Source organism: Mesorhizobium sp. WSM4828, from assembly GCF_055811175.1.
Genome location: NZ_JBVVQK010000014.1, coordinates 56,806 through 114,476, shown reverse-complemented (window position 1 = coordinate 114,476; position 57,671 = coordinate 56,806). Strand labels below are relative to the sequence as shown.

Below are 57,671 nucleotides of genomic sequence, written 5' to 3'. Positions count from 1 at the left end.
TGTCGAGGCCGGTGGTTTCCGTATCGAAGATGATCTCACGCATCGAATCAGTCCACTGGTTCCGGCATAATTCTAGCCGAATCACACCCGGAACAAAATGGCAACAAGTAATGTGGGCTGCAAGCCTATTAACCAGGCCTGGCTGCCTTATCCACGACTAGTTCGGCAATGATGGCCTTGACGGCCGCGCGAGCGGCGTCAAAGCCTTGACCGGTGTCGATGACGAAGTCGGCGCGACGGCGCTTTTCGGCGTCAGGAACCTGCCTGGCCAGGATCGACGCCAGTTTCTCCTCGTTCATGCCCGGCCGCGCCAGCACGCGGGCCTGCTGGATCTCGGGCGGCGCGGTGACGACCACGACCTTGTCGACGCGGTTCCGGCCGCCGGTCTCGAACAGCAGCGGTATATCGAGCACGGCAAGCGGCGCGCCGGCGGCACGATTTTCAGCCAGGAACGCATCGGCATCGGCACGGACCAGCGGATGGATGATAGCTTCCAGCCGTTTCAGGGCGGCGCCGTCGCCGAGCACCCGCTCCGCCAGCTTTGTGCGATCGACCGCACCGGATCGGGTAGTCCCGGGAAAGGCCGCCTCGATCAAGGGCGCGGCCTTGCCGGCATAAAGCCGATGCACCGCCTCGTCGGAATCATGGACCGGCACGCCGGCTTCGGCAAACATCTTGGCCGTGGCCGACTTGCCCATGCCGATCGATCCGGTGAGGCCGAGCACGATCATTTTATCGCGCCGATATCGGCAATGATCATTTGCCGCAGTTCGGCTGTGACTTCTGGCCTGATGCCGAACCAGCGCTCGAAGCCGGGCACCGCCTGGTGCAGCAGCATGCCTAGCCCGTCGACGGTTCTCAGGCCGCGCGCTATGGCCGAGGCAAGCAGCGGCGTCTCCAGCGGCACGTAGACGATGTCAGTGACGATGGCGCGGTCCGGCAGTCTGTCCGGATCGGCGGACAGGCCATCATTGCCATGCATACCGAGGGCTGTCGTGTTGACCAGCAGGCCGGCATCCTCGAGCAATTCGCCGGTCGCCGCGATGTTGTGTGCGGAGACGCCTGCACCGAAGCGGTCGCGCAGCTCCTGCGCCCTCGCAAGCGTTCGGTTGACGATGCGGATGTCGCTGACGCCGCGTTGCCTCAGCGCATGAATAACCGCGCGAGCGGCGCCGCCGGCGCCGAGCACCACGGCGGGGCCGTTGGCCGCCCAGCCCGGTGCATACTCGTCCAGATTGGCGGCAAAGCCATGCGCATCGGTATTGCCGCCGCACAATTCGCCATCCTCGAACCAGAGTGTATTGACCGCACCGATCTGTTCGGCCGCGTCGTCGCGGCGCGCCACCAGTGCGAAGGCGGCTTCCTTGTGCGGGATGGTAACGTTGCCGCCGCGATAGCCTTGTGCCTGCAGCGTCTGCAGGAATTCGGCAAACGCTTCCGGTGCAACGTCAATGGCCTCGTAGACGCCGTCGATGCCGTATTTCGCCAGCCAGTAGCCGTGGATCTTCGGGGATCTGGAATGCGCGATCGGGTGGCCGGTGACGAAGGCTTTTTTCGAGGCCTCAGCCATCGATCGCCCCGAGCTCGCGCAGCTTGGCCAGCACCGGCAAAAGCGGCAGGCCGACAATGGTAAAATAGTCGCCTTCGATTTTTTCGAACAACTGGATGCCTTCGCCTTCGATCTGGTAGGCGCCGACGCTGGACAACGCCTTGGCGCCGACGCGCGCCAGATGGCGGCCGATGAAGGCCGGATCGAGCTTGCGCATGGTCAGGCTGGCGATGCCGACATGCCGCCACAGGACCTGGCCGTCACGGGCGAGCACGACGGCGCTGTTGAGGTGATGCGTCTTGCCGGACAGCGCCAGCAGATGACGGCGCGCCCCTTCCATGTCGGCCGGCTTGTGGAACAGCTCGTCGCCGAGCGACAGCGTCTGGTCGCAGCCGAGCACCAGGGCGCCGGGCTTGCGCTCACTGACGTCGGTGGCCTTGGCTTCGGCGAGCACCAGGGCGACGTCCTCCGGCGACACCCCGCTATTCTGCAGCGGCGCCTCGAGCGCGCGCTCATCGACAGAAGCCGGAACCGCTTCGACAGTGACGCCGGCATTGACGAGCAGCGCCTTGCGGAACGGGCTGCCCGAGGCAAGGATAATTTTTTCGGCCATTCTTTTCGCCTGCTCTTGCCTTCTCCCCTTGTGGGAGAAGGTGGATTGGCGCGCAGCGCCAAGACGGTTGAGGGGTGTTGGAAGGATCGCCGTCGGTGCCAAGCTGGAACACCCCTCATCCGACCGAGCTTCGCTCGGCCACCTTCTCCCACAAGGGGAGAAGGAAGGACCACCCACAGCGCAAGCGCCCAAACCCTAGCGCGTCTTGCCGCGCAGGGCAACGATCGCCGCCGCCGTCTCCTCGATCGAACGGCGGCTGACGTCGATCATCGGCCAGCCATGCCGCGTGCATATCTGGCGGGCATAGGTGAGCTCTTCGGCGATCGCGGCGCGGTCGACATAATCGGTCGGCTCATAGGCGCTCGTGCCGAGAATGCGGTTCTGCCGGACCTGCGAGATGCGTTCGGCGGTGGCGACCAGGCCGACGATCAGCGGCCTCCTGGCATTGACCAGGCTTTCGGGCACCGGCACGCCGAGCACGATCGGAATGTTGGCGGTCTTGATGCCGCGATTGGCGAGATAGATGCTGGTCGGCGTCTTCGAAGTGCGGGAGATGCCGACAAGCACGATATCGGCATCGTCCATATTGGCCGGCAGCTGGCCGTCATCATGCTCCATCGTGAAATTGAGCGCGTCGATACGGCGAAAATATTCAGCGTCCAGCACATGCTGGGCGCCGACGCGGCGGCCGGCCGGCGTGCCGAGATAGGACTGGAACACCGTCAGCACCGGCTCCAGCACCGAGACGCAAGGCAGGCCCATCGCCGCGCAGCGTTCGTCGATGCCACGCGCAAGCTTCTGGTCGACCACCGTGTAGAGGATGATGCCCGGCTCCTCCTCGATGTCCTCGAACACCTTCGTCACCTGCTTTTCGGTGCGGATGAGCGGGTAGATATGTTCGATGGCGCGCGCGTCCTTGTATTGCGCGGAAGCCGCGCGGCCGGCTGCCAGCAGCGTTTCGCCGGTGGCGTCGGAAATCAGGTGAAGGTGAAAGAAGCTCTGCGGTTTGTTCACAGGATACATTCCAGGCTGTGGGCCGATGTGGATAAGCCGGGCGGAAAACTCGGCCACCGCGAAGCGACTGTATCAGATGCCGGTTTGTCCACAATTCGATGTGCTGTCGGCTTCTCCGGGCGGTTGGGGACAAGTCCGGGGACGGAGCTTTTTGCCTTCGCGTCATCCACAGGGGCAATTTCCATGGCCTGGCGGCAACGCATTGACTCCAGTCGTAAATTCCCGACTTTCCACAAAGTCCTGCAATCCCATTGGAGAAGCGCGCGACAATATGCTGGCTGGTCTTTTCCAAGGCAAAGCGGGACAGGAGACAACCACCACAACCAACAGACTCTTAGAATCATAAGATTCCTAAAAATAGAATATTTAATTATAGGGAAGCCTGGAAAGGCGAGCGCTCAATGCCTCAAGACCGGATCGTGCTGGACGTGTTGAGAGGCAAGGCGGCGTTTCCGCCACCGGTCTGGATGATGCGCCAGGCCGGCCGCTACCTGCCGGAATACCGGGAGACAAGGAGACGGGCCGGATCCTTCCTCGATCTTTGCTACGACCCGGATCTCGCCGTCGAAGTGACGCTGCAGCCGATCGAACGCTTCGGCTTCGATGCATCGATCCTGTTTTCCGACATCCTTGTCGTGCCGCATGCGCTTGGCCGCGACGTGCGCTTCGAGGAAGGACGCGGCCCGCTGCTGACGCCGATCACGGCTACGGAAATTGCGGCTCTCGACGGCGAAGCGTTTCACGTGAATCTCGAGCCGGTCTACGAGACGGTGCGGCGGTTGCGCGCCAGACTGCCTGATGAAACGACGCTGATCGGCTTCTGCGGTGCGCCCTGGACGGTGGCGACCTATATGATCGCCGGCCATGGCACGCCCGACCAGTCACCGGCCAGGCTGTTCGCCTATCGCGAGCCGGCGGCCTTTCTTCGGCTGCTGAAGGTGCTCGCCGATCATTCGTCTGCCTATCTGATCCGGCAGATCGAAGCCGGCGCCGAGGTGGTGCAGATCTTCGATTCGTGGTCAGGCGTGCTCGACGAAGCGTCTTTCGAATTGTTCTGCGTCGAGCCGGTGGCCGAGATCGTCCGGCAAGTGAAGGCTGCCCATCCCAATGTTCCGATCATCGGCTTTCCCAAGGGCGCCGGAGATCACTATCGAAGCTATCGCCAGAAGACCGGCGTGACCGGGCTAGGCCTCGACTGGACCGTGCCCTTGTCGACGGCGAAGGAATTGCAGCGTGACGGCGCCGTGCAGGGCAATCTCGATCCGCTGAGGCTTGTAGCCGGCGGCAAGGCGCTTGCCGACGGCGTAGCGGCGATCCTGGAGGCGCTGGGCGACGGGCCGCTGATCTTCAACCTCGGCCACGGCATCACGCCGGAGACGCCGCTGGCGCATGTCGAGCAGATGGTCAAACTGGTGCGGGGCGCATCGTGACGATGATGGGCGCAGACAATGCGAACAGCACCAACAGCGGTCGAGGGGCGATGCGCCGCGCGGCAATTGCGATCGCCGTCTTCCTGGTGCTGGCCGGGCTGCTGTTTCTCTTCGGGCCCGATGATTTCTATCCCTGGGCGAAGGCGATCCATGTGATTGCCGTCATCTCCTGGATGGCGGGCATGCTCTATCTGCCGCGCTTGCTGGTCTATCATGCCGATGCCGAAAAAGGCTCCGTCCAGTCGGAGACTTTCAAGGTGATGGAGCGCCGCCTGCTGCGCGGCATCATCAATCCGGCAATGGTGATCACCTGGGCATTCGGCCTGTGGCTTGCCTGGAAAGGCTTTGGTTTTCAAGGCGGCTGGCTGCATGCCAAGATCGCCGCGGTGGTTGGCCTGTCGGCCGTGCATGGCTATCTCGCCGGCGCCGTCCGGAAATTTGCCGAAGACCGCAATGAAAAATCGGCAAGGCACTGGCGGATCGTCAATGAGATCCCTACATTGCTGATGATCGTCATCGTCGTCCTGGTTATCGTGAAACCGTTCTGACGTCTTCGGTTGCCCGCAAAAGGCGGCTTGCTCTTTCAACCGACCGACGATAAAAGACGGGTCTTCCTTCCCGTCATGCGCCGCCCATTTATCGCTTCGGCCGCGCCCGGCATTTGTCGCATCCCGCCGATATTTTTCCCAAAGCTTACTCAGAGTCCGTCTAATGATGCAAGAAATGAAACTCACAGAGTTCAAGAACAAGAAACCACCAGAGCTGATCGCTTATGCGGAATCGCTCGAGGTCGAGAACGCCAGCGTCATGCGCAAGCAGGAGCTGATGTTCGCGATCCTGAAGAGACTGGCGACCCAGGATATCGAGATCATCGGCGACGGCGTCGTCGAAGTGCTGCAGGACGGTTTTGGTTTCCTGCGCTCCGCCAATGCCAACTATTTGCCAGGCCCCGACGACATCTATATTTCACCGTCGCAGATCCGACGGTTCTCGCTGAAGACCGGCGATACGGTCGAAGGGCCGATCCGCAGCCCGAAAGAGGGCGAGCGCTATTTTGCGCTGCTCAAGGTCAACACGATCAATTTCGACGACCCGGAAAAAATCCGCCACAAGATCCATTTCGACAATCTGACGCCGCTTTATCCGACCTCACGGCTGAAGATGGAAATGGAGGTTCCGACCTCCAAGGACATTTCGGCACGCGTCATCGACCTGGTGGCGCCGCTCGGCAAGGGCCAGCGCGCGCTTATCGTGGCGCAGCCGCGCACCGGCAAGACGGTGCTGCTGCAGAACATCGCCCATTCGATCACCACCAACCATCCGGAATGCTACCTGATCGTGCTTCTGATCGACGAGCGGCCGGAGGAAGTCACCGACATGCAGCGCTCGGTGAAGGGCGAGGTCGTCTCCTCGACCTTCGACGAGCCGGCGGTGCGCCACGTCCAGGTTGCCGAAATGGTCATCGAGAAGGCCAAGCGCCTGGTCGAGCACGGCCGCGACGTCGTCATCCTGCTGGATTCGATCACCCGCCTCGGCCGCGCCTACAACACCGTCGTGCCGTCGTCCGGCAAGGTGCTGACCGGTGGTGTCGACGCCAACGCGCTGCAGCGGCCGAAGCGCTTCTTCGGTGCTGCCCGCAATATCGAGGAAGGCGGCTCGCTGACCATCATCGCCACGGCGCTGATCGACACCGGCAGCCGCATGGACGAGGTCATCTTCGAAGAGTTCAAGGGCACCGGCAATTCGGAAATCGTGCTCGACCGCAAGGTGGCGGACAAGCGCATCTATCCGGCCATGGACATCCTCAAATCCGGCACCCGCAAGGAGGACCTTCTGGTTCCGCGCCAGGACCTGCAGAAGATCTTCGTGCTGCGCCGCATCCTGGCGCCTATGGGAACGACCGACGCCATCGAGTTCCTCATCGACAAGCTCAAGCAGACCAAGACGAACGCGGATTTCTTCGATTCGATGAATACGTAGGGTTGCGGGTCTTCCCTTCTCCCACAAGGGGAGAAGAGAAAGGGCGCCAGGTCCATCACCGCCGCAATAACCCTTCCAGCTCATCAGCTTCAGTCACCACAGGCAGGCAGACCTGCCCGGTGCACAGCCAGGCGCCTGGCTCGGCCGTTGGCGGCAGGACGCCGCCTGGCAAGGCCGGCAGATTCGTCGCCGCGCCAACAGGCACGACGATGTCCACCCGACGAGGGTCTGGATTTCGATTCGCAACCGGAACAAGCCTTGGATTCTCCAGTCTATCCACGATCACCAGTTTCAGCGGCTCCAGCGCCAGGGCACAGGCATTGACTATTCCCGCCTGGCCGTAGCCCTGGTGCTCCGCCCGCCCACCCGCGTGCTCTGCGACCGTCCAGGCTTTCTCCCAGAGTTCGAGATCGCCCGAAAGCGACGACAATCGGACCAGGGCTTCGATGATCTGGCCGGTAGCGGAAGGAATGGCTTCGTCGACATCGCCACGGATGCGGATCGGCACATCCGCGCTGTCCGACCCGGTCAGATAGTAGCCGGTCTTGTCGCTGTCCCGGTGCCAGAGATCGAGTTGCCCAATGAATTTCCTGGCATGGGCGATGTAATCCGGACTGCCGGTCGCCTCGAACAGCGAGATGGCGGCGTTGGCCATGGCGGCATAGTCGCTCGACAGAGCCGGAAACAGCTTCTTTGCGCCGAGCATCGAATGCGGCAGGCGATTGTCACGTCCGGCGCCCGCAATGACGGCAAAGGCCGCTGCTGCCCCTTCGATCCAGTCGGATCGGCCGAGCGACCGCCCGGCCTCGGCAAGGGCTGCGATCATCAGGCCATTCCAGTCGGTCAGGGCCTTGCCGTCACGCCCTGGCCGAACGCGCTGTGCCCTCGCTGCGAGCAATTTTTCTTTCAGCGGGACGAGCTGTTGGCGGTCGATCACATTTTGCGTCTGATGGGCTTCTGTCTGGCGGATGATCGGCTTGCCTTCCCAGCCATGCGGGTCGGCAAGCGTGAAGTATTTGAAAAACAAGGCTGAATCGTCGCCGAGGGCTGCTTCGAGCTCATCCCTGCTCCAGGTGTAGAACAACCCCTCCTCGCCCCCGCTATCGGCATCGAGGCTGGCGGCAAAGGCACCGCCCTCGACCCGCATTTCGCGCAACAGCCAGGCAATCGTCTCTTCGATTCGCAGCCGGAACAATTCCTTGCCGGTTGACGCATAGGCCCAATTGCACAAGCGGATGAGCTGGGCATTGTCGTAGAGCATTTTTTCGAAATGCGGGACCAGCCATTCGGCGTCGGTCGAGTAGCGGCTGAGGCCGCCGCCAATATGGTCGTAGATGCCGCCGGCCAGCATCTTTTCGAGGCTGAGGAGAACGGCGTCGCGGTGGGAAGCGGCGCCGTCGTGCAGCCAGGAGAGCCAAAGGCTCTGCATGAACGGCGCGTTAGGGAATTTCGGCGCGCCGCGCAGGCCGCCCAAATCGCGGTCGATCATGCCGTCAATGCCGTTGGCGAGCTTTGCCAGCATGCCGCGGTCGAGCACGGCCTTGCCGTGGCTGCCCGCCAGCCGCGTCTCGACATGCGTAGTCAACCCGTCGGCACTTTGGTTAACGCTTTCTTTCTTCTCCCGCCAAGCCTTGTCTACCGCCTCCAGCACCTGGAGAAAGCCCGGCCGGCCGTAGCGGGCCTCGCGCGGAAAGTAAGTGCCGCCCCAGAACGGCTTGCCGTCCGGGGTCAGGAACATGGTCAGCGGCCAGCCGCCCTGCTCGCCCATCGAGGACAGCGCCGCCATGTAGATCTGGTCGATGTCGGGGCGCTCCTCGCGGTCGACCTTGATATTGACGAAGAGACGGTTCATGACGGCGGCGACGTCGTCGTTCTCGAAGCTCTCATGCGCCATGACGTGGCACCAATGGCACGCGGCGTAGCCGACAGAGAGCAGGATCGGGCGCTGCAGCGCCTTTGCTTCGGCCAGAGCGGCGGGCGACCATGGCCGCCAGTGCACCGGATTGCCGCTGTGCTGCTGCAGATAGGGGCTGGCCTCTTCGGCAAGCAGGTTTTGTGCAGGCAATGTCACGGCGCTACTCGATGGCGGATTGAACAGGCATAGCTAGGGCGCTTCGGCAGAGCGGGCAAATGATTTCAAAAGACTCCATCGTGGCGCTGTCGAGCGGGCGCCTGCCGGCCGGCATTGCCGTGATCCGGATTTCAGGGCCGCAGAGTCGATTCGCCATCGAAACGATCGCCGGATCAGCGGTGCCGAACCGCGTTGCCACCTATCGCAAGTTCCGGGCGCCCGACGGATCGGTGCTGGACAGCGGCCTGGTCGTCTTCTTTGCCGGTCCCGACAGTTTTACCGGCGAGGACGTTGCAGAGTTCCATGTGCATGGCGGGCGCGCGGTCGTGGCGAAGATGCTGGAAACCATCGCCTCCTTCGACGGCGTCAGGCATGCGGAGCCTGGCGAATTCACCCGCCGCGCCTTTCTCAACGGCAAGCTCGACCTGGTCGAGACCGAGGCGCTGGCCGATCTCATCAACGCCGAGACAGAGGCGCAGCGGCGCTTTGCCGTGCACAACGCCGAAGGCGTGCAGAGCGACCTCTATCTAGGCTGGCGCCGACGGCTGATCCACGCCCGCGCGATGATCGAGGCCGAGATCGACTTTGCCGACGAGGATGACGTGCCGGGCTCGGTCGCCGATACGGTCTGGTCCGATGTCCGGGCCATGATCGAGGAAATAGAGCGCCATGTCGCCGGGTTCCGCGCTGCCGAAATCATTCGCGATGGGTTCGAAGTCGTGATCCTCGGCGCACCGAATGCCGGCAAATCCAGCCTGTTCAACGCCTTGGCGCGGCGCGAAGCGGCCATCGTCACCGACGAGCCCGGCACGACACGCGACCTGCTCGAGGTGGTACTGGACCTGGAAGGGGTGCGGGTCAGGGTAACCGACACCGCCGGCCTGCGCGAGGCGCCTGGCATGATCGAGGCAATCGGCATCGAGAAGGCCAGGACCAAGGCGCACAGCGCGGATCTGCTGTTGGTGCTGGAGGACCTGGCGGATCCAATCGCGATCGGTGCGCTGCCGGGCGACATGCCGGCGCTGAGGGTCGGAACAAAAATTGACCTGTTGGGCGGCAAGTCACCGTCGCCCGCGGCGCACTATGATTTCGCTATCTCGACGCGGGACGGCACGGGTTTGGCCGAACTGCTGGACGAGATCGGTCGCCGCGCCGCAGCGCAGATCGGCCAGGCGGGCGATATCCTGCCGTCGCGGCTGCGGCACGTAGAGCTGCTCAATGAGACGAAGCGGTTCCTGGTTGCGGCAGGCATGAGGGACGAGCGCGGCCAAGAGCTGCGGGCCGAGGAACTGCGCCTGGCGGCGGATCGGCTCGGACGAATCGTCGGGGCGGTCGATGTCGAGGACATGCTCGATGTGATTTTTTCGCAGTTCTGTATTGGGAAATGACTCACGTGAAACATTTGGGAAGCAGCACACCGGCGGTGATTCACGTGAAACACGGCGCAGGAGTAGGGGTGGGTACTGTTTCACGTGAAACGATCCCGCTCGTGCGTCTCCCCTTCTGTGGGAGAAGGTGGCCGAGCGAGGCTCGGTTGGATGAGGGGCGCTCCAGCTTGGCACTCACGGCACTCCGTCCAACACCCCTCAACCGTCTTGGCGCTGCGCGCCAATCCACCTTCTCCCACAAGGGGAGAAGGAGAAGACAGCGACCTCTGTCCTTGACAGCGCGTGTCTCCGGGGACATGTGTCGGTCCACTTGAATTCGGGATTCTGAAATGACCAATCACTATGATGTGGTTGTAGTGGGCGGCGGTCATGCTGGGTGCGAGGCAGCCAGTGCCGCTGCGCGGGCTGGCGCCAGGACGGCGTTGGTGACGCTGCGCTTCGACACGATCGGCGTGATGTCCTGCAATCCGGCGATCGGCGGCCTCGGCAAGGGCCATCTGGTTCGCGAGATCGACGCCATGGACGGGCTGATGGGACGCGTCGCCGATGCGGCCGGCATCCAGTTCCGCCTGCTCAACCGCCGCAAGGGGCCGGCGGTGCGTGGTCCCCGCACGCAAGCGGACAGAAAGCTCTATCGGCTCGCCATGCAGGCGGCAATCCGCCAACAGGCCGGCCTCGATGTCATCGAAGGCGAGGTGCTGGACTTCGAAATCGATGCCGGGGAAATCGGACCCATCGCGGCGGTGCTGCTGGCGGACGGTCGCAGGCTCGCCTGCGGCGCCGTGGTGCTGACGACCGGCACTTTCTTGCGCGGGCTGATCCATATTGGCGAGAAGAAGATCGTCGCCGGCCGCATGAACGAACAGGCGAGCATCGGCCTGTCGGCGACGATGAGCCGCGCCGGCTTCAAACTTGGGCGGCTGAAGACCGGAACGCCGCCGCGGCTGGATGGCAGGACAATCGATTGGGCGTCACTGGAGAGCCAGGCGGCGGACGAAGATCCCGTGCCGTTCTCGCTGCTCACCGAGCGCATCGAAAACCCGCAGATCCATTGCGGCATTACCCGCACGACTAATGCCACGCATGAGCTGATTCGCGCCAATCTCGGCCGCTCGGCCATGTATTCGGGGTCAATCGAAGGCGTCGGGCCGCGTTACTGCCCGTCGATCGAAGACAAGATCGTCAAGTTCGGCGACCGCGAAGGCCACCAGATCTTTCTGGAGCCGGAAGGGCTGGACGACGACACGGTATACCCGAACGGCATCTCGACCTCGCTGCCGGAAGATGTGCAGCTCGACATCCTGAAGACCATTCCGGGGCTGGAGCGGGCAACCATGCTGCAGCCGGGCTATGCCATCGAGTATGACCATGTCGACCCGCGCGAGCTCAAGCCAACGCTGGAGACCAGGCGGATCGCCGGGCTTTTCCTCGCCGGCCAGATCAACGGCACCACCGGCTACGAGGAAGCCGGCGCGCAAGGGCTGCTTGCCGGCTTGAATGCAGCGCGCAAGGCGTCGGCGAGCGAGGAAATCGTGCTGAGCCGCACCGAAGCCTATATCGGCGTGATGGTCGACGATCTGACCAGCCGCGGCATCGCCGAACCGTACCGCATGTTCACCTCGCGGGCCGAGTTCCGGCTGTCGCTGCGAGCCGACAACGCCGATGAGCGGCTGACGCCGCTGGCGATAAGGCTGGGGATCGCCTCGCCGGAGCGGATGCAGCGGTTCAACAATGTTGTGCAAGGCCTTGAGAAGGCGCGACAGCTCGCCCTCGGCACCACCATGACACCCAATGAGGCGGCGCGCCATGGGCTCGAGATCAACCGGGACGGCGTCCGTCGCTCGGCCTATGAGTTGCTGGCCTATCCCGGCGTCGACATCGCCTGGCTGGCGCGCATCGAGCCGGCTTTCGCGGCGATCGACAGCAAAACGGCCGAACGTCTTGAAACGGAAGCCAAATATTCTGTCTATCTCGACCGCCAGCAGGCCGATGTTTCGCAGATCAGGCATGAGGAGAGCCGGCTTATTCCGGAGTCGCTCGACTTTGCTTCTGTTCCCGGCCTGTCGAACGAGTTGAAGCAGAAGATGCTGGCACGCCAGCCGCGCTCCATTGCCGATGCGCAACGCATGGAAGGCATGACGCCGGCGGCGCTGGCGATTATTGTCGCGCATGTGCGCAATGCCGAGGCGGCCGCGCGAAAGCAGGTCGCGTGAGCGCTGCGTCCTGGGCCAGCCTGCAAGCGGCAGCGGGCCCGGTTTCACGTGAAACATTCGATCGTCTGGTCGAGTTCGAGGCCGTCTTCCAGAAATGGAACCGCCGGATCAATCTCGCCGCGCAATCGACGCAGGACGATGTCTGGCGCCGCCACATCCTCGACAGCGCGCAGCTGGCGCGAATCAAACCAGAGGCGAAGCGCTGGGTCGATCTCGGCTCGGGCGGCGGGTTTCCCGGCCTCGTGCTGGCGTTTTTGCTTGCCGAGCGGGAAGGCGCCGGTATCGACCTGGTTGAAAGCAACCGCAAAAAAGCATCGTTCCTGCAAGCAGTCGTCGGACAGTTCAGCCTGCCCGCCAAGGTCATCGCGCGCCGCATCGACGACAGCTATCTCCTTGTTCCTGCACCGCAAATCGTCACAGCCAGGGCACTCGCCTCGCTGTCCGACTTGCTCGACCTGGCGGCACCGTGGCTGACCAAGGGGGCGCGCGGCCTGTTTCACAAAGGCCGGGATTACCGCGCCGAAGTGGCAGAAAGCGCTCAACGATGGTCTTTCGATCTGGTAGAACATGCCAGTGCAACCGATGCGCAGGGCGTCATTCTCGAAGTATCCGACTTGCGACAGCACCCTGGCTTGTGACCGGCGACCCCAATGAATTTCTGGCATAGACCCATGATGAAGAACGGCCCCCGAATCATCACCGTCGCCAACCAGAAGGGCGGCGTCGGCAAGACGACAACGGCAATCAATCTGGCCACCGCGCTGGCGGCCATAGGCGAACAGGTGCTGATCGTCGACCTCGACCCGCAGGGCAATGCCAGCACCGGGCTCGGCATCGACCGGCGCGACCGCACCGTCTCGTCCTATGATGTGCTGACCGGCGAACTCGATCTCGAAGCGGCGGCGATCCCGACGGCGGTGCCAGGCCTGTCGATCGTACCGTCGACGCTCGACTTGCTCGGTATCGAGATGGAAATCGCCTCGGCGCCGGATCGGGTTCTGCGGCTGCGCAACGCGCTGCGGGCCTCGGCCGAGCGCTCGGCCAATTTCGGCTATGTGCTGATCGATTGCCCGCCCTCGCTCAATCTGCTGACACTGAATTCGATGGCCGCGGCCGATTCGGTGCTAGTGCCGCTGCAGTGCGAGTTTTTCGCGCTGGAGGGTCTGAGCCAGCTTTTGGAGACGGTCGAGCAGGTGCGCCGCTCCATCAATCCCGACCTGACGATCCAGGGCATCGTGCTGACCATGTTCGACGGGCGCAACAATCTCGCCAACCAGGTGGTGCAGGATGTACGGGCGCATATGGGCGACAAGGTCTATGAAACCGTCATCCCGCGCAATGTCCGCGTTTCCGAGGCGCCGTCCTATGGCAAGCCGGCGATTCTCTACGACCTCAAATGCTCGGGCAGCCAGGCCTATCTGCAGCTTGCTTCGGAAGTGATCCGTCGCGAGCGCAAATTGCGGGCCGCCTGAACGATAAGCCGATTCGATACCGAAACGATCTGGACGGACGATGAACGAAGACTCTTCGAGAAAAAGACTGGGACGGGGACTAGCGGCGCTGATCGGCGAAATCGATCGCCCGGCGGCTCCGGAAAAGCCCGGGCTGGCGGCCGACGGCAAGGTGCCGATCGAGTTCCTCAGCCCCAATCCGAAAAACCCGCGCCGGCATTTTGGTGACGCCGACCTGACCGACCTCGCCCAGTCGATCCGCGAGCACGGCGTGGTGCAGCCGGTGGTGGCGCGGCCGTCGAAAACGCAGTCGGGCCGTTACGAGATCATCGCCGGCGAGCGTCGTTGGCGCGCGGCGCAACGCGCCGGGCTGACCGAAATCCCGATCATCGTACGCGACGTCAACGACCGCACGGCGCTAGAGCTGGCGATCATCGAAAACGTCCAGCGCACCGACCTCAACCCGGTCGAGGAAGCGCTGGGCTACCAGCAGCTGATCGACGACCACGGTTATACCCAGGCCGATCTCGGTCAGGTGATCGGCAAGAGCCGCAGCCATGTCGCCAATACGCTGAGACTGCTCAAGCTGCCCGACGTCATTCGCGACATGCTGGTCGACGGCGCGCTCTCGGCCGGCCACGCCCGTACCCTGGTGACGGCCGACGACCCGGCCGGGCTCGCCAAGCGGATCATCGACGAGGGGCTTTCGGTGCGCCAGGCCGAAGCTTTGGCGCAGATGCCGGTCGGCGCGCCGGCGGCAAAGCGTCAGCCTGCGCCCGCGCCGCAAAAGGATGCCGACACGCTGGCGCTGGAAAAGCTGATGACCAATACGATCGGCATGATCGTCACGATCGAGCACAACCAGCGCGGCGGCGTGATCAGCGTCGCCTATCGGACGCTGGAGCAGCTGGATGAATTGTGCCGAAGGCTAAAGCGGGAGTAGGCGGGCCGGTACCTTAGCCGGCAAACTACTCGTGAATCGGCCGCTGTCCGGGGTGTCGGCGCCGCCCTCCCCTGCCTGCCGGCATCCTCTCCCGTATAGTGACGGGGAGAGGGGCCGCTGTCATCGACGCTTCGCCAACCTCCAGCGTTGCAAGAAGGGTGCCGCGGCCGAAACTGCTAATCTCCCCCCCTCGTGGGGGAGATGCCCGGCAGGGCAGAGGGGGGCGCGAAGGAACTCCAACTTCTGCGATTTCTAGCCGAACAGAACCGGAGCACCATCTGAGAGTTTGACAACGAACCGATAGACAGGTCGGCGGGACAGCGCCCCCCTCTGTCCTGCCGGACATCTCCCCCACAAGGGGGGAGATCACGCTCTCCTACCGCTGCGCCAGCCTTGCGCTCTCCACGGCAATGCCGAGCAGCGCCTGGCGTGCCAGCGCGACCGACAGGTCCGGCCGCCGGCGTGTCTGCAGGACCGCCGTCTGCAGGCGGTTCAGTGCGCGGCCGAGCGCTTCGCTGCTCCACCGTTCGAGCGCTTTCTCCACCAGCTTGCGCCGCGAGAAAAAAACCGGCGGGCGCGCCGCGGCAACGACCGAAGCGGCATTGCGGCCGCCGGCGTCCATCTGGCCACGCATCGCCTGAATCGCCTGCAACTGCCGCATCGCCGACGACAGCACCAGGAAGGGCTGGCCGCCAGACTGGCAATGGCGGGTGAAAGCGGTGTCGAAGTCGGCGATCCTGCCTTCGAGCAGGGCGTCGACCGCCGCGTCGAAGGAGAGGCCGGAGACATCGCCAGACGTCGCCTTGACGTCGTCGAGGCCGATTTCGGGCTGGCCATGCGCATAAAGGACAAGCTTTTCGATCTCGCCGCGCGAGGCCAGCCGGTCGCCGCCGAGATTGCGGCGCAGCGCCTGGCGGGCCTCTAGTGTCATCGACATGCCGGCCTTGCGCAATTCGTCGTCGATGACCGTATCGATATCCCTGGCTTCATCGGCATAGCAAGGCAATGCCATGGCATTGTCCGCCGCCTCCACCACGGCGCGCAGGCCGACGCCCTTCTTCAGGTCGCCGGCCTCGATGAGTATGATGGCGTCCCGCGCGGGCTCGGCGGTCAGCGCCTTGACGTCGTCGGCAAGCGCCTTCTGGGCGCCGGCATTGCGCACCCAAAGCAGGCGCCGCTCGGAAAACATCGGCACGGTGCGGGCCTCGTCGAGCAGGCGGCCCTCGTCGCGATCGACCTCCGAACCGTCCAGCCTGACCACTGAGAACGGATCGTCAAGCGGCAGGCCGGTCTTGCCGGCAAAGGCCTTTGCCCGCTCGGCAACCAGCCCGCGATCGGGACCGTAAAGCAGCACGATCGAGACGCGCGGATCCGGCTTCGCGAGCCATGCATCGACCTCGTATGCCTTCTTCTGTGCCATGGGCGCTGATTAGCATGACGCGGGCGCGGGGTGAACGGAGGGATGGCGTATTGTTTCGAGACGCCAGCGGGGCAGCGCCCCCCTCTGTCCTGCCGGACATCTCCCCCTCTAGTGGGGAGATTGGCAGCTTCGCCGCCGGCCCTCTTCCTACTGCATTGGCGATTTGCGAAAGCCGAGATGAGAGCGCAATCTCCCCCCTCGAGGGGGAGATGTCCGGCAGGACAGAGGGGGGCGTGAAGGAACTCGACCGAGCGATCTTTTCCAACAGGAATTCTTCGCTCTTGCGCCAGATCGGCCCCGACCATTCGCCAAATTGCGCGCCGGCGCGGAAGATCGACAAGAAATTTCGCCGACATATCTCCATCTTGTCTGCCGCGGGCAGTAGCCAGCGGCAGACAAGCCTCGCCCGACGAATTGGCACTGGTCTGGCGGTGTGCAAATATCTTGGCCGGGCAACAGTGGAGGACCGAGATCATGGCCGATGCCGGAATGCTGCGCTTCCATGTTCCGGAACCGGAAGTGCGGCCGGGCGGGACGCCGGATTTCTCCAATGTGAGCATTCCAAAAGCTGGCTCGGTGCCGCGCCCGAAGATCGACGTCGACCCGCGCGACATCCGCGATCTGGCCTTCTCGATCATCCGCGTGCTCAACCGCGCCGGCGAGGCGGTCGGGCCGTGGGCAGGGCTGCTTTCGGACGACGAGTTGCTGGAGGGGCTGCGCCACATGGTGACGCTGCGCAGCTTCGATGCACGCATGCAGATGGCGCAGCGCCAGGGCAAGACCTCTTTCTACATGCAGCATCTCGGCGAAGAGGCGGTGAGCTGCGCCTTCCGCAAGGCGCTGTCGCGGGGCGACATGAACTTTCCGACCTATCGGCAGGCCGGCCTGCTCATCGCCGACGGCTACCCCATGGTCACGATGATGAACCAGATCTATTCGAACGAGGCCGATCCGCTGAAAGGGCGGCAATTGCCGATCATGTATTCGTCAAAGGAGCACGGCTTCTTCTCGATCTCCGGCAATCTGGCGACGCAGTATATCCAGGCGGTCGGCTGGGCGATGGCCTCGGCGATAAGCAACGATTCAAAGATCGCCGCCGCATGGATCGGCGACGGCTCGACCGCCGAATCCGATTTCCATTCGGCGCTGGTCTTCGCCTCGACCTACAAGGCCCCGGTCGTGCTCAACGTCGTCAACAACCAGTGGGCGATCTCGACCTTCCAGGGCATCGCCCGCGGCGGCTCCGGCACTTTTGCCGCCCGCGGCCTCGGTTTCGGCATCCCGTCGTTGCGAGTCGACGGCAACGACTATCTCGCCGTCCATGCGGTGGCCAAATGGGCGGCGGAACGGGCGCGCAGCAATCTCGGGCCGACGCTGGTCGAATACGTCACCTACCGCGTCGGCGCCCATTCGAGCTCCGACGACCCGTCGGCTTACCGGCCGAAGGCAGAGTCCGATGCCTGGCCGCTCGGCGACCCGATCGTCAGGCTGAAGAACCATCTCATCCAGCGCGGCGTCTGGTCGGACGAACGCCACGCCCAGGCCGAGGCGGAAATCCTCGACACGGTGATTTCGGCGCAGCGGGAGGCCGAGCGCCACGGCACGCTGCATGCCGGCGGCAAGCCCTCGGCACGCGACATGTTCGAGGGCGTCTATGCCGAGATGCCGCCGCATCTCAGGCGCCAGCGCCAACAGGCAGGGGTCTGACCATGCCGCGGCGGACCATGATCGAGGCGATCCGCGACGCCATGGACGTGTCGATGGCGCGCGACGAACGCGTCATCGTATTTGGCGAGGATGTCGGCTTCTTCGGCGGCGTCTTCCGCTGCACCCAGGGCCTGCAGGCGAAATACGGCAAGAGCCGCTGCTTCGATGCGCCGATCAGCGAATCCGGCATTGTCGGCGCGGCCATCGGCATGGCCGCCTACGGGCTGAAGCCTTGCGTCGAGGTGCAGTTTGCCGACTATGTTTATCCGGCCTATGACCAGATCGTCTCGGAAGCGGCGCGGCTGCGCTACCGGTCGAACGGTGATTTCACCTGCCCGATCGTCGTGAGAATGCCGACCGGCGGCGGTATCTTCGGCGGCCAGACCCACAGCCAGAGCCCGGAGGCGCTGTTCACCCACGTCTCCGGCCTGAAGGTCGTGGTTCCGTCCAATCCGCACGACGCCAAGGGCCTGCTGATCGCGGCGATCGAGGATCCCGACCCGGTGATCTTCCTGGAGCCGAAGCGGCTCTACAATGGCCCCTTCGACGGTCATCACGAGCGGCCGGTAACGCCATGGTCGAAACATGAGCTCGGCGAAGTCGCCGATGGCCATTACACGGTGCCGCTCGGCAAGGCGGTGATCCGGCGGCCTGGTGCTGCGGTCACCGTGCTTGCCTATGGCACGATGGTCTATGTCGCCCAGGCGGCGGTCGAGGAGACCGGCATCGATGCCGAGATCATCGATCTGAGGACGCTGCTGCCGCTGGATCTCGAGACGATCGTCGCCTCAGTCAACAAGACCGGGCGCTGCGTGATCGTGCATGAGGCGACGCTGACATCCGGCTTCGGCGCCGAACTTTCGGCGCTGGTTCAGGAGAACTGCTTCTACCATCTCGAAGCGCCGGTGGCGCGGGTCACCGGCTGGGACACGCCCTATCCGCATGCGCAGGAGTGGGACTATTTTCCCGGTCCTGCCCGGCTAGGCCGCGCGCTCGTCGAAACGATGGAAGCCTGAAGGGGGAACGATGGGCGAATATGTCATCAAGCTGCCCGATGTCGGCGAAGGCGTCGCCGAGGCCGAGCTCGTCGAATGGCAGGTCAAGGTCGGCGATCTGGTGCGCGAGGATGCCGTGCTTGCCGCTGTCATGACCGACAAGGCGACGGTCGAGATTCCTTCACCCGTCGATGGCGAGATCCTTTGGCTGGGTGCCGAGATCGGCGACACGGTGGCGATCGGCTCGCCGATCGTCAGGCTGAAGGTGGCGGGCGAAGGTAACGTGAAGGATGCGGCGGCGCAGGCCGCTGAGGCCGGCGCCAAGAGTACCCCCACCCCGAACCCCTCCCCACAAGGGGGAGGGGGACGTGCCTCGGCTCCCAAGGTCGAAGCCAATCCCACCGCACCATCACCCAGAAAAGTTTCAACGCATGAGGGTGGAAGCACGGCGTCGGAATCCCCCTCCCTCCTGTGGGGAGGGGTTAGAGGTGGGGGTACTGCCGCCGTTGGGGGTGCTGCGCCGACCTTCGGCGCGCCGCGCCCCGAGGGCGAAAAGCCGCTGGCCTCGCCGGCCGTACGCCTCAGGGCGAAAGAGGCCGGCGTCGACCTTCGGCAGGTTCCGGGAACCGGCCCGGCCGGCCGCATCCGGCACGAGGACATCGACGCCTTCCTGGCACGCGGCCCGCAGCTTGCGAAGGTCCCTGGCCTCGCCCGCAACGAGACGATCGAGGACATCAAGATAGTCGGGCTCAGGCGAAAGATCGCCGAGAAGATGACGCTGGCCAAGTCGCGCATCCCGCATATCACCTATGTCGAGGAGATCGACGTCACCGCGCTCGAGGATCTGCGCGCCGCGCTCAACAAGGAGAAGCGGCCGGGCGCGGACCGGCCGAAGCTGACGCTGCTGCCGTTCCTGATGCGGGCGATGGTCAAGGCAATTGCCGACCAGCCCAATGTCAACGCGCTGTTCGACGACGAAGCCGGTATCGTCCACCAGCATGGCGGCATCCATATCGGCATCGCCGCGCAGACGCCTTCGGGGCTGATGGTGCCGGTGGTAAGACACGCCGAGGCGCGTGATATCTGGGACTGTGCAGCCGAGGTTGTCAGGCTGGCCGAGGCGGCAAAATCCGGCACGGCGACGCGCGACGAGCTCTCGGGATCGACCATCACCATCACCTCGCTCGGCGCCATGGGCGGCGTGGCGACGACGCCGGTGATCAATCATCCGGAAGTGGCGATCGTCGGCGTCAACAAGATGATGGTGCGGCCGGTATGGGACGGCAACCAGTTCATCCCGCGCAAGATGATGAACCTGTCCTCCAGCTTCGACCACCGCGTCGTCGACGGCTGGGACGCGGCGGTGTTTATTCAGCGGATCAAGGCGCTGCTGGAGACGCCGGCGCTGATTTTTGTGGACTGAGGAGATGCGGTTGATCGCGAAGCACGAGGAGAGTCGTCGGAAGATGCCGGCGTTGGGATGCGGCCTTCCCCTTCTCCCCTTGTGGGAGAAGGTGGATCGGCGCGATAGCGCCGAGACGGATGAGGGGTGTTCCAGGGAACGCCAACGTCTCACTCCGCTGGAACACCCCTCATCCGTCGCCTTCGGCGACACCTTCTCCCACAAGGGGAGAAGGGGGAGCCGCGCTGCGGCCATCGCCCAAAGGATGCAGCTGACATGAAGGAAATCTCCTGCAAGCTGCTGGTCATCGGTGCCGGTCCGGGCGGCTATGTCTGCGCCATCCGCGCCGGGCAGCTTGGCATCGACACGGTGATCGTCGAGGCCGGCAAGCCCGGCGGCACGTGCCTCAATGTCGGCTGCATCCCGTCCAAGGCGCTGATCCATGCGGCCGAAGAGTTCGAGAAGCTCTCGCACATGGCCGGCGGCAAAAGCCCGCTCGGCATTGCGATCGCCGCACCGTCGCTTGATCTCGCGGCGACCATTGCATGGAAAGACGGCATCGTTAGCCGGCTGAACAACGGTGTCGCCGGCCTGCTGAAGAAAGCGGGCGTGAAGACAGTGCATGGCTGGGCGACATTTCGCGATGGCAAGACCGTTGCCGTCGAGACCGAGATCGGCATGCAGGTGATCCGCGCCGAAACAGTGGTGATCGCAACCGGCTCGGCGCCGGTCGAGCTGCCATTGCTGCCGTTCGGCGGGCCGGTGATCTCTTCGACAGAAGCATTGGCACTGAGCGAAGTGCCGAAAAAGCTGGCGGTGGTCGGCGGCGGCTATATCGGGCTGGAACTCGGCATCGCCTTTGCCAAGCTGGGCGCCAAGGTGACCGTGGTCGAGGCGTTGCCGCGCTTGCTGGCGCAATATGATGCGGAACTGACCCGGCCGGTGGTGAAGCGGCTGGGCGAACTCGGCATCGAGGTGCTCGTGAACGCCAAGGCCAAGGGGCTGTCCACCAAGCGCGACGTGCTGCTGGTCGAGACGAATGGCGGCAAGAACGGCAAGATCGCTGCCGACAAGGTCCTGGTCACGGTCGGTCGCAAGCCGGTGACCGAAGGCTGGGGGTTGGAGCAGATCGACCTCGACATGGCGGGCAAAGATGGGGCCGGACCCTTCATCCGCATCGACGACCAGTGCCGCAGCTCGATGCGCGGTATCTTTGCCATTGGCGACGTCACCGGCGAGCCGATGCTGGCGCACCGGGCGATGGCGCAGGGTGAAATGGTCGCCGAGATCGTCGCCGGCCACAAGCGCAGCTGGGACAGACGAGCGATCCCGGCTGTCTGTTTCACCGATCCGGAGCTGGTCACCGCGGGCCTGTCGCCGGAGGAGGCCAAGGCCCGTGGCGAAATCAAGGTCGGACTGTTTCCCTTCACCGCCAATGGCCGGGCGATGACGAAGTTGGGCGAGGACGGATTCGTCCGGGTCGTTGCCCGCGCCGACAACCATCTGGTGCTCGGCATCCAGGCCGTCGGCCAGGGCGTGTCGGAACTGTCGACGGCCTTTGGGCTGGCGCTGGAGATGGGCGCAACTTTGGAGGATATCGCGGGAACGATCCATGCCCATCCGACACAGGGCGAGGGTTTTCAGGAAGCGGCGCTGAAGGCGCTGGGGCATCCGCTGCATGTCTGAGGGCAGGTGATCTCCCCCCTTGAGGGGGAGATGGCCGGCAGGCCAGAGGGGGTCGGTTCGACTGGATGCGACGTCCCTTGCGACAGATGAGGTGCTCTACGCGAGGCGACCCCCTCTGTCGCCTTCGGCGACATCTCCCTCTCAAGGGGGGGATTACGCAGCTCACCCCGCAAGCCGGCTAACCATCTCGTGCTGCGCATAGGCGCGGCCGAAGCGGTTGGCCAGAAACGCGTCGAGCGCGATGTCCTCCTGCTTGATGAAACCTCTTGCCGGCAAGGTGCCGTCGGCGAGCATGTCGAGCACGGCGCAGATGGCGGACGCTGTGGTGACCTGGATGGCGCTGCGCACCGTTTCGCCGTCGCGCCTGGCGTAGATCTTGTTGGCGTAGGTCTCCTGCAGCAGGCGGCCGTTCTTGCGGCCGCTGACGGTGACGAAGACGATAACCACGTCCTGCAGCGTTGCCGGCAGGGCGCTTTCAAAAATATCCTTCAGCACGTCGCGGCGGTGGCGCAGGCCGAGGTCGTTGAGCAGCGCCTTCATGATCGCGGCGTGGCCGGGGTAGCGGATGGTGCGGTAGTTCAGCGTGCGCACTCTACCCTTCAGCGTTTCGGCCAGCGTGCCCAGCCCGCCCGACGTGTTGAACGCCTCATAGGTGACGCCGTCGAGCGAGAACTCCTCGCGCTCCTCGAGCGGCGGCACCTCGATCAGCTCGCCTTCGACAATCGCCTCGCAAGGCTCGCAATATTCGTTGATGACGCCGTCGGTGCTCCAGGTCAGATTGTAGTTCAGCGCGTTCGACGGGTATTGCGGCAGCGCGCCGACCCGCATGCGCACGCTTTCCAGCGTGTCGAAGCGGCTGGCGAGATCGTTAGCGACGATCGAGATGAAGCCCGGCGCCAGGCCGCATTGCGGGATGAAGGCGCTGTTGCCGGAGCGCGCCAGTTCCTTGACCCGCCTGGTGCTGACGACGTCCTCGGTCAGATCGAGATAATGCACGCCCGCACTCGCCGCCGCCTCGGCGATGCGCGTGGTCAAATGGAAGGGCGCAGCGCTGAGCACCGCGAACTTGCCGGCCAAGGCGGCTTCGAGGGTACCGGCGGCTTCGATGTCGAGTTCCAGCGTCTGGACTGTTTCAGGCAGTTCGGCCGCGCCGAGCTGCGCCGCCGAGCGGTCGACGAGCGTGACACGGTAGTCGCCCGTGAAAGCCAGCATCTCGGCAATGGTCGAGCCGATCTTGCCGGCGCCGACGACAATGATTTCCTTCATGACCGGTCCCTCGCACCAACGTTAAATTTGATGGCTAGAATCGCAGCTTGCCTGTCGAAAAGAAGCGTGAGATTGTACGAAACGCAGCGTCTCTTTGCGCAATGTGCCGCTAAGGTTCGTCGAAATGCTCAGCGATGCCGACCAGGCTCTGCTTTCCCTGCTGCGCACCAATGCGCGCGCCTCGACGGCCGAACTGGCGCGGCGGCTCGGCGTCTCGCGAACGACGGTGCAGAGCCGGATCGAGCGGCTGGAACAGCGCGGCATCATCACCGGCTACGGCGTCAGGCTGTCGCCGGATTACGAACAGGGGCTGGTCAGGGCGCATGTCTTGCTCACCGTCACCCCCAAGCTTGCCGACAAGGTGGTGCGCAGCCTGCAGGCGCTGGCACCGGTTCGCACGCTGCACTCGGTCAGCGGCAATTTCGACATGATCGTCATCGTCGAGGCGCCGTCGATAAGGGATCTCGACACGCTTCTCGACCAGATCGGCGCCATGGACGGGGTCGAGCGCACGTCGTCGTCGATCATCCTGTCGACGCGGATCGACCGCTGAGCCGGCTGGTGTCGCGGGTCCGGACGCTGGCAGGGCAGAAGGGGGCGCGAAGGATCACCAAGGGCGGTGATCGTTCTGGCGTTACCGCAGCAAAGCGATATAGGCTTTCAAAACGTGGATCGATGGCGTGCAGCCGCCCCCTATCTCTCGCAGCATCGCGCGTTCACCCAAAGAACCTAGACAGGAGGCCTTCTTGCCAAAGCAGTGTTTTGGAAAATCCCATGTACCGTTGTCTCCGGCGGTCAGAGCCGGCGATTTCGTCTATGTCTCAGGCCAGGTGCCGGTCGGCAGCGACGGGCTGGTGGTCAAGGGCGGCATCGCCGAACAGACCGAGCAGGTGCTGTCGAACGTCAAGGGGGCACTGGCGCTGGCCGGCTGTACGCTCGACGACGTGGTCAAGACGACGGTCTGGCTGGAGGACGCGCGCGATTTCGGCATTTTCAACACCGTCTATGCCCGGCATTTCCCGAAAGACCCGCCGGCGCGCACGACAGTGGAGTCGCGGCTGATGATCGACATCAAGATCGAGGTCGAGGCAGTTGCCTACAGGCCGGCCTGACGGGCAAGCGGAGACAGGCGCGATGCAATTCGATCTGCTGATAAAAGGCGGCCGCCTCATCGATCCGGCGTCCGGCCTCGACGCACAACGCGATCTGGCGATTGCCGACAGTCGTATCGCCGCGATCGACGCCGAAATCCCCTTCGAACGTGCCGCCCGCGTCATCGACGCCACGGGCTCCATCGTCGCGCCGGGCCTGATCGACCTGCACAGCCATGTCTATTGGGGCGGCACCTCGCTCGGCGTCGATGCCGACCGGCTCGCCGCAAAGAGTGGCACCACCACCTTCATCGATGCCGGAAGTGCCGGCGCCGGCAATTTCCTCGGCTTTCGCCGCCACGTCATCGAGCGCTCGAAGGTCCGCATCCTGGCCTATGTGAACATTTCCTTTGCCGGCATTTTCGGCTTCTCGCAGACCGTGGCGGTTGGCGAGTGCAGCGACCTGAGGCTCTGCGAACCGCGCGAAACGATGGCGGCGGCGCGCGAGCACGCGGACGTGGTTGTCGGCGTCAAGGTCCGCTCCGGTCGTCACGCCGGCGGCAGCAGCGGCATCGCGCCGGTCGATCTCGCGCTCGAAGCCGCCGACAAGGCCGGCCTGCCGCTGATGGCGCATATAGACGAGCCGCCGCCCGGCCGCTCGGAAGTGCTGCCGCGGCTACGCAAGGGCGACATCCTCACCCACTGCTTCCGGCCGTTTCCCAACGCGCCGGTCTTCGCCTCGGGGGCGGTGCGGCCGGACATGCGGCTGGCGCGCGAGCGCGGCGTCATCTTCGATATCGGCCACGGCATGGGCTCGTTCGATTTCGAAGTGGCCAAGGCGATGCTGAGCGAAGGGCTGGCGCCGGACGTGATCAGCAGCGACGTGCATCTCTACTGCGTCGACGGGCCGGCCTTCGACATCCTGGTCTGCATGTCGAAACTGCTGGCGCTCGGCATGCCGCTGGTCGAGGTGCTGCGCGCCGCGACACAGCGGCCGGCCGAAGCGATCGCCAGGCCCGATCTCGGCAGGCTTGCGGTTGGTGCGGTTGGCGACATCGCGGTGCTGCGGCTGCGTCCGGGGCGCTTCACCTTTGTCGATTCGGTCGGCGCCTCGCTGATCGCCGAGCAAAGGCTGGTCTCGGACGGCATCGTGGTCGGCGGCAGTTGGTGGCCGAACGAGGCGGTGGACGATCTCGGCGAAACCGAGCGCTTCGAAGCGCATGCGCACGCCACGCATGTCGATGTTGTGGCCAGGCATTTCGGGCATCGGCACGATTGAGGTCAATGTGGCTCCCCCTTCTCCCCTTGTGGGAGAAGGTGTCGCCGAAGGCGACGGATGAGGGGTGTTCCAGCTTGGCACCGACGGCACTCCGGCCAGCACCCCTCATCCGTCTTGGCGCTGCGCGCCAATCCACCTTCTCCCACAAGGGGAGAAGGGAAGAAGGCGCCGCTACCGCACCGGCGCTCCATAGACCGGCGTCGGAATGCCTTCCATCCTCGCCTTGATCTGCAGAGCCACGAATTTCGAATAGAAGCGCGACAGCGCCAGATTGCCGCCGTGGAACCACAGCGCCTGCTGCGCCGTCGGCTTCCACATGTTGCGCAATTCGCCTTGCCATGGCCCGGGATCGCCTTTCACGCCCGAGCCAATCCCCCAGCACGGCCCGACCTTGTCGGCGACTTCGCGCGAGACGATCGCCGCCACCGTTTCGTTCATCGAGAGATAGCCGGTGCAGGCGATGATTGCGTCGGCCGCCAGTTCGGTGCCGTCGTCGAAGAGGATGCCTGTCGGCGTCAGCGACTTGATCCCGACGCCGCTGCGGATGCCGATCTCGCCGTCGATGATCAGGTCGCAGGCGCCGACGTCGATGTAAAAGCCGGAGCCGGTGCGGTAGGCCTTCATCAGGAGCCCGGTCTCGTCGTCGCCGAAATCGATGGCGAAGCCGGCGCTGCGCAAGCGATCGTAGAAGGCCGCGTCGCGCGCCTTGATGATGTCGTAAAGCGCCCGCTGGCCCTGTGGCAGCAGCGCGAACGGCGTCGAGGCGACGATCATGTCGGCCTTCTCCGTGGTAATGCCGCGGGCCAGCGCCTTTTCCGAAAAGATCTCGAAACCGATCTCCATCAGCGTGTCCGACTTGACCACCGTCGTCGGCGAGCGCTGAACCATGGTCACCTCGGCGCCGCTCTCCCAGAGATCGACGCTGACGTCATGGCCGGAACTTGCCGCGCCGATGACGGCGACCTTTTTGCCGCGGAATTTGTCGCCGCTGGAATACTGGCTGGAATGCAGGATCTCGCCGTTGAAGACCTCGGCACCCGGCAGGTCGATCGGCCTGGGCGGGCCATAGGCGCCGGTCGCGAAGACGATGTGCTTCGGCTTCAGCGTGATGCGCTCGCCGGCGCGGTCGAGCTCGACCGTCCAGACCTTTTCGGTCTCCTCATACGACGCGCTGACGCATGTCGTGGAGGTCCAGTAGTTGAGCTCCATGACGCGCGTATACATCTCCAGCCAGTCGCCCATCTTGTCCTTGGGCGTGAACACCGGCCAGTTCTCGGGAAACGGGATATAGGGCAGGTGGTCGTACCAGACCGGGTCGTGCAGCACGAGCGAGCGGTAGCGATTGCGCCAGGAATCGCCGGCCTGGGCGTTCTTCTCGATGACGATGGCCGGCACGCCCAATTGCCTGAGCCGTGCCCCCAGCATGATGCCGCCCTGGCCGCCGCCGATGACCAGGCAATAGGGCTGCCGGCCAACGCCGAGGTCACGCGCCTCGCGGCGCCTCGCCTCCAGCCAGGTCTCGCGCTCCGGATCGGCCTTGTGGCGGACGCCCAGCGGCCGCGCCGGGCCCTTGCGCTCTTCATAGCTCTTCAGATCGCGCATCGCCGTAAACAGCGTCCGGCATTTGCCGTCCTTGAGGCGCATGATGCCTTGGCCCCACGCCGATGACGTCTCGAAAGAAAACCAGGCTTCGATGGTGCCTTCGTCCGAAGTCGCTTCGCCGCTGAGCTGCCACTGGGCAGGCTTTATCGCTGCCAGCGTCGCCGCCAGCATGTCGCGGATCGCGGCCGCCCCCTCCATCGTCTTGATGTTCCAGGTGAAGGTCAAAAGATCGCGCCAGTAGCAGTCCTCGACGAACAGGCTGGTTGCGGCCTCGACATCGCCCGCTTCGAGCGCCCGGGCAAAGGAACCGAGCCAAGTGGCAGCCTGTTTCGATGGTGCGATGTCGAGCATCTGTCTTCCCTAACTTCCAGAGACGGTGGCGCTGCCCTCATTCTTAGCCTTTCCCGGTTCTTTGTGGGAGAGGGTGAGGGCAGCGCAAACAGTCCGCAAGCCTAGGGGCGCAGCGTAAGGCTGAAGCGACTGCCGCTGCGATCAGGCCCGCGCGCGGGCCTGATCCGGACCGCTATCCAGCCATGCAAGATCGTCCGGCGAAAGTGAAATGTCGAGCGCCTGGAGGCTGTCTTCCAGTTCATCGAGCGTGCGCGGTCCGATCAGCGGGACGGACGGGAAGGGCTGGGCCAGGACATAGGCGAGCGCGACGTGGATCGGGCTCTTGCCCAGCCGCTTGGCGAGCTCGATGGCACGGTCGCGACGGCCGAAATTTCTCTCCGAATACCAGACCCGGACCAGCTCCTCATTGTCGCGCCGGTCGCGGCCGGCGCGGTCGGTGAAGAAGCCGCGGCCCTGGCTCGACCAGGCGAAGTTCGGCATCTGCCGGGCGGTGAGCCAGGTCTTCCACGCGTCGCTGGAGGAGGTGACGCAGCCTGCCCAGATCGGCTCCAGCATCTCGGCCAACGAGAAATTGTTGGAAAGCGCGCCGGGCTTCTGCTTGCCGGTGCGCTCGGCATAGGCAATCGCCTCGTCCATGCGTTCCATCGTCCAGTTCGAGCCGCCGAACGGACCGCGAATGCGGCCGGCCTTGACCTCGCGGTCCATCGCATCGACGAACTCGTCGACCGGCACGTCCGGATTGTCGCGGTGCATGAAATAGACGTCGATATGGTCGGTCTGCAGCCGCTCGAGCGACTGGGTGAGCTGCTTGCCAATGACGTCGGGATAGCAGAGCGGCGAGTGCGCACCCTTGCCGATGACCACCGACTGCTCGCGCACGCCGCGGTTTTTCAGCCATTGGCCGAGCAGCGTCTCGGTATAGCCGGAACCGTAGACGAAGGCGGTGTCGAACAGATTGCCGCCGGCCTCGAAATAGGCATCGAGCAGGATGGCGCCGGACGAAAAGGTGCGGAAATCCTCGAAGCCGAGCGCCAGGCACGAGGCGGGCCGCGGCAGGCCCGGAATGCTGCGCTTGGGGATGGCGGACCCGCCGGCGCGCAGCTTCCGCCCGGAGATCGTGTTGACGCGCTTTGCCGGTTTCTCGATGTCATATTCGAGCCCGATTGCGGCTCGCCATTTATCGAGCACGCGCAGATTGCCGAGACTGTCGGCCCAGCCCATGCCGGGCCAGGCGAACTCCTGCTTCCCGCCGAGAATGGCCTCGCCGGCGGCGTCGACCTCGAATGCGTAAAGCCAGCCGTCCTCCTTGACCTCGACTACCTCGGTGTCACCCGGACGGATGATGCGGATTTCGCCGGTACCGCCTTGCTTGCCGCCGGCAAACCAGAAATCCGCCACCTCGATGCGGCCCTTGCTGCCGAGAACGCGCAAGACATTGTCCTGCGCGAGCGAGATGCTGCAGGAGACTTCCGCGACGATGCCGCCCGGAAAATGCAACAGCGCCGACGCCCATTCGTCGACGCCGGATTGGCCGAGATGCGCAGCGCCGACCACTTTGTCCGGCTCGGCGAAGGGCTTTCCCGCCGCGGCGCCGGCAATCAGCCGCGCCATCGAGACGGGATAGCCGCCGACATCGAGAATGCCGCCGCCGGCGAGATCCTTGGCGTAAAGCCGGTGCTCCGGCATGAAGCCCGGCATGGCGAAGCCGAAACTGGATTTGATCATCTTGATGTCGCCGATCGCGCCGGCCCTGACCAACTCGACCAGCTTGGCCGTCTGCGGATGCAGCCGGTACATGAAGGCTTCGCCGAGAAAGGTGCCGGCCTTGCGCGCGGCATGGATCATGGCGTCGGCTTCGAAGGCGGTCAGGCCAAGCGGCTTTTCGCAAAGCACATGCTTTCCGGCCTCGGCTGCCTTGATCGCCCATTCGGCATGGCTCGGATGCGGCGTCGAAATATAGATCGCATCGACGTCCGGATCGCCAAGCAAAGCCTCGTAGCCGTCGAGGATGCGGGCGCCGGGGAAAGCCTCGGTGAGCCCTGCCTTGCCGGGATTGCGCGCCCCTAAGGCGACCAAAGTGCCGGTGCGCGAATGGGCGACGCCGCCGGCAAAGGCCTTGGCGATGTTGCCGGGCCCGAGAATGCCCCAGCGAACTTTTTCTGGTTTGGACGTCATGTCAAATCTCCGTGGGGTGGCCGCGAGCAATCGCGATCGGACATAAGAAAGATGGGTTAGCGAATGCGTGCGCCGGCGGCGTCGAAGAGAAGCGAGCGGTCGGCCTTGATCGACACCACCAGGTCGTCGCCATTGGCGCGATGCCGCGAGGCCTCGCGCTCGATGATCAGTTCCTCGCGCCCGCCCCCGGTTCCGGAATTGGCATAGACATAGCTCACCGATCCCAAGTGCTCGGCGACGTCGGCCTTGAGGGTAAGGTCGCAATCGCCCTGGCCGGCGTCGAAGAAATGCTCCGGCCGCACGCCAAGCACGACATCGCCGCCTATCGCAGGCGGCGCATCCGAAAGCGGCTTCCGCAGTCGCGCGCCGCGATGATTGACGAGTTCGACGACCGCAGCGCCATTGTCGGCGCCGACCATTTTCGCCGCCAGGAAATTCATCTTCGGCGAACCGACGAAGCCGGCAACGAAGCGGTTGGCGGGGTCGTCGTAGAGATCGAGCGGCGCGCCGATCTGTTCGATATTGCCGGCGTTGAGCACGACGATCCTGTCGGCCAGCGTCATCGCCTCGGTCTGGTCGTGCGTCACATAGACCATGGTAACGCCAAGCTCCTTATGAAGGCGCGATATCTCGACGCGCATCTGCACCCTGAGCTCGGCGTCGAGATTGCTGAGCGGTTCGTCGAACAGGAACACTTGCGGCTCGCGCACGATGGCACGGCCGATGGCGACGCGCTGGCGCTGGCCGCCCGACAATTGCCGCGGCCGCCGCTTCATCAGCTCGGCGATGCGCAGGATTTCGGAGGCCCGCTTCACCCGCCGCTCGGTATCTGCCTTGGGGTTGCCGGTCATTCTCAGGCCGAAGCTCAGATTTTGCTCGACCGTCATGTGCGGATAGAGCGCGTAGGACTGGAACACCATGGCGATGCCGCGATCGGCCGCCTCGACGTCGTTCACCACTTTGCCGCCAATGGCGATCTCGCCGTCGCTGATGTCCTCGAGCCCGGCGATCATCCGGAGCAGCGTGGACTTGCCGCAGCCGGAAGGGCCGACGAAGACGACGAATTCGCCGTCATCAATATCGATATTGGCACCGTGGACGATCTCGAAGACGCCGAAGCGCTTGATGACGTTTTTGAGTGTGACTGCCGCCATGCTGATCCTTACTTGATGGCGCCGGCGGCGATGCCGGCAACGAAATGGCGCTGCAGAAGCACGAACACGACGAGCATTGGCGCTGTCAGCATCACCGCGCCCGCCATGATGCCGCCCCAGGACACCTTGGTGAGACCGATCAGCGTGCCGAGCGCCACGGGCGCGGTCATTGCGCCCGGCTTGGAATTGATCAGCAGCGGCCAGAGATAATTGTTCCAGGAGGCAAGGAAGAGGATGATGGCGAGCGCCGCCAGCATCGGCCGCGCCAGAGGCAGTGCGACAAACAGGAATATCCGCCATTCCTTGACGCCCTCGACCTTGGCGGCGTCGAACAGCTCGTGCGGCATCATCGAAAAACTCTGCCGCATGAACAGCACGCCCAGCGAGTTGAACAGCGGCGGCACGATCAGCGCCACCCAGGTGTTGGCGAGCTTGAAGTCGCGCGCCACCATGATGAATTGCGGGATCAGCACGACCGCATAGGGCAGCGTGATGGTGCCGAAGATGATGGCGACGACCATGCCTTTGCCGAAGAAGTTGTAACGCGCCAGCGCCCAACCGGCCATCGAGGTCAGCATCACCGACAGGAAGGTATAGGTCACCGCCACCGAGACGGAGATGCCGATGGCGCCGATGAAATTGGTGCCGCGCTGCAGATTGCCGACATTGTCGAGGAAATTGCCGTGCGGCAAAAGCTCGATGTCGGGGCTGAAGATGCCGTTGTCGGGCATCGTGGAAAAGACCACCATCATCCACAGCGGAAACAGCCAGACCAGCGCCAGCGGCGTCAGGAACAGATGCAGTGCGATGCTGCGGCCCAATCTGGCCTGGGAACGGCTGACCCGTGAATGGCCGATTCGGGAGCGCGAGGTCATTTCGGTTCCCTCGTCAACCATATCTGCACCAGCGAAATGGCGATCGCCAGTCCGGCCATGGTGTAGGCGATGGCCGAAGCGTAGCCGAAATTGAGCGACCGGAAGCCTTGGCGGTAAAGCAGCAGCCCGAGCGTTTCGGTGCCGCCGCCCGGCCCGCCGCGCTCGGTGATCAGGAAGGGCTCGGTGAACAGCTGCATGGTGCCGATGATCGACAGCACGGCGCAGAACACGATGATCGGCTTGAGCAGCGGCAGCGTGATGTAGAAGAACTGTTTGACCTTGCTGACCCGGTCCAGGGTCGCCGCCTCGTAGACATCCTCGGGAATCGACTGCAGGCCGGCGAGCAGGATGATGGCGTTGTAGCCGGCCCAGCGCCACGTCACCGCCATCATGATCACCGCCATCGCCGGGGTGACGTTGGTAAACCAGTCGACACTGGGCAGGCCGATGCTGTTTAGCAATTTGTTGATGATGCCGTAGTCGAGATTGAACATCAGCCGGAAAACCGCCGAATAGGCGACTTCGCCGACCACGACCGGCGCGAAGAAGGCAAAGCGGAACAGGCCACGGGCCTTGAGCAGCGGCGAATTCAAAAGCACTGCCATCACAATCGCCAGCGAAATCATCACCGGCACCTGGATGACAAGGATCAGCAATGTGTTCTTCAAGGCATTGAAGAAGGCCGGATCGCCGATCAGCCGGCCCCAGTTGAAGGTCGGCGCGAACCGCCACGGCACGGTGCGCGTTGCCTGGAACGAGATCAGGAAGGAATCGATGATCGGCCACAGCCAGAAGATCGAAAAGATCAGCAGATAGGGCGCGAGGAAGCGATACGCCGTGGCGTTCTGGTAGCGCATCGTTTTCCTCCTTTCTGCTTTTCAAGTCTCTTGCCTTCTCCCCTTGTGGGAGAAGGTGGATCGGCGCGTAGCGCCGAGACGGTTGAGGGGTGATGGCCGGAGTGCCGCCGGCGCCAAGCTGGAGCACCCCTCATCCGTCGCCTTCGGCGACACCTTCTCCCACAAGGGGAGAAGGGGAGCCGCGCACCGGAGCCGTCTCGTCTAGATCACGACTTGACCGGCAGGCCGGTCGCCGCGGCGATCTGGCTTGCGGCATCGTCGAGCGCTGCCTTGGCGTCGGGATAGCCGCCGGCCAGATATTTGGTCTGCACCGCGCGGATGATGATCTCGGCGTCGCTCTGGAATGGCGTGCCGCGGCTGGGTACGACCTTGGGCAAGGTGCCGAGGATCTCCTTCCACACGGCCTGGCCACCCCAATAGGGCAGGCCTTCGGAGACATAGGGGTCGTTGAGGGCCGAGATCAGTGACGGCACCAGGCCGAAGCCTTTCAGCATGGTGATCTGGCCTTCATTCGTCGCAAGCGTGTATTTCAGATAGGCGTAGGCGGCTTCCTTGTTTTTCGACACCGAGGTGATGGCGAGCGAGGAGCCGCCGAGATTGGCGGCGCGCGGACCGTCGGCGGTCAGGCTCGGCATCAAATAGACGCCCCATTTGCCTGCCCCATCGGGCGATTCGGTGCGCACGGTGCCTTCATACCAGCCGCCATACATCTGCGTGGCGACCTTGCCTGCGGTGTTGTTGGTGATCTTGGTGCTCCAGTCGGCAGAGGAAATGATGCCGGCGTCCTTCATTTCCTTGATCTTGGTCATGGCATCGACGCATTTGGGCTGGTTGACGGTGATCGATTGACCGTCGGCGGAGAAGTAGGCGCAGCCCTGCTCGTTGGAAATCATGCGGAAAAATTCGGAATCGCCGTTGAAATCGGCGTTGGTCATCGTCACGCCGGGATTGGCGGCCTGGATCTTCTTGGCGGCGGCGATGAAATCGTCCCAGGTCTTGATCGAGGACGGATCGACGCCGGCCTTCTCGTAGAAGTCGCGGCGGTAGAACATCGCCACCGGGCCGGAATCCCAGGGCATCGCATAGGCCTTGTCGTCAACCTCGAGCTCGGTGCGCTTGAAGTCGGGGAATTTTGCCTGGTCTTCCGCGGTGTAGCCGAGCGTGTGCAGGTCGACGAAGCAATCCGGGAACTGGCTCCAGTAGTTTTCGGCTTCGCCGTTCTCGATCGTCACGATGTCCGGCAGACCCTCGCCGCCGGCGGCGCAGCCGGCGATCGACTTGTCGTAGGTCGGCTGGTTGCCGAGGTCCTCGACGGTCACCTTGATGTCGGGATACTGCTTGTTGAAGCCCGCTATGGTGGCCTTCAGCGACGAAGCGGCGATATTCCAGCTCCAGATCGTGATTTCACCGGACTGCGCAAAGGCCGGGCTGGAGCCCAAGGCAAGCGCGAGCGCGGCGCAGGTCAATTTTATGCGCATTGAAATCCTCCCATTTCAGTTGCTCTCTGTTTGCGAGCGTGGCTAGACTAGGCCTCGGGGACGTCTTGTCCGCGACAAAGGGAATAAGAAATGAGCGGAAAGTAAGATGCCGGAAAGGCCGTTTTACCAGCCCGGCGCCAGCAGCGTGGAGGGCCTGCCGCTGCTGCTGCAGATGTTCCACACCCAGCCCCTGGTGATGCTCAAGCCGCATTGGCACGCCCAGGTCGAGGTGAATTTCATCGTGCGCGGCGCCGTGCATTACCGCATGGACGGACACGGGCTTTCGCTCTCTGCGGGCGACATGTGCCTGTTCTGGGGCGGCCTGCCGCACCAGATGGACGAAGCCTCCGACGATGCCATCTACGCCGGCGCGCATCTGCCGCTGGTGCATTTCTTCCGGCTGCATTTGCCCGCCGACGTCCGCAACAGGCTGATGACTGGCGCGACGCTGGTGACCGACGCCACCGACCGGTCGGACGACCACAATTTCGAGCGCTGGAACCGCTATGCCCGCTCCGGCGACCCGGTCAAGGCCGAGCATGCCGTCAGCGAGCTTTTGCTGCGGCTGGAGCGGGTGCGCTTCGAGCCTTACCGGCTGGTGCCCGAAACCCCGGTCGAACAGGAGATAGGCAGTCCGTTCGATCAGCAATCGCTGCGCAATGTAGGACGCATGTGCGACTTCATCGCCGAGAATTTCCTCTACGAGATCGATTGCGTCGACATTGCCGTGGCGGCCGACATCCATCCCAAATACGCCATGAGCATCTTCAAAAAATCGACCGGCATGACGCTCAACGAATATGTGAATCTGCTGCGCCTCAGCTACGCGCAGGCGCTGCTGATGCATCAGGATGCCAATGTGCTGCGCGTCGCCATGGAATCGGGCTTCGGTTCGCTCAGCGCCTTCAACAAGTCATTCCGCAAGCTTGCCGGCATGTCGCCGTCGGATTTTCGCAAGGGCGTGCCGGGAGTGAGGTGACGGTCAGCCGATGGTCCCTAAACCCCTCGGCAAGCGGTTCATCGGCGATGGCCCGTTGGCGGTGATCAGGAACTGGTCCTCGAGATTGAAGCTGGCGAGACCGTCGATGTAGAGCGGGATCTCGAATGCCAGCACCATGCCGGCTTCGATCACGACATCGCTGTCGGCCGAGATGAACGGCCATTGCTCCGAAAATACGGAATGGCCGACGCTGTGGCCGAAATGGCCGCGGCGATAGGAACGCAGGCCCTGGCGCGCCAGGCTTTCGCTGGCGGCGCGATGCACGGCGGCGAGCGGCTTTCCGGGCATAAGCGCGGCAAGCCCCTCGGCGAAGGCGCGTTCGGCTATCGCATGTAATTCGGCCTGTTCGGGCGACGGTGGCCCGAAGGTGAAATTCCGCGACATGTCCGAGGCATAGCCGTTCACGCTGCAGACCATGTCGGCCTTCAGCGGATCGCCTGCGGCGGCGACCGCATCGGCGCTTTTGGGGCGAGCGCCCAGCGTGACGTATTCGGCTGTCGAGATTTGCTGCGGTGACCAGGCGGCTGCATCGGCGACGCCTTGCCGGTAGAGCGCGACCAGCTCCGACTGACGCATGCCGGTCGTCGCATGGCGCTGCAGCCGCGAAAGGCCAGCTTCCGACAGGACGATGCCCTGCCGCAGAAGGTCGATCTCGCTCTGCGATTTGATTGCCCGCAGCCTGTCGAGAACCGGCGAGCCGTTGACCAGGGCAGTGCCCGGCAACATCGCCTGCATCGCGGCAAAATCGCTGGCCGAGACAAAATCCAGTTCGATGCCGAGCGTCGCACGCTCCAGCCCGAATTCTGCGAGGATCGTTTTCAGCTCGCGGACGGAGCGAGCAAGCTCGAAGGTCGCCGGACGTGAAAAACCGGGCTCGCGGCCAACCAGGCCGGCCTCGATGCGCTGCGCCACGGGCCGATCGGCCGTCGCCGGCTCGAGCGACGCCGATTCGATCCAGATCGGATGCGTGCGCACCACGGCGCCGGCCATCGCCGCCCGGAGCTGGGCAGCCTGGAAATCCGCCACCACGACGCCGATCGGCAGGTCGCCTCGCTTCGGGATAACGACGAAACCGGCGCCGGCGCGGCGGAATAGGCCGGCCGGGCCGATCCAGGCACCGGTGGCATATTGGAACGCCTCGGGCTCGCAAAGCACCAGCGCCTCGATGCCGGCGCGCTGCATCAGGTCAGTTGCGCGCTCGCGGTCGACAAAGCCGGTCATGGGATCTCCTCGCATGCAATCGAATCCGACGCCGATGCGGCGGCGTTTGGCCTAAGCGTAGCTTCAGTGCCGCTGTGGAGCAGCTTTTTTCTGGAGGTGCTGTTCACCTGCCGACTTAAATCAAAAGCCCTAGAGAGTTCGAACGCCAGGAGAGGAAACGAAAAAAGCCGCGGCGAACCACGGCTTTCAACGCAACAAGTTGTCTGTTTCGAACCCCTATTCGGTTTCGTCAGAAGTGTCGTCTGCAGTGTCTGCCGCGTCTTTCGCTGCCTGTCTTGCCAGCGCTGCCTGCAAGGCCAGCGTAGCCCGCGGTGAGGCTGGTGTTGTCGCAACGACCGCTATTGCGTGAGCGACTCCGTGCGTCGACTTGTCCTTGGCCGCGGCCGAGGTGGCGGCTCCGTGTCCCTGCGAGCCGGCCCCGGCCGAGTTTCCGCCTTTGCCGTTGCTGCCGCCATTGCCGTTGCCATTGCCATTGCCGCCGGGAGCAGCGAGGACCGGAGACGCGACAAGGGCAAGAGCGGCTACAGTCGCGAATAGACAGGTGCGCGTTTTCATAATTCCTCCTTCGAGTCGCCCTCCCGCCAGGATGGGTTCCAGATGAAAAACGTCAGGACTTTCGAGTCCGAAAGTCGGCTTACCTAGCTTTGTTCAAATACAGTATTCTACAAGACGGACCTTGGTCCGAAATCGACACGCAAAAGTCCTGAATTTTATCGACAGCGTACTTCGCACGACCGCAGCGGCGGGATTTTTGCTGCCGGCAGATTATCCGGCGCCGCTACAGCGCAGTGTGCGATCTTGGCGCCAGGAACCGCCGACCATTCAACACCGGCCGAAAAATCGGCTGAATTCCGAAAATTAAACCGGCACCACGTCGCACATGGCGTCCAAAAAGCTAGTGAGTTCAATTGGATGAATGGCTTGCCCGAAAAGATTCGAACTCCTGACCCCCAGATTCTGGTCTGAGAGTCGAGATCCAGGTGGTTCGAACGTGTCCCCTACTCCGTCAACGCTCCGGCTTCCCACGCCAAGGCACATCATGGTTAGGAGCTTGGCTGAGATGCTCGAAATGAAGTACCAACCTATACCCTATTCCATTCTGGAGCTTCCACGTTGATCGTAGCGGTCAAGGCCGCCGAGAATCCGAGATGGTCAATACCAGCGAAATGGTGCAGGTTCTTCTGGACCTACGTGGCAAGCAAGCCGCTGAGCAGACGTAGCTTCCTGATTTCAGCATATGGACCCTCTTTGTAATACGAATTGAAAATTGCGCCCTCATGTTTCAGAACAGGTCGGTAGACCCGCGAGGATGGTTTCGAATCCCGCGGGTCGCTCACGGTCCTCAAGGCGAGAATTCTAAGAGACGTTCAACAATGACCCAGCACGCAGAAAACGCTCGAATTCTCATGTACAGCCACGACACGTTCGGGCTCGGCCATTTGCAGCGCTGCCGGACTATCGCGCATTCGCTGGTCGAGGATTTCCGCGGACTTCAGGTGCTTATCATTTCGGGTGCGACTATCGCTGGCGCCTTCGACTACCGCGCCCGAGTCGACTTCGTGAAGATCCCCAGCGTCATCAAGCTGCGCAACGGCGAATACACCTCGCTGGAAAAGGACATCGATCTGCATGAGACGCTAAGGATGCGCCAGTCGATCATCCGCCATACAGCTGAGACCTTCCGGCCGGATATCTTCATCGTCGACAAGGAACCGCTCGGCCTGCGCGGTGAGATTGAGGACACGCTGTCCTACCTCAAGACGCGGGGCACCACGCTGGTGCTTGGCCTGCGCGAGGTGATGGATGCGCCGCATCTGCTCGAAGCAGAGTGGGCACGCAAAGACGTGATGCGCAAGATAGGCGTCTTCTACGACAAGGTCTGGGCCTATGGTCCGCCGGATTTCTACGATCCGTTGACCGGCTTGGATGTGCCACCGGCTGTCAGGGCAAAGATGAGGTTCGTCGGTTTCCTGCAACGGAGCCTGCAGCGGAACGAGTTGCCCGGCCACCGGCCCGAGGGCGACTATATCCTCGTTACTACCGGTGGCGGCGGTGACGGCGCCGATCTGATCCACGACGTCATCGATGCCTATCAGCAGGATCCGCAATTGCAGCATAGAGCCCTGATCGTGCTTGGGCCTTACATGCCGGCGCGCAAGCGCAACAAGCTGCTCAAGAAGGGGTCCAAGATCCCCTACATCAAGATCATCGAGTTCGACAACCGCATGGAAGACCTGATTGCCGGTGCCAAGGCGGTAGTGGCGATGGGCGGCTACAACACCTATTGCGAGATACTGTCTTTCGACAAGCCGGCGCTGATCGTGCCGCGCGTCGAGCCCCGCCGGGAACAACTGATCCGCGCACGGCGCGCAGCCGAACTCGGCCTCATCGAGATGCTTTTGCCGGAAGAAGCCGAGGATTCCCGGCGGTTTGCCGATGCACTGAAGGTGCTGCCGGACCGGCCCCGCCCATCGCAGAGCAATCCGCATCTGACGCTGGAGGGGCTGCCTCATATTTCCGAAATCGTCGCGGAACTGCTCGACCGGCGGGCCGGCCATCACCTTTCGGTCATTGAAGGAATGACCTGAGTTGCAACATCGCAAGATCGTCGTGGTTCTGAAGGGTTATCCGCGGCTGTCCGAAACCTTCATCGCGCAGGAACTGCTCGGTCTTGAGCGTGCGGGGTTCGACCTGATACTCGTCGCGCTCAGGCGGCCGACCGACGAAAAACGCCACCCCGTGCATGACGAGATCAAAGCGCCCGTCCATTATCTACCGGAATATCTGCATGAAGAGCCGCTGCGCGTGCTTCGCTCGCTGTTTGCCTATCTGCTGCGTCCGGGCTTCTGGCGCGCGCTCGGATCGCTGGCTGCCGATATGCCCCGCGACTTTACGCGCAATCGCGCGCGCCGCTTCGGGCAAGCGCTCGTGCTGGCGGCCGAATGGCCGGAAGACGCGGCCTGGCTGCATGCACATTTCGCGCACACACCGGCATCGGTGACGCGCTATGCCAGCCAGCTTCGTGGCCTGCCCTGGACCTGCTCGGCCCATGCCAAGGACATCTGGACTTCGGCGGACTGGGATCTGGCCGGCAAGCTTTCCTCGGCGCGCTGGACGGTCACTTGCACGAAAACCGGCTTCGACCGTCTGAAAAAACTCGCTAACGGCAACTCGTCTGTGCATCTGAGCTATCATGGGCTCGACCTTGATCGCTTCGGCAGTTTCGGCGAGGCGCGAAAGCAGCATGACGGCTCGGCGCCGGACGAACCGGTTGTCGTTCTGAGTGTCGGGCGCGCCGTTGAAAAGAAAGGTTACGATACGTTGCTGCAGGCCCTTGCCCTGTTGCCCGGCGATCTAGCGTGGCGTTTCGAGCATATCGGCGGCGGCGAGGAACTGGAACGGTTCAAGGCGCTGGCGCAAAAGCTCGGCCTGGATGGTCGAGTCTCTTGGAAAGGCGCGCTTGCGCAGGAGGAGGTGCTTGAGCACTACCGCCGCGCCGACATCTTCGCCCTGGCTTGCAGGATCACCGCAAATGGCGACCGGGACGGTCTGCCGAACGTTCTGGTGGAGGCGGCTAGCCAGCGGCTTGCCTGCGTGTCGACCGATATTTCCGGCGTGCCGGAGCTTTTATCGCCGGATGAAACCGGGTTGCTGGTTCCGACGGAAAACCCGATTGCCCTGGCACAGGCGCTGGAGCGCCTGATCCGTGATCCCGTGCTCCGCGACCGCCTCGGCGAGGCCGCGGAGCGGCGCGTGCGCGGCAATTTCGATCATATGGCAAGCATTGGACAGCTCAAGGAACTGTTCGAGCGGGAGTGGCGGGCCGCCGAATGAAGCGGCTGCGCGCTTTCTTCTATGTCCAGCACCTGCTCGGCATCGGCCATCTCGCGCGCGCCAGCCGCATTGCAGCGGCTCTGGTCGATGACGGGTTTGACGTAACCGTCGTGACCGGCGGAGCGCCGATCGCCGGGTTTCCGGGATTGGGAGTAAAATCTGTAACCCTGCCACCTGTCACCTCCGGTGATGAAGGATTTTCGGGACTTGTCGACCTGCAAGGCAACCCGATCGACGATGATTTCAAGAAATGGCGTTCAGAGATGCTGCTGCAGGCATTCCGGCATTGCAGGCCTGATATCGTCATTGTCGAGGCGTTTCCATTTGGACGCCGGCAGATGCGTTTCGAACTCTTGCCGCTGATCGAGGCCATCGACGCGACGTCGCCCAGACCGCTGCTGGCGACGTCCGTCCGTGATATCCTCCAGGAGCGCGTCAAGCCGGGCCGAAACGAGGAAACGGTCGATCTCATCAACAGGCATTTCGATCTTGTTATGGTCCACGGCGATCCGGCTTTCGCAACCATCGACAGGACATTTCCACTGGCTGGGGCGATCAGGGCCGAGGTCACCTACACGGGGCTCGTTGCCGCGCCGCCATCGCCCGCGGCCTCCGAGCGCTTCGACGTTCTGGTGTCGGTTGGCGGCGGGGCTGCCGGAAAGAGCCTTGTCAGCTCTACCGTCGCAGCTGCGCGGAAGGCCAACAACGCTTGGAAATGGTGTTTGATCACCGGCCCAAACCTGCCGAAAGACGAGTTTGACGCGATCGCACGCGATGCCACGCCAGGCCTGTCCATCTTCCGGTTCCGCGAGGATTTCGCCAGCCTGCTGACCGGCGCCCGCCTGTCGGTCTCGCAGGCGGGTTACAACACGGTCTGCGATGTCCTGCGCGCGGGTTGTCGCTCCCTGCTCGTTCCATTCGCGGCCGGCGGGGAAACCGAACAGACGGTTCGCGCCCTGATGCTCGAAGAACTCGGTCTTGCAATGGTGCTGATGGAAAAGGACCTAACGCCTGAAGGTTTGGCGCAAGCGATCGAACAGGCGCTTGGGGGACCGACGCCATCCGCGCATCGTCTCGATCTCGAAGGCGCGCGTCGCTCCGCGCAAATCCTGCGCGAGCGGTATCGAACGTGGTCCCTAAATGTGGGGCCCGGTTTCAGAAAAGTTCATGATCAAACAGACGAAAGAACCTAGAGCGGTTCATCGGTTCACGAAAACGCCGAACCGCTCTATCTCTTTGTTTTGACGCAATTCCCAAGGGAAAGCGCTACGCGCTTTTTCCCGGGAAAACCGTTTCACACTGTTCCTGGAATTGCTCTAACGCGTCGCGTCTGGTGAGATTCGTGCGACGCGCTTCAAGTCCTGTCTTTATGCGGGTCGTTGTCCCAAAACCGCTACGCGCTTTTGGGCGAAATGCATCAAACAGTTCCAATCAGCATGAAGCGCGTATAATTTTTTGTCGGCAGTTCGCCGGAGAACCGCACCTCCCGTAGCGCCGCCATTTCCTCGAAGGCTGCAAGCGAAGCCACGCAGTTGATGTGCGTCGGCTCGCTGAAATAATCGTTCGATTGCAGCAGTACATTCGTGCCCGGCGGAAGCAGAGCAAGCCAGGCGCGCAGATCGGCTATGTGTTCGCAGCTCGTATTGACCATCAGGTCGGGCCGCCCGGCCGCATAGTCGAGTGCGTACATATCTGCCGTCAGCGCCCGGAACCGGTCGCCGGCTTCCCGGTTGAGGGTCCGGGCGACCGGCGCGACTTCGGGATCGATGTCGATGCTATCGACCGCCGCGATGTCGAAGCGGGCGTCGTTGAAAAGCATTGCCGGCAATACGCCGTACCACCCACCCAGAACCCATATGCGCCCGAACCGGCCGCCGCAGCTTTCGAACAGCCTGTCGAGCGCCCACATCTTGCAGGCGACCTGCTTGTGGTTGAAGGCGTTGGCGATATCGGCCTTCGGATGCTTGGCGACGACGCGCGCCAGCCCTGCCACGAGAGGGCAGTTGACATAGGCAGCAATTCCCCGCGTGAGGTCCAAGGCTTGCTCGTGCCAGTCCATGGCATTGCGTGGTTGCGTGACATCCATCATAATTCGTCTTGTATGTTGGGATTTTGGGCGACACAACGCAATCTTGCCTCCCGCAAGACTGTTTGATTCCGCGGACGTGATCATGCTGCAAGCCGCTTGGCTATTGCCCGGTGCCGGAGAGAGCCTGTTGCATCTGTCCGGATCATCGGCGTCCATTCGCCGGCACCAGCCGCGCAGCTGCGGCCTCTTGCTGTTCGGCTGTTCGCCAAAGCCTTGCGAAAGCCGCGGACCGCTTGGCCATCTGCTTTCTTCGCCGATCAACAATGCCCATGTCGTTGCCATCGACCATGCGCCGGAACTGGATCGCGCCGCCTCGCAGGTTCCCTGCATCGTTGAGCGCAGGACAAAGTCCGTGCACAGCAGCTTCGAGCTCATCGTTGGCGACGAAGAAATTGCCGATACGCCATTCGCCTGCAGGTGCTTTTACATCCTGCATCCTTCCAACTGAAGGGTCCACAGTCGCATATGGAAGCCAGCCTAGCCCGCTATATCTGGACGCACACCAAGAAGCAGCAGCTCTGGATATTGATGATCGTCGTGCTTTCGATGATCCCGTATTTCATGTCCTTCGACCTGCCGAAGCTGATCGTCAACGGACCGATCCAAGGTCGCGGCTTCGAGCAACCGGGCGCGACCCAGCCATTCATGAGGCTACACTATAACCTGCCGTTCATTGGAGAGTTCCAGTTCTTCTCCGGTTTTCAGCTCGACCGCAAGGAGACCTTGTTTGCCCTGAGCCTTGTGTTCCTCTTGCTAGTCGTCATCAACGGCCTGTTCAAATTCTACATCAACACCTACAAGGGCCGCCTCGGCGAACGCATGCTGCGGCGTATCCGCTTCGATCTGGTCGATCGTGTGCTGCGTTTTCCGCCGGTTTACTTCAAGCGGGTCAAATCCGCCGAAGTGGCGACCATGGTGAAGGACGAGGTGGAGCCGCTGGGCGGCTTCATCGGCGACGCCTTCCTGCAGCCGGTACTGCTCGGCGGCCAGGCGCTGACGGCCATGCTGTTCATCATGATCCAGAACGTCTGGCTCGGAATGATAGCGGTCGTGATCGTGGCGATCCAGATCGTGCTCATCCCGCGAATGCGGCGGCGGCTGATCGTGCTCGGGCGCCAACGGCAGTTGACGGCGCGCGCGCTTTCGGGCCGGGTTGGCGAAATCGTCGACGGCATCGGCGCGGTTCACGTCCACGATACATCAAACTACGAGCGCGCCGACATAGCTGCCCGGCTCGGGCTCATCTTCAAGATCCGCTTCGATCTTTACCAATGGAAATTCATGGTGAAGTTCCTCAACAATTTTCTCGCGCAGCTCACGCCCTTTCTGTTCTACATGATCGGCGGGTATCTGGTCATCCTGGGGCGGCTGGACGTCGGCCAGCTCGTGGCCGTGATCGGCGCCTACAAGGACCTGCCCGGACCGATGAAGGAACTGATCGACTGGGATCAGGATCGGCAGGATGTCCAGGTCAAATATCAACAGGTCGTTGAACAGTTCACCGTCGAAGGTCTCATCGCGCCGAAAATCGGGGCATTGACGATCGACGATCCCGATCCGATGACCAAGCCGCTCGCGGCGATCAATCTGTCCATAGCAGACGATGGCGGTGCAATGCTCCTCAACCGTATCTCCCTCCAGGTCAAGCTGGGTGAGACGGTGGCGCTGGTCAGTACCGGAACAGGTGGAGCGGAGGCGCTTGCAGAAGCCTTCGCGCGGCTGATCTGGCCGGACAGTGGAAGGATCGCTTCGGGCAGCGACGACCTGCTTGAACTCCCCGAAGCAGTAACCGGCCGGCGCATGTCGTATGCCTCGTCGGATGTTTTCCTGTTCCAGGCAAGCCTCCGCGACAACCTGCTCTACGGGTTGAAGCATGCGCCGCTGACATCGGTGCCTTATGACGGTGCTGCGGCAGACCAGCACCGCTGGAACATTCACGAGGCGCGCCGGTCGGGCAATCCGGATCTTGATATCCACAGCGACTGGATCAACTATGCTTCGGCTGGCGCTACCGGCCCGCACGACCTCTTTGAAGCTGTGCGCCGGGTGCTCGACGCGGTTGTTCTGTCGCGCGACATTCTGGATCTTGGCTTGCGCTCATCGGCCGACCTCACGCGTCACACGGAGCTTGCCAGGCGGATCGTCGAGCTGCGTGCGGCGCTGCGGACCCGGCTGGAACAAGAGGGGCTGAGCGGACTGGTGGTTCCTTTCGAACCGGGCGCCTACAATAAGGAAGCAACGATCGGCCAAAACCTGCTCTTCGGCGCTGCCGCCGGCCCCGAACTGGCCGACAGGGCCCTGGCGGCCAATCCCTATTTTGCTTCCGTGCTGAGGCAAGCCGGCCTCGACCGCACGCTCTACGAAATGGGCCTGGAGATCGCCAAACAGGCGATCGAGCTGTTTGCCGACCTGCCGCCCGATCACCAGTTCTTCCAGCAGCTCGCCTTCATGAGCGCGGAGGAGATACCCGCCTACGAAACCTTGCTGCAACGGCTCAAGAACCGTCCCTACGAGGCGGTTTCGGAGAACGATCGCGCCATGATCGTCACCTTGAGCTTTGCCTATATCGAGCCCCGGCACCGCTTCGGCCTGCTGAGCGACGAGCTGATGAGCAAGATCGTCGCTGCACGCAACCGGTTCTATGAAGACCTGCCGCCCGAGCTGCACAATGCGGTCGAACGGTATGATCCTGCCAAATACATTGCCGCGGCCACCGTCATGGATAATGTCCTGTTCGGGCGTGTGGGCAACAATCATCCCGACGCGCCGGACCGCATACGCTCCATCGTCTATGACATTCTTGACGAACTGGGGCTTTATGGCGAACTTCTGGATGTCGGCCTGGACTTCAACGTCGGCTCCGGCGGCAGGCGGCTCACCGGTGGACAGCGACAGAAGCTCGATGTTGCCCGGGCCTTGCTCAAGCGTCCCGATTTTCTCATTCTCAACCGGCCGCTGTCGGCGCTCGACCAGCGCATGCAGGATAAGGTGCTGCGAAATGTGCTCGAGGAAGCCAGGCGCGACGGCCATTCGCCGGCAATTGTGTGGGTCGTGACGAATCCGGCAATGGCGATGATGTTCGATCGCGTTATCGTCTTCGACTCGGGTCAATTGGCGGAAGACGGAACACACGAGACACTTTTGGCAGGGAACGGTATCTTCAAGGAACTGTTGTCATAGAGCAACGGACATGCAGATGGGATCATTCTGCCGGTGCACGACATCGGGCTCGCGGCCTTTCGCGTGGTTTGTCTCGCCATCCCGGAAAGAGAATTGATTCCATCTGGGCGTCCGTTGCTCTATTCTGGCAAACGCGAATTTTGGAAGGTTTGCGACAATGCTGCTCAAGGATGAAGTTGGAATGCTGCAACGCGTTCCCTTGTTCTCTGCCATCGAGCCGACAAAGCTCAAGCTGCTTGCGTTCACATCCGATCGTGTCAGCTACAGCGCCGGCCAGATCCTTTTCCGGCAGGGCGACGAGGGAGACGCCGCCTATGTCATCCTTTCAGGCAGGGCGGATATTCTTGTCGATTCCGACAGCGGGCCGATAAAAGTTGCCGAACTGGAGCCAAATTCGATCGTCGGCGAGATCGCCATATTGTGCAACAGCTCCCGCACTGCCACCGTCAGAGCGGCAAGTCCGCTGGAAGCCCTGAGAATCCGCAAGGATCATTTCCTGAGGCTTATGAGGGAGTTCCCGGAAATGACCATCGAGATATTGCGGGTTCTTGCCGATCGCCTAAGCCATACGACGGCGGATCTGATCGACGCACGAAGCGCCAAATGACGCCTCGCCGTCGTGACGGCACTGTCCTCTCGCTGAGAAGATCACCCGGAGAAAGCCTGTCTCGCCTAGCAGCAGTTGTTTGGATATGATGGGCGAAGGGGTAGCATGGACGACAACGTTTTCCTGGTCAGGTTTTGGGGTGTCCGCGGCAGCATTTCGGTATCAGGGCCAGAATTCTCTCGCTATGGCGGCAACTCAATCTGCGTCGAGATGCGATGCGGTAAGCATACGCTTCTGTTCGACGCAGGCTCTGGCCTACGGCCTGCCGGCGCGGCGCTTCAGGCGTTGGGCGTGACCGATTTCGACCTGCTTTTCACCCATTGCCATTACGATCACATCATCGGGCTGCCGTCTTTTGCGCCGATCTATGACCGGGGCGCCAAGGTTACGCTTTGGTCCGGGCATCTTGCAGGACACATGACGACCCGGCAGATGGTCGATGAGTTCATGCGGCCGCCGTGGTTTCCGGTGAAACTGGAGGCCTGCAAGGCAAGCCTTGACTATCGCGATTTCGTAACCGGAGACGTGCTTCGGCCGCGCGAAGGGGTGGTGGTCCGAACCGGCAGTCTCATCCATCCGGGCGGCTGCATAGGCTACCGGGTCGAATGGGGCGGCCGCGTCGTGGCGGTGATCACAGACACTGAGCACGAGCCGGACAAACTCGATCAGGCGGTGCTCGGCCTGATCGAAGATGCCGACCTCGTTATTTACGATTGCACCTACACCGAAGAGGAAATGGAACGCCGCCGCGGTTACGGGCACTCGACATGGCAACAGGGCGTCAAGCTCTGTGAGGCGGCCGGTGCGCGTGGGCTTGCCCTGTTTCACCACGATCCGACACGCACCGACAAGGAACTCGACAAGATCGAGAAACTGGCCAAGGACAGGTTTACCGGCGCTTTTGCCGCGCGGGATGGCCAGACGCTCAAACTTCCAGTCTCATTGCGCAAAAAGCGCTGAGCTATTTTCCTCTATCTCTCTGACGCAATTCCCAAGGGAAAGCGCTACGCGCTTTTCCCGGGAAAACCGTTCACACTTTTCCTGGAATTGCTCTACCGGCGCTGCGCCCGATCAATGTCCTGATCGGAAGCCATGCGCAGGCTTCACTCCGTGCAGTGACGGTGAACAGCCGTTCGAGGAAAAGCCATGCCGATTCATCATGTACGAGATGGTGGGTGAGCAGGCCCACCGGTTCGCCCCGATCGAATGCATGCTGCAATTGCGCGATGATAGCCTGAACCAATAGGCCATGATCGCAGCAGCCGCGCGTGCCATGCCAATCCATGATGTCGACATTGCTGTTGATGACCGCAAGTGAAGCCGGCCTTGGCGGCCCATAGACCGACAATGCCGAAAATCCTATCGATCCAAGGTCGGATACCAAGCCGGCGTCGATCCTGTTCCAGGGTGGCACCAGCATCGGAACGGCACGTGCGCCGTGCAGGCCGGTTACGCGCGACAGCCCGCGAGCCAGATCATCGAGCACCGCCTCGCGTGGGCGATGCGCACCGAGCTCCTGCTTTTTCTGGCCCTCGGGCGCATGATTTCGGTGCGCCCAGCCATGGATGGCGACCGTGGCATGCGGCGCCTCGTCGAGCCGAACGACAAGCCTCTCGTCAGTCAGGGCGGGAATGACGGCCAGGGTCACCGGAACCGCGAATTCGCCGGTGAGGTCGAGCAGCCGATCAAGCGCAGGCGTCGGATCCACGGCGTCGTCGTCGCGCAGCCAGAACTCTGCCTTACGGTCCGCCCGTTGCCGGCTCGCCAGTTCCTCCACCAAGGGTTGCCAGATCTGACCGAATGTCATGAGACCGGAATCTTCGCAAGGAATTCGGCCAAACGCGCCGCCGCAGCACCGAGAGAACGTTCTTCGAGAATGAAACGTCTGGCTTCTGCGGCCATGATGGATCTTTCGTCGTTACGGGCCAGAAGCCTTTCAATGGCAGAAGCGAACGCCGCCACATCGCCCGGCGGGGTGAGAAACCCGGCCTGGCCATCCCGCACGACCTCCGGCACGCCGGCGATGTCCTGAGCCACAACCGGAAGGCCGGCGGCCTGTGCTTCAAGATAGGCAACGCCATAGGCCTCGCCGAAACCCGGCCAGACGTAAATTCCCCCACTGTAAAGGACATCCGGCACGGCGGCTGGCTCAATCGCGCCAAGCCATTCGATACGGTCGGCGGGCAAGCCGGCGAATTGCGCTCTGACCTCTTCGCGGGCAGGTCCGTCCCCGACGACCGACATGGTCCAGGGCAGGTGAGCGATCGAACCGAGCGCTTGCGCCAGCATGCGATAGCTTTCGACTTTGTCGCCCGGGCGCATCATGGCGACGGTAACGAGGCGCGTCGGACAACCCCGTGTCGGCGTTTCCCGGAATACCGATGTGTCGATGAAAGGCGAAAGCATGCCGAAAGCGGCGTCGGGTATCGCATCTGCCAGTCCCTGATGATCCCTTTGCGTGAAGCAGATGTTCAGCGCTGCCTGTTCGACGGCTCGCGCCACCAACGCTTGCGTATCGGCCCACAAACCGGTGTTGCGCCGCTTCGAATAGGAGGCTTCCGCTGTCACATAGGGGATAGCAAAGGCCAACGCCAGTTCAGGCCCGATCAGGTCGGGCGCCTTGTAATAGGGATGATAGGTGAACCACAGATCGGGCTTGCCGTGACGATCCCAAAGCCTTGCCAGCCGCGCGGCTTCCTCCCGGGCCTCGATCTTGAGCGCATTGAAACTTTTCGAATCCGGTTCACGTAGATAGAAGCGCAATTCGGATGCTAGTTCGACGCTATGCCCTCCATGCTCCAGCGCCTTGACCAGCATCCGTGCCATCTGGCGGTCGCCCGAGGCAACGGGATGATTGGGCGACTTCAGCGGCGCGTAGAAAGCAATTCGCATCGCCGGACCCTATCATCGGAAAGCCTGCGCAAGTCAATTTCGAAGCATGATCGACTTCACCCTCAAGCACTGGAATGTGCTATCTGATGCTCATGGAAACAGCTGCCGCGTCCGACCCGTTTGTCGCTTCTTTGCCGGTCTTCGCAAAGTTCGAAAGCGTTGCCGATATCGATAACTATCAGCCTCTCCCCGATAGCTGGGCGCTGGCCACCGCCGACATCGTCGGCTCGACCAGGGCGATCGAGGCGGGGCGCTATAAAACCGTCAATATGGCCGGCGCCAGCGTCATTTCGGCGTTGCTCAATGCGCTGGATAGGCAAGATCTTCCCTTTGTCTTCGGCGGCGACGGCGCGCTCGTGGCGTTTCCCGGCTCGGCGCTGGAGATCACCCGCAACGCGTTGGCGGCTGTCCAGAGATGGGTGGCGGACGAACTGGATCTGACCTTGCGTGCCGCAATCGTGCCGATAAAGGATATAAGAGCGCAAGGCCTCGACGTTCGCGTGGCGAGGTTCCAGGCCTCCGATGCGGTCTTCTACGCCATGTTCGCCGGAGGTGGTGGCAGTTGGGCGGAAGCCGAGATGAAAGCGGGGCGCTACCGCATCGATCCTGCGCCGGCCGGCGCGCGGCCGGACCTGACCGGCCTCTCGTGCCGCTGGAACCCGATCGAAGCCCGGCACGGCGAAATCGTCTCGATCATAGCCATACCGGGGGCGTCGCGCGATTTGCGCGGTTTTCAGTCTCTGGTTTCCGACATCATCGCCCTTGCCGGCAGGCAGGAACGCGATGGCCACCCGGTGCCGGTGAACGGGCCGGACTACAGTTTGCTGCCCGCCGGCCTCGATATCGAGGCGCGGGCCACGGCGCCGGCAGGACGGCGGTGGCTGTCGAAGCTGTGGATAGTGTTCCTGATGACGCTTACGGCTGTTGCGGATAGATTTGGCTGGACGATCGGCAGATTCGATCCGAAGATCTACAAACGCGAAGTGGCCAGCAATTCGGATTTCCGGAAGTTCGACGATGGCTTGAAGATGACCATCGACGTTGACGCGGATGTGTTGCAACGGATCGAGAACCGGCTGAAACAGGCGGAAGAGGCGGGCACCTGCAACTATGGCCTGCACCGCCAGAAATCGGCCTTGATGACATGCCTCGTCGCATCGCCGCTGCAGCGCGATCACGTTCATTTCATCGATGGCGCCGCCGGCGGCTATGCGATGGCTGCTGCAAGCCTGAAGGCGAAGGTGCCGGTCTGACGGCTTGCGGACATCGATTTTCCGCAATATGCCTCGGGGCTCTTGGGGCCGGTGAGCCTCACCATGGAAGCGGACGGCCTGTCCGAATTGACGGGAAGCAGATTGTTGGACGCCTCACGATCGACATATGACCGTCTTCTGAACCGGATTTCGACGCGTGCCGCGCAAGTCGGCGTGATCGGACTGGGCTATGTCGGGCTGCCGCTGGCGGTTGCGATCGCACGCGCCGGCTTCCCGGTTTCCGGCTTCGACATCGAAGCCAAGAAGGTCGAGAGCCTGAACAGCGGCCAATCCTATATCGAGGCGGTGACTCCGACAGCCCTTGCCGGCCAGGTGGCGAGCGGACGGTTCCGCGCCACTGCGGATTTTGCCGAACTGGCCGTCTGCGATGTCATCATCATCTGCGTTCCGACACCGCTGACGAAACACCGCGAGCCGGATCTCTCCTTTGTCAGGAACACCGCAGGCACCATCGCGAAGCATCTGCGTCTCGGCCAGCTGATCGTGCTGGAATCGACCACCTATCCCGGCACCACCGACGACGTGATCAAGCCCATCCTGGAAAAAACCGGCTTGCGGTCGAGGACAGACTTCTTCCTCGGCTTTTCGCCCGAACGCGAGGATCCCGGCAACCGCAGCTTTGAAGTCGCGACGATCCCCAAGGTCGTGGCAGGGGACGGCATTGAAGCGGCGACGCTCGTGCAGGCTTTTTACCAGGGCGTGGTCAAGACCGTCGTTCCGGTTTCCACCACGGCGACCGCCGAGGCGGTCAAGCTGACGGAAAACATCTTCCGCTCGGTCAACATAGCCCTCGTCAACGAGTTGAAGGTCGTGCTCGGTGCGATGGAAATCGACATCTGGGAGGTCATCGAGGCGGCAAAGACCAAGCCCTTCGGCTACATGCCTTTCTATCCTGGCCCCGGACTTGGCGGGCACTGCGTTCCGATCGATCCCTTCTACCTGACTTGGAAGGCGCGCGAATACGAACTGCCGACCCGCTTCATCGAGCTGGCGGCAGAGATCAACACGGCCATGCCGCGTCATGTCGTCGATGAACTGGCGAAGGCGCTGGACCGGCGCTGCGGCAAGGCGCTCAGCCGCTCGCGTATTCTCATCATCGGGCTCGCCTATAAGAAGAATGTGCCCGACATCCGCGAAAGCCCCTCATTGCGGCTCATTGAACTCATCGAGGAATGGGGCGGCAAGGCAGAATTCCACGATCCGCATGTTACCGAAATCCCGGCCACACGAGAGCATATGGCGATCAAGGGGCGTCGCTCGGTCGAATTGACCGAGCTGGCCTTGAAGGATTTCGACGCTGTCGTCGTTGCAACCGACCACGACGCGATCAACTATCAGGCGATCGCGGATCACGCTCGACTGATCGTCGACACGCGCAATGTTTTTGGCCGCCTCGGGCTAGCCCGAGAGACGGTGGTGAAGGCCTGACGGCGTTCGAGCCGGCGAATTTGTGGCGGATCAAGGAGATTTCGAGAGAGCATGAGCACAGCGCAAGCAGAAATTTCTGCCATTCTCATGGATAAGGTTGCCGATTGGCTGACCCAATCGGCGCTGGCGGGCGACGACCTGGAAACATTGGTAAGGGGCTTTTGTGAACGGCTGGCTGCTGCCGGCCTGCCGTTGAAGCGGGTGCATTTGAGCTTTTCGATGCTTCATCCGCTTTATGACGCGCTTGGCTTCACCTGGCTGCGCGGCCAGGGCCTGGAAGTGGAGGGCTTCCGCAAGGAGAACGGCGTTCATTCCGACAGATTCCTGACCAGCCCATACTACCATCTGCTCAGCCACAAGCTCGACCATCTGCGGCGCCGGCTCGACCCGTCGGTGCCGTCGGAATTTCCTATTTTCGACGACCTCAAGCTTATGGGCGTCACCGATTACATGGCTTTCGTCCATCCCTTCAGCGGCAACACCAGTCAGGGCATGATCGGATCTTGGTCCACCGACAGTGCTGCAGGCTTCAGCGACAGCATGATTTCGGCGCTGCTGCGCCTCCAGAACCATCTCGCTATCGCAACCAAGATGGCGGTGCTCACCAAGCTTGCCGACAACATGATGACCACTTATCTCGGCGGCGACGCCGGCAGGCGCGTGCTCGACGGCCAGATCAAGCGCGGCGAGGGTGATACAATCCGGGCGGCACTGGTCATGGGCGATATGCGCGGGTCGTCAAGACTTGCCGAAACCGCCGGCCGCGAAGTCTATATCGATACGCTGAACCAGTTTTTCGACGCTGCTGCTGCACCTTTCAATCGCAAGGGCGGGCAGATCATGAGTTTCATAGGTGATGGCTTCATTGCCGTCTACCCTTGCGCAAGGCACCGTTCGCAGTCCGAGATCGCCTGCCAGGCTGCTCTTGCAGCAGCGCACAAGGCCACCGCGCGCATGATGGATCTCAATCTGCGCAGAAAGCAGCAGGGATTGAGCGACATAAACTATGGTATCGGCCTGCATGTCGGCAATGTGATGTTCGGCAATGTCGGGCTTACCGACCGGCTCACATTCTCTGTCTTCGGCTCGGCTGTAAATGAGGTCCAGCGCCTCCAGACCCTGACCAAGAAATATCCGCACAGCGTTCTTGCCAGCAAAGACTTCGCCAGCTATTGCGGCGCCAACAACTGGCTGGCGCTCGGCATGGAGGAACTGGCGGGCATCAGGCAGAAGCTAACGGTGCTTTCACCCGATTTGTCGGGTGCTCTCGCACTCGACGAAGACGGTGCGCTGGAGCCGATTTACGACCGAATATCCGACGCCGAGCAGGTCATGCTGCTTCATCGCAATGCCGCGCGGCCGTCCGCGGGCGACCCGAGGAAGCTCCAGTAACCGCCACGATCTGATCCGAACGCGTTTGGTATGCAGTCCGGCCGCCGGTTCCGCCAGGGAACTGGCGACTGTTCGAATCCAAGTTGCTCTAGGCTGGCAATGCGTTAGTCTCGCCTTCTGGACGTGCCAGAGTGGGGGCTGGTGTGAGAATGAATTTGGGCGTTGATCTGCTGCGGATCGAGGATGTTGGCATCTCTTTTGCCGTTATAGGGGGACCGTTGCATGCCGTCAGGCGTGCAAATCTTCGCGTCCTGCCCGGCAAGGTTACCGCGCTTGTGGGCGAGTCCGGTTCCGGAAAATCGGTTCTCAGCCAGGCGGTTATGGGCATTTTGCCGAACACAGCCCATGTTCGCGGCCGTATCCTGTTTTCCGATCCTGAAAAGCCCGGCACGACGCAGGATATCCTGCAGATGCCGCGTGACGGACCCGAAATCCGGGCATTGAGAGGCAGCCGCATCGGCAAAATCTTTCAGGAGCCGATGACATCACTGTCGCCGCTGCATACGATCGGCAATCAGGTCAGCGAATCCCTGCAGATTCATACGCCCATGGCCCGGGTGGAGTGCAAGGCGCGCACCGAGGAAATGCTCGGACTTGTCGGCTTTCCCAACCCCAAGCGCGCTTATGACATGTATCCCTTTGAACTTTCGGGAGGATTGCGTCAACGCGCCATGATCGCCATGGCACTTATCTGCCGGCCCGCCCTGTTGATCGCCGACGAGCCGACGACGGCGTTGGACGTCACCATCCAGGCGCAAATCCTGCAATTGCTGCGCGAGCTTCAGACGAAGCTGAACATGGCGATGCTGCTGATCACGCACGACCTTGGCGTAGTCGCCAATGTCGCCGACGAGGTGGTGGTCATGTACCATGGCGAGATCATGGAAGCGGGACCTGTGGAGGCGATATTCCGCCGGCCGGGCCACCCTTACCTGAAGGGCCTGATGGCAGCCGTTCCGCATTTCGACCTGAAGCCCGGCGAAAGGCTAAAGGCGCTCCGCGAGGTGCCGGTGAATGTCGGGAACCTGCTCGGCAAGCAGACGGCGCCGGCATCGAAGGGGCCGAACGACCTCCTGCTATCGGTCAGCGATCTGACAAAGACCTTCACGATCCGCAAGTCCGGATGGTTTGGCGGAGATCATCAAACCTCTGTTCGCGCCGTGGACGGCGTGAGCTTCGATATCAGGCGGGGTGAGTGCCTGGGTCTTGTCGGCGAAAGCGGATCCGGCAAAACCACTGTCAGCAAGATCCTCATGCGGGCTGTCACCCCTAGCGGCGGGTCCGTGATCTTCAACGGCCGCGATGGTCCGATCGACGTCTTGGAAGCCGAGGGAGACGCCCTGCGCATGCTGCGCGCGAAAATCCAGATGGTCTTCCAGGATCCGGTTTCGTCGCTTTCACCTCGCATGACGGTGGAGAACATTTTGAGCGAGCCGCTGGAAATCCATCGACGTGGCAATGCCGCGTCCCGACTCGCCACGGTCAAGAGCCTGATGGAGGCAATCGGGCTCGACCCGCGCTTCATAAAGCGTTATCCGCACAGTTTCTCCGGCGGGCAGCGTCAGCGTATCGGCATCGCGCGCGCGTTGGCGCTGGGGCCTGAACTCCTGATCTGCGACGAGCCGGTTTCGGCACTCGACGTCTCTGTCCAGGCGCAGATCCTGAATCTTCTTAAGGACCTGCAGAAGGAACTGGGCCTGACCTACCTGTTCATTTCCCACAATCTGGCGGTGGTGGACTACATGGCAGACCGCATCGCGGTGATGTGCGGCGGGCGTATCGTCGAGCTCGCGCCGCGCGAAATTCTGCTTAGGAAACCTATCCACCCCTACACGCGCTCACTGGTCGCCGCAGTACCTTTCCCCGATCTCGACAGGCCGATGGATTTCAAGACGCTGAAGCTCAGCGGCGCTTCCGACACCAGCGCATGGGGACCGCAATTCCGCGACGAGGGCGACGAGGATATGCTGTCGCCGCTCGATCTTGGCGGCGGCCACCTCGTGCTGGCCCGACGTTCGGCCGATGTCAGCGAGCTACGCCATTGATCAGCCGGCGCACCGTCCTTGGACTCATGGCTTCGGCATTTCTGCCGGGCACGTTGCGCGCCGGCGATCTGGAGCCGGAATTTCTTCAGCCGCAGCTGACGGCCAGGGCGCTGCCAGCGCTCGCCGAACGCCTGCCCAAGCGCCCGCGCGCGTTGAATCTCGCTGCGATGGGCCGGCAGCCCGGCCAGTATGGCGGCACGCTGCGCACGATCATCGGCAGCCAGAAAGATATCCGGATGATGACGATCTACGGGTACGCTCGCCTGGTCGGCTACGACGAAAAGCTTAACTTGCAAGCAGACATTCTCGAAAGTTTCGATGTAGCGGATGATCGTGTCTTCACTTTCAAGATACGAGAAGGACATAAATGGTCTGACGGTAGCCTGCTGACGTCGGAGGATTTTCGCTATTGCTGGGAAGATGTCTGGCTGAACGATGAGCTTTCGCAAGGCGGGCTCGCCCCGGCCCTGATGGCAGACGGCAAGCCGCCACGCTTCGAGATCGTCGATCCATTGACGGTCCGCTATAGTTGGGATGCGCCCAATCCCGACTTCCTGCCCAAGCTCGCCGCTGCTTCGCCCCTATCGCTTGTTCTGCCGGCCGCCTATCTCAAGCAGTTCCACAAGAAATACCAGGATCCATTCCGGCTCGCCGGCCTAATGAAGGAGAACCGGGCCCAGAAATGGACGCTCTTGCACATCCGCATGTCGCGGCAGTATCGCCCGGAGAACCCGGAACTGCCGACGCTCGATCCCTGGCAGAACCGGACCAAGCCGCCGGCTGAGCAGTTCGTCTTCGAGCGGAACCCGTTCTTTCATCGAATAGACGAGAATGGCCGGCAACTGCCCTATGTCGACCGGATTGTCATGAATGTCAGCTCGTCGGCGATCATTTCCGCCAAGACCGGTGCGGGCGAGAGCGACCTGCAAGCCATGGGAATTGACTTCAGCGATTACTCCTTCCTGAAGGATGCGGAGAAGCGCTACCCGGTGAAGATGCATCTCTGGAAACGCACACAGGGTTCGCGGCTGGCGCTGCTGCCCAATCTGAATTGTGCCGACCAGGTGTGGCGTGGCCTTTTTCGTGACGTGCGCGTGCGCCGCGCACTGTCGCTCGCTGTGGACAGGCGCGAGATCAATTTGGCTGTGTTCTACGGATTGGCGCAGGAAAGTGCCGATACGGTCCTGCCGGAGAGCCCGCTCTACCGGCCGGAATTCGCGAAAGCCTGGGTCGCCCATGATCCCGACCAGGCCAATGCCCTGCTCGACGAGGTCGGGCTTCAGGCGCGTGACGATGACGGCCTGCGGATACTTCCCGACGGACGCTCGGCGCAGCTCGTAGTTGAAACGGCCGGCGAAAGCACGCTGGAAACCGACGCACTCGAACTCATCACCGATCACTGGCGCAAGATCGGCATCGCCCTGTTCATCCGGACTTCGCAGCGTGACATCTTCCGCAGCCGCGCGCTTGGCGGCCAGATCATGATGTCGATGTGGTCGGGCATCGACAATGGCGTACCGACCGCCGACATGAACCCGTACCAATTGGCCCCCACCGTCGACGACCAGCTGCAATGGCCGCTCTGGGGTGCTCACTACTTGTCTCGTGGCAAGGTCGGCGAAGCGCCCGATCTTCCGCCTGTGGTCGAATTGATGGCTTTACTCAAGCGCTGGAACGCATCGACCGAAGCCACGGAGCGCGCCGAGATCTGGAATTCAATGCTGTCGATCTATACCGATCAGGTGTTTTCGATCGGCACGGTGAACGGAACGCATCAGCCGATTCTGGCGTCCTCACGGCTGCGCAATTTGCCTGACAAGGCGCTCTACGGCTACGACCCGACCGCCTATTTCGGTGTCTATATGCCGGATACATTCTGGCTTGGAGAGTCCTGAGCGTGCTTCGATATTTTGTCTGGCGCATCGCCGTGATGGTTCCAACGCTGCTGGTCATATCGGCACTGGTGTTCACGATCATCGAACTTCCCCCAGGCGACTATTTCGACAGCTATGTTGCCGAGCTTCGGGCCCAGGGCGAAGCGGTGGATTCCGATCGCATCGAGATGATGCGCAAGGAATATGGTTTCGACAAGCCACCGGTCATTCGCTACTTCTACTGGGTCGGCGGGATGCTGCACGGCGATTTCGGCTATTCCTTCGAATATGAGCTGCCGGTTCGCGATGTCGTCGGGGACCGAATGTGGCTGACGGTGCTGGTTTCCTTCGTCACGATCATCTTCACCTGGCTCATCGCCTTTCCGATCGGCATGTACTCCGCCACGCATCAATACAGCTGGGGCGACTACGGCCTGACTTTCTTCGGCCTTCTCGGCCTTGCCATTCCGAACTTCATGCTGGCGCTGATCCTGATGTATTTCGCCAACATCTGGTTCGGCACGTCCATCGGCCATCTCATGGATCAGCAATATCTCGGCGAGCCGATGAGCTGGGCCAAGGCGAAGTCGATCCTCGCCCATCTCTGGATCCCGGTCTTGATCATCGGCACCGGGGGCACGGCAAGCATGATCCGGCGGCTGCGCGCCAATCTGCTCGATGAGCTGCATAAGCAATATGTCGTGACCGCGCGCGCCAAAGGCCTTCATCCCTTCAGGGCGCTGGTCAAATATCCGCTGCGCATGGCGCTCAATTTCTTCATTTCGGACATCGGCTCTATCCTGCCGGCCATCATCTCCGGCGCCGAAATCACGGCGATCGTGCTG

Annotated in this window: 48 protein-coding genes (2 of these 48 only partly in view); 29 read left to right on the top strand and 19 right to left on the bottom strand. The window is 62.6% G+C overall.

Annotation, left to right across the window (positions count from 1 at the left end):
- The 5 genes from dnaQ to AC0L2X_RS17815 form a co-directional block, all read right to left on the bottom strand.
- On the bottom strand, nucleotides 1-43 hold the 5' portion of the coding sequence (gene dnaQ / locus AC0L2X_RS17835; protein ID WP_473600109.1) for a DNA polymerase III subunit epsilon. 677 nt of this gene lie to the left of the window's left edge; 43 of the gene's 720 nt are visible here — the first part of the coding sequence; it begins with the start codon at nucleotides 41-43; the stop codon falls past the left edge of the window.
- Between the two features lie 85 nt (nucleotides 44-128).
- Entirely contained in the window at nucleotides 129-731 is a 603-nt protein-coding gene (gene coaE, locus AC0L2X_RS17830) for a dephospho-CoA kinase (protein WP_473600108.1), read from the bottom strand.
- On the bottom strand, nucleotides 728-1,570 hold the full coding sequence (locus tag AC0L2X_RS17825) for a shikimate dehydrogenase (RefSeq protein WP_473553908.1): 843 nt from the start codon (nucleotides 1,568-1,570) through the stop codon (nucleotides 728-730). Before AC0L2X_RS17825 ends, coaE begins: the two co-directional genes overlap by 4 nt.
- Nucleotides 1,563-2,162: a Maf-like protein gene (locus AC0L2X_RS17820; RefSeq protein ID WP_473553906.1), complete on the bottom strand. Its 600-nt coding sequence runs from the start codon at nucleotides 2,160-2,162 to the stop codon at nucleotides 1,563-1,565. Before AC0L2X_RS17820 ends, AC0L2X_RS17825 begins: the two co-directional genes overlap by 8 nt.
- A 195-nt stretch (nucleotides 2,163-2,357) precedes the next feature.
- Complete coding sequence (locus tag AC0L2X_RS17815; RefSeq protein ID WP_352458816.1) at nucleotides 2,358-3,176, bottom strand: pyruvate, water dikinase regulatory protein; 819 nt, start codon at nucleotides 3,174-3,176, stop codon at nucleotides 2,358-2,360.
- Between the two features lie 401 nt (nucleotides 3,177-3,577).
- Between AC0L2X_RS17815 and hemE the strand changes: the two genes are divergently transcribed.
- The 3 genes from hemE to rho all read left to right on the top strand — a co-directional run bounded on the left by hemE (nucleotide 3,578) and on the right by rho (nucleotide 6,586).
- Nucleotides 3,578-4,606 (top strand): uroporphyrinogen decarboxylase, encoded by a 1,029-nt coding sequence (hemE, locus tag AC0L2X_RS17810; RefSeq protein WP_473600107.1) that lies wholly within the window; start codon nucleotides 3,578-3,580, stop codon nucleotides 4,604-4,606.
- A gap of 2 nt (nucleotides 4,607-4,608) precedes the next feature.
- Complete coding sequence (hemJ, locus tag AC0L2X_RS17805; RefSeq protein WP_473600138.1) at nucleotides 4,609-5,154, top strand: protoporphyrinogen oxidase HemJ; 546 nt, start codon at nucleotides 4,609-4,611, stop codon at nucleotides 5,152-5,154.
- A gap of 166 nt (nucleotides 5,155-5,320) precedes the next feature.
- Nucleotides 5,321-6,586, top strand: a complete 1,266-nt coding sequence (gene rho / locus AC0L2X_RS17800) for a transcription termination factor Rho (protein WP_023675925.1) — start codon at nucleotides 5,321-5,323, stop codon at nucleotides 6,584-6,586.
- Nucleotides 6,587-6,641: 55 nt separating this feature from the next.
- On the opposite strand, the gene AC0L2X_RS17795 is transcribed toward rho, so the two are convergent.
- Nucleotides 6,642-8,657, bottom strand: a complete 2,016-nt coding sequence (locus tag AC0L2X_RS17795; RefSeq protein WP_473600106.1) for a thioredoxin domain-containing protein — start codon at nucleotides 8,655-8,657, stop codon at nucleotides 6,642-6,644.
- A 59-nt stretch (nucleotides 8,658-8,716) separates the two neighbouring features.
- On the opposite strand from AC0L2X_RS17795, the gene mnmE reads away from it, so the two are divergent.
- The 5 genes from mnmE (at nucleotide 8,717) to AC0L2X_RS17770 (ending at nucleotide 14,652) form a co-directional block, all read left to right on the top strand.
- Complete coding sequence (gene mnmE, locus AC0L2X_RS17790; protein WP_473600105.1) at nucleotides 8,717-10,045, top strand: tRNA uridine-5-carboxymethylaminomethyl(34) synthesis GTPase MnmE; 1,329 nt, start codon at nucleotides 8,717-8,719, stop codon at nucleotides 10,043-10,045.
- 329 nt (nucleotides 10,046-10,374) lie between these two features.
- Nucleotides 10,375-12,258, top strand: coding sequence for a tRNA uridine-5-carboxymethylaminomethyl(34) synthesis enzyme MnmG (mnmG, locus tag AC0L2X_RS17785; protein WP_473600104.1), 1,884 nt, complete (start codon nucleotides 10,375-10,377; stop codon nucleotides 12,256-12,258).
- Complete coding sequence (gene rsmG / locus AC0L2X_RS17780) at nucleotides 12,255-12,896, top strand: 16S rRNA (guanine(527)-N(7))-methyltransferase RsmG (protein WP_473600103.1); 642 nt, start codon at nucleotides 12,255-12,257, stop codon at nucleotides 12,894-12,896. The genes mnmG and rsmG overlap by 4 nt, the downstream gene beginning before the upstream one ends.
- 33 nt (nucleotides 12,897-12,929) lie before the next feature.
- Nucleotides 12,930-13,730: a ParA family protein gene (locus AC0L2X_RS17775; protein WP_084642633.1), complete on the top strand. Its 801-nt coding sequence runs from the start codon at nucleotides 12,930-12,932 to the stop codon at nucleotides 13,728-13,730.
- 40 nt (nucleotides 13,731-13,770) lie between these two features.
- Nucleotides 13,771-14,652, top strand: coding sequence for a ParB/RepB/Spo0J family partition protein (locus tag AC0L2X_RS17770; protein WP_473600102.1), 882 nt, complete (start codon nucleotides 13,771-13,773; stop codon nucleotides 14,650-14,652).
- A 376-nt stretch (nucleotides 14,653-15,028) separates the two neighbouring features.
- On the opposite strand, the gene holA is transcribed toward AC0L2X_RS17770, so the two are convergent.
- Nucleotides 15,029-16,072, bottom strand: coding sequence for a DNA polymerase III subunit delta (gene holA / locus AC0L2X_RS17765; protein ID WP_473600101.1), 1,044 nt, complete (start codon nucleotides 16,070-16,072; stop codon nucleotides 15,029-15,031).
- Nucleotides 16,073-16,546: 474 nt separating this feature from the next.
- On the opposite strand from holA, the gene AC0L2X_RS17760 reads away from it, so the two are divergent.
- From AC0L2X_RS17760 to lpdA, 4 genes are all read left to right on the top strand, one after another.
- Nucleotides 16,547-17,779: a thiamine pyrophosphate-dependent enzyme gene (locus AC0L2X_RS17760; protein ID WP_473600100.1), complete on the top strand. Its 1,233-nt coding sequence runs from the start codon at nucleotides 16,547-16,549 to the stop codon at nucleotides 17,777-17,779.
- Between the two features lie 2 nt (nucleotides 17,780-17,781).
- On the top strand, nucleotides 17,782-18,795 hold the full coding sequence (locus AC0L2X_RS17755) for an alpha-ketoacid dehydrogenase subunit beta (protein WP_473600099.1): 1,014 nt from the start codon (nucleotides 17,782-17,784) through the stop codon (nucleotides 18,793-18,795).
- Between the two features lie 10 nt (nucleotides 18,796-18,805).
- Nucleotides 18,806-20,197, top strand: a complete 1,392-nt coding sequence (locus AC0L2X_RS17750) for a dihydrolipoamide acetyltransferase family protein (RefSeq protein ID WP_473600098.1) — start codon at nucleotides 18,806-18,808, stop codon at nucleotides 20,195-20,197.
- A gap of 255 nt (nucleotides 20,198-20,452) precedes the next feature.
- On the top strand, nucleotides 20,453-21,862 hold the full coding sequence (gene lpdA, locus AC0L2X_RS17745) for a dihydrolipoyl dehydrogenase (protein WP_473600097.1): 1,410 nt from the start codon (nucleotides 20,453-20,455) through the stop codon (nucleotides 21,860-21,862).
- Nucleotides 21,863-22,024: 162 nt separating this feature from the next.
- Here the strand turns inward: lpdA and AC0L2X_RS17740 are convergent, their stop codons facing one another.
- Entirely contained in the window at nucleotides 22,025-23,128 is a 1,104-nt protein-coding gene (locus AC0L2X_RS17740; protein WP_473600096.1) for a saccharopine dehydrogenase family protein, read from the bottom strand.
- A 124-nt stretch (nucleotides 23,129-23,252) separates the two neighbouring features.
- Here AC0L2X_RS17740 and AC0L2X_RS17735 point away from each other — a divergent pair, with 124 nt between their 5' ends.
- The 3 genes from AC0L2X_RS17735 to AC0L2X_RS17725 all read left to right on the top strand — a co-directional run bounded on the left by AC0L2X_RS17735 (nucleotide 23,253) and on the right by AC0L2X_RS17725 (nucleotide 25,498).
- Complete coding sequence (locus AC0L2X_RS17735) at nucleotides 23,253-23,681, top strand: Lrp/AsnC family transcriptional regulator (RefSeq protein ID WP_352566893.1); 429 nt, start codon at nucleotides 23,253-23,255, stop codon at nucleotides 23,679-23,681.
- 193 nt (nucleotides 23,682-23,874) lie between these two features.
- Nucleotides 23,875-24,240, top strand: a complete 366-nt coding sequence (locus AC0L2X_RS17730) for a RidA family protein (protein WP_352466543.1) — start codon at nucleotides 23,875-23,877, stop codon at nucleotides 24,238-24,240.
- 22 nt (nucleotides 24,241-24,262) lie between these two features.
- Entirely contained in the window at nucleotides 24,263-25,498 is a 1,236-nt protein-coding gene (locus AC0L2X_RS17725) for an amidohydrolase/deacetylase family metallohydrolase (RefSeq protein ID WP_473600095.1), read from the top strand.
- A 171-nt stretch (nucleotides 25,499-25,669) separates the two neighbouring features.
- On the opposite strand, the gene AC0L2X_RS17720 is transcribed toward AC0L2X_RS17725, so the two are convergent.
- The 6 genes from AC0L2X_RS17720 to AC0L2X_RS17695 all read right to left on the bottom strand — a co-directional run bounded on the left by AC0L2X_RS17720 (nucleotide 25,670) and on the right by AC0L2X_RS17695 (nucleotide 33,990).
- Nucleotides 25,670-27,451, bottom strand: coding sequence for an NAD(P)/FAD-dependent oxidoreductase (locus tag AC0L2X_RS17720; RefSeq protein ID WP_473600094.1), 1,782 nt, complete (start codon nucleotides 27,449-27,451; stop codon nucleotides 25,670-25,672).
- A gap of 141 nt (nucleotides 27,452-27,592) precedes the next feature.
- Nucleotides 27,593-29,626 (bottom strand): aldo/keto reductase, encoded by a 2,034-nt coding sequence (locus tag AC0L2X_RS17715; protein ID WP_473553878.1) that lies wholly within the window; start codon nucleotides 29,624-29,626, stop codon nucleotides 27,593-27,595.
- 56 nt (nucleotides 29,627-29,682) lie between these two features.
- Complete coding sequence (locus AC0L2X_RS17710; protein WP_473553876.1) at nucleotides 29,683-30,780, bottom strand: ABC transporter ATP-binding protein; 1,098 nt, start codon at nucleotides 30,778-30,780, stop codon at nucleotides 29,683-29,685.
- Nucleotides 30,781-30,788: 8 nt separating this feature from the next.
- Nucleotides 30,789-31,655, bottom strand: a complete 867-nt coding sequence (locus AC0L2X_RS17705) for a carbohydrate ABC transporter permease (protein ID WP_352566885.1) — start codon at nucleotides 31,653-31,655, stop codon at nucleotides 30,789-30,791.
- Nucleotides 31,652-32,512, bottom strand: coding sequence for a carbohydrate ABC transporter permease (locus AC0L2X_RS17700; RefSeq protein ID WP_023720572.1), 861 nt, complete (start codon nucleotides 32,510-32,512; stop codon nucleotides 31,652-31,654). Before AC0L2X_RS17700 ends, AC0L2X_RS17705 begins: the two co-directional genes overlap by 4 nt.
- A gap of 206 nt (nucleotides 32,513-32,718) precedes the next feature.
- Nucleotides 32,719-33,990 (bottom strand): extracellular solute-binding protein, encoded by a 1,272-nt coding sequence (locus tag AC0L2X_RS17695; protein WP_473600093.1) that lies wholly within the window; start codon nucleotides 33,988-33,990, stop codon nucleotides 32,719-32,721.
- Between the two features lie 106 nt (nucleotides 33,991-34,096).
- Between AC0L2X_RS17695 and AC0L2X_RS17690 the strand changes: the two genes are divergently transcribed.
- Nucleotides 34,097-34,969 (top strand): helix-turn-helix domain-containing protein, encoded by an 873-nt coding sequence (locus AC0L2X_RS17690; RefSeq protein ID WP_473600092.1) that lies wholly within the window; start codon nucleotides 34,097-34,099, stop codon nucleotides 34,967-34,969.
- A gap of 3 nt (nucleotides 34,970-34,972) precedes the next feature.
- Here AC0L2X_RS17690 and AC0L2X_RS17685 read toward each other — a convergent pair whose 3' ends face one another.
- Nucleotides 34,973-36,211, bottom strand: coding sequence for a M24 family metallopeptidase (locus AC0L2X_RS17685; RefSeq protein ID WP_473600091.1), 1,239 nt, complete (start codon nucleotides 36,209-36,211; stop codon nucleotides 34,973-34,975).
- A gap of 216 nt (nucleotides 36,212-36,427) precedes the next feature.
- A complete protein-coding gene (locus AC0L2X_RS17680) occupies nucleotides 36,428-36,766 on the bottom strand; it encodes a hypothetical protein (RefSeq protein WP_473600090.1) in 339 nt (112 codons plus the stop codon).
- 818 nt (nucleotides 36,767-37,584) lie between these two features.
- Between AC0L2X_RS17680 and AC0L2X_RS17675 the strand changes: the two genes are divergently transcribed.
- The 3 genes from AC0L2X_RS17675 to AC0L2X_RS17665 are packed head-to-tail and all read left to right on the top strand — an operon-like array spanning nucleotide 37,585 to nucleotide 41,238.
- Nucleotides 37,585-38,799, top strand: a complete 1,215-nt coding sequence (locus AC0L2X_RS17675) for a glycosyltransferase family protein (protein WP_473600089.1) — start codon at nucleotides 37,585-37,587, stop codon at nucleotides 38,797-38,799.
- 1 nt (nucleotide 38,800) lies between these two features.
- The gene (locus AC0L2X_RS17670) at nucleotides 38,801-40,045 is read left to right on the top strand and encodes a glycosyltransferase (protein ID WP_473600088.1); all 1,245 of its coding nucleotides are present in this window, start codon (nucleotides 38,801-38,803) and stop codon (nucleotides 40,043-40,045) included.
- Nucleotides 40,042-41,238, top strand: coding sequence for a glycosyltransferase family protein (locus tag AC0L2X_RS17665; RefSeq protein ID WP_473600087.1), 1,197 nt, complete (start codon nucleotides 40,042-40,044; stop codon nucleotides 41,236-41,238). The genes AC0L2X_RS17670 and AC0L2X_RS17665 overlap by 4 nt, the downstream gene beginning before the upstream one ends.
- Nucleotides 41,239-41,462: 224 nt before the next feature.
- Here AC0L2X_RS17665 and AC0L2X_RS17660 read toward each other — a convergent pair whose 3' ends face one another.
- Nucleotides 41,463-42,131 (bottom strand): methyltransferase domain-containing protein, encoded by a 669-nt coding sequence (locus tag AC0L2X_RS17660; protein ID WP_473600137.1) that lies wholly within the window; start codon nucleotides 42,129-42,131, stop codon nucleotides 41,463-41,465.
- Nucleotides 42,132-42,261: 130 nt separating this feature from the next.
- On the opposite strand from AC0L2X_RS17660, the gene AC0L2X_RS17655 reads away from it, so the two are divergent.
- The 4 genes from AC0L2X_RS17655 to AC0L2X_RS17640 all read left to right on the top strand — a co-directional run bounded on the left by AC0L2X_RS17655 (nucleotide 42,262) and on the right by AC0L2X_RS17640 (nucleotide 46,881).
- Nucleotides 42,262-42,582, top strand: a complete 321-nt coding sequence (locus tag AC0L2X_RS17655) for a hypothetical protein (protein WP_473600086.1) — start codon at nucleotides 42,262-42,264, stop codon at nucleotides 42,580-42,582.
- Between the two features lie 17 nt (nucleotides 42,583-42,599).
- Complete coding sequence (locus AC0L2X_RS17650; RefSeq protein WP_473600085.1) at nucleotides 42,600-45,314, top strand: ABC transporter transmembrane domain-containing protein; 2,715 nt, start codon at nucleotides 42,600-42,602, stop codon at nucleotides 45,312-45,314.
- A gap of 157 nt (nucleotides 45,315-45,471) precedes the next feature.
- On the top strand, nucleotides 45,472-45,921 hold the full coding sequence (locus AC0L2X_RS17645) for a cyclic nucleotide-binding domain-containing protein (protein ID WP_023675957.1): 450 nt from the start codon (nucleotides 45,472-45,474) through the stop codon (nucleotides 45,919-45,921).
- 105 nt (nucleotides 45,922-46,026) lie between these two features.
- Complete coding sequence (locus tag AC0L2X_RS17640; protein ID WP_473600084.1) at nucleotides 46,027-46,881, top strand: MBL fold metallo-hydrolase; 855 nt, start codon at nucleotides 46,027-46,029, stop codon at nucleotides 46,879-46,881.
- A 70-nt stretch (nucleotides 46,882-46,951) separates the two neighbouring features.
- Here AC0L2X_RS17640 and AC0L2X_RS17635 read toward each other — a convergent pair whose 3' ends face one another.
- Both AC0L2X_RS17635 and AC0L2X_RS17630 read right to left on the bottom strand, forming a co-directional pair.
- Nucleotides 46,952-47,728: a polysaccharide deacetylase family protein gene (locus AC0L2X_RS17635; RefSeq protein ID WP_473600083.1), complete on the bottom strand. Its 777-nt coding sequence runs from the start codon at nucleotides 47,726-47,728 to the stop codon at nucleotides 46,952-46,954.
- Nucleotides 47,725-48,813, bottom strand: coding sequence for a glycosyltransferase family 4 protein (locus AC0L2X_RS17630; RefSeq protein ID WP_473600082.1), 1,089 nt, complete (start codon nucleotides 48,811-48,813; stop codon nucleotides 47,725-47,727). Before AC0L2X_RS17630 ends, AC0L2X_RS17635 begins: the two co-directional genes overlap by 4 nt.
- Before the next feature lie 74 nt (nucleotides 48,814-48,887).
- Here AC0L2X_RS17630 and AC0L2X_RS17625 point away from each other — a divergent pair, with 74 nt between their 5' ends.
- From AC0L2X_RS17625 to AC0L2X_RS17600, 6 genes are all read left to right on the top strand, one after another.
- On the top strand, nucleotides 48,888-50,066 hold the full coding sequence (locus AC0L2X_RS17625) for a DUF3095 domain-containing protein (RefSeq protein WP_473600081.1): 1,179 nt from the start codon (nucleotides 48,888-48,890) through the stop codon (nucleotides 50,064-50,066).
- 105 nt (nucleotides 50,067-50,171) lie between these two features.
- Nucleotides 50,172-51,515 (top strand): nucleotide sugar dehydrogenase, encoded by a 1,344-nt coding sequence (locus AC0L2X_RS17620; RefSeq protein ID WP_473600136.1) that lies wholly within the window; start codon nucleotides 50,172-50,174, stop codon nucleotides 51,513-51,515.
- A 51-nt stretch (nucleotides 51,516-51,566) separates the two neighbouring features.
- Nucleotides 51,567-52,907, top strand: coding sequence for an adenylate/guanylate cyclase domain-containing protein (locus AC0L2X_RS17615; RefSeq protein ID WP_473553854.1), 1,341 nt, complete (start codon nucleotides 51,567-51,569; stop codon nucleotides 52,905-52,907).
- Between the two features lie 149 nt (nucleotides 52,908-53,056).
- Nucleotides 53,057-54,952, top strand: a complete 1,896-nt coding sequence (locus tag AC0L2X_RS17610) for an ABC transporter ATP-binding protein (RefSeq protein WP_473600080.1) — start codon at nucleotides 53,057-53,059, stop codon at nucleotides 54,950-54,952.
- Nucleotides 54,949-56,847, top strand: coding sequence for an ABC transporter substrate-binding protein (locus AC0L2X_RS17605; protein ID WP_473600079.1), 1,899 nt, complete (start codon nucleotides 54,949-54,951; stop codon nucleotides 56,845-56,847). Before AC0L2X_RS17610 ends, AC0L2X_RS17605 begins: the two co-directional genes overlap by 4 nt.
- A 2-nt stretch (nucleotides 56,848-56,849) precedes the next feature.
- Nucleotides 56,850-57,671: the 5' portion of an ABC transporter permease gene (locus AC0L2X_RS17600; protein ID WP_352570080.1), read on the top strand. The gene runs 177 nt beyond the window's last position; only the first 822 of its 999 coding nucleotides appear in the window; its start codon is at nucleotides 56,850-56,852; the stop codon falls past the right edge of the window.

Coding starts and splice junctions, on each gene's coding strand:
- rho (WP_023675925.1), top strand. CDS start 5,321: ATGCAAGAAATGAAACTCACAGAGTTCAAGAACAAGAAACCACCAGAG.
- AC0L2X_RS17625 (WP_473600081.1), top strand. CDS start 48,888: ATGTGCTATCTGATGCTCATGGAAACAGCTGCCGCGTCCGACCCGTTT.
- AC0L2X_RS17685 (WP_473600091.1), bottom strand. CDS start 36,211: ATGACCGGCTTTGTCGACCGCGAGCGCGCAACTGACCTGATGCAGCGC.
- AC0L2X_RS17760 (WP_473600100.1), top strand. CDS start 16,547: ATGGCCGATGCCGGAATGCTGCGCTTCCATGTTCCGGAACCGGAAGTG.
- AC0L2X_RS17635 (WP_473600083.1), bottom strand. CDS start 47,728: ATGACATTCGGTCAGATCTGGCAACCCTTGGTGGAGGAACTGGCGAGC.
- AC0L2X_RS17710 (WP_473553876.1), bottom strand. CDS start 30,780: ATGGCGGCAGTCACACTCAAAAACGTCATCAAGCGCTTCGGCGTCTTC.
- AC0L2X_RS17715 (WP_473553878.1), bottom strand. CDS start 29,626: ATGACGTCCAAACCAGAAAAAGTTCGCTGGGGCATTCTCGGGCCCGGC.
- AC0L2X_RS17610 (WP_473600080.1), top strand. CDS start 53,057: ATGAATTTGGGCGTTGATCTGCTGCGGATCGAGGATGTTGGCATCTCT.
- AC0L2X_RS17825 (WP_473553908.1), bottom strand. CDS start 1,570: ATGGCTGAGGCCTCGAAAAAAGCCTTCGTCACCGGCCACCCGATCGCG.
- AC0L2X_RS17665 (WP_473600087.1), top strand. CDS start 40,042: ATGAAGCGGCTGCGCGCTTTCTTCTATGTCCAGCACCTGCTCGGCATC.
- AC0L2X_RS17615 (WP_473553854.1), top strand. CDS start 51,567: ATGAGCACAGCGCAAGCAGAAATTTCTGCCATTCTCATGGATAAGGTT.
- AC0L2X_RS17720 (WP_473600094.1), bottom strand. CDS start 27,451: ATGCTCGACATCGCACCATCGAAACAGGCTGCCACTTGGCTCGGTTCC.
- AC0L2X_RS17820 (WP_473553906.1), bottom strand. CDS start 2,162: ATGGCCGAAAAAATTATCCTTGCCTCGGGCAGCCCGTTCCGCAAGGCG.
- AC0L2X_RS17645 (WP_023675957.1), top strand. CDS start 45,472: ATGCTGCTCAAGGATGAAGTTGGAATGCTGCAACGCGTTCCCTTGTTC.
- AC0L2X_RS17725 (WP_473600095.1), top strand. CDS start 24,263: ATGCAATTCGATCTGCTGATAAAAGGCGGCCGCCTCATCGATCCGGCG.
- AC0L2X_RS17775 (WP_084642633.1), top strand. CDS start 12,930: ATGATGAAGAACGGCCCCCGAATCATCACCGTCGCCAACCAGAAGGGC.
- holA (WP_473600101.1), bottom strand. CDS start 16,072: ATGGCACAGAAGAAGGCATACGAGGTCGATGCATGGCTCGCGAAGCCG.
- lpdA (WP_473600097.1), top strand. CDS start 20,453: ATGAAGGAAATCTCCTGCAAGCTGCTGGTCATCGGTGCCGGTCCGGGC.
- coaE (WP_473600108.1), bottom strand. CDS start 731: ATGATCGTGCTCGGCCTCACCGGATCGATCGGCATGGGCAAGTCGGCC.
- hemJ (WP_473600138.1), top strand. CDS start 4,609: ATGATGGGCGCAGACAATGCGAACAGCACCAACAGCGGTCGAGGGGCG.
- AC0L2X_RS17695 (WP_473600093.1), bottom strand. CDS start 33,990: ATGCGCATAAAATTGACCTGCGCCGCGCTCGCGCTTGCCTTGGGCTCC.
- AC0L2X_RS17675 (WP_473600089.1), top strand. CDS start 37,585: ATGACCCAGCACGCAGAAAACGCTCGAATTCTCATGTACAGCCACGAC.
- AC0L2X_RS17735 (WP_352566893.1), top strand. CDS start 23,253: ATGCTCAGCGATGCCGACCAGGCTCTGCTTTCCCTGCTGCGCACCAAT.
- AC0L2X_RS17705 (WP_352566885.1), bottom strand. CDS start 31,655: ATGACCTCGCGCTCCCGAATCGGCCATTCACGGGTCAGCCGTTCCCAG.
- hemE (WP_473600107.1), top strand. CDS start 3,578: ATGCCTCAAGACCGGATCGTGCTGGACGTGTTGAGAGGCAAGGCGGCG.
- mnmE (WP_473600105.1), top strand. CDS start 8,717: ATGATTTCAAAAGACTCCATCGTGGCGCTGTCGAGCGGGCGCCTGCCG.
- mnmG (WP_473600104.1), top strand. CDS start 10,375: ATGACCAATCACTATGATGTGGTTGTAGTGGGCGGCGGTCATGCTGGG.
- AC0L2X_RS17770 (WP_473600102.1), top strand. CDS start 13,771: ATGAACGAAGACTCTTCGAGAAAAAGACTGGGACGGGGACTAGCGGCG.
- AC0L2X_RS17755 (WP_473600099.1), top strand. CDS start 17,782: ATGCCGCGGCGGACCATGATCGAGGCGATCCGCGACGCCATGGACGTG.
- AC0L2X_RS17630 (WP_473600082.1), bottom strand. CDS start 48,813: ATGCGAATTGCTTTCTACGCGCCGCTGAAGTCGCCCAATCATCCCGTT.
- AC0L2X_RS17660 (WP_473600137.1), bottom strand. CDS start 42,131: ATGGATGTCACGCAACCACGCAATGCCATGGACTGGCACGAGCAAGCC.
- AC0L2X_RS17740 (WP_473600096.1), bottom strand. CDS start 23,128: ATGAAGGAAATCATTGTCGTCGGCGCCGGCAAGATCGGCTCGACCATT.
- AC0L2X_RS17700 (WP_023720572.1), bottom strand. CDS start 32,512: ATGCGCTACCAGAACGCCACGGCGTATCGCTTCCTCGCGCCCTATCTG.
- AC0L2X_RS17640 (WP_473600084.1), top strand. CDS start 46,027: ATGGACGACAACGTTTTCCTGGTCAGGTTTTGGGGTGTCCGCGGCAGC.
- AC0L2X_RS17650 (WP_473600085.1), top strand. CDS start 42,600: ATGGAAGCCAGCCTAGCCCGCTATATCTGGACGCACACCAAGAAGCAG.
- AC0L2X_RS17690 (WP_473600092.1), top strand. CDS start 34,097: ATGCCGGAAAGGCCGTTTTACCAGCCCGGCGCCAGCAGCGTGGAGGGC.
- AC0L2X_RS17680 (WP_473600090.1), bottom strand. CDS start 36,766: ATGAAAACGCGCACCTGTCTATTCGCGACTGTAGCCGCTCTTGCCCTT.
- AC0L2X_RS17750 (WP_473600098.1), top strand. CDS start 18,806: ATGGGCGAATATGTCATCAAGCTGCCCGATGTCGGCGAAGGCGTCGCC.